We start from the raw sequence: 55,668 nt of genomic DNA, 5'->3' as shown, positions 1-55,668 counted from the left end.
TGGGGTCAGATGGGTTTAAAGCTGTTTGACCACATCCAACATCGCTTGCGCGTGCCCGTTCGGGTCAACCTGGTACAGTGTTTCCACCAGCATTCCCTGTTTGTCGATGACGAAGGTGGAACGCACAATGCCCATTTTTTTCACGCCGTTCTTCTCCTTTTCTTGCCACACGCCATAAGCCGCGCAGACTTCGCCGGAGGTATCCGCCAGCAGTTCCACTTTCAGCCCGAATTTGTCGATGAAGGCTTGATGGCTGCCGCAATCATCCTTGCTGACCCCGATCACGACGGCATTATGCGCGGCAAATTCGGCTGCCAGTGCGGTGAATTCGTTCGCTTCAATGGTGCAGCCGGGGGTATCGTCTTTGGGGTAAAAGTACAGCACGACGTGTTGTTTGCCTGCGAAATCTGTTAAGGAGACGGTTTCACCGTGTTGGTTGGGGGAGCTGAAACTAGGGGCGGGGTGATTTGCCTGTAACATCAAATGTCTCCGAGTGTGGAAAAGCGTGAGTTATTTTGTTTTCTACGTGAATGACCGTGCTAATACGAATAACCCTACTCTTATATACTGATGCTTGTTTACCTTGCATAAAAAACCCGCCAACGGGTGGCGGGTTTTTGGGGGACAGGTTTAAGGCTGTTCAGTCATTACAGGGCTTTCTTGCAGAAATACCAGTCAGTACATTCGTAGCCTTCACTCATACGCGCTTCCGCAGCATCCACATCTTGGGGCGGTGGCACGATTACTTTGTCACCCGGCTGCCAGCCTTCCGGCGTGGCAACTTTGTGGGTGTCAGAAGTTTGCAGTGCTGCAACCAGACGTAAAAATTCATCAATGGAACGCCCGTTAGTCATGGGGTAGTACACCATTGCCCGCAGGATACCGTTCGGGTCGATGATGAAAGTGGCACGTACCGCTGAGGTATCCGCCGCACCAGGGTGAATCATGCCGTAAGCTTTCGCCACGTTCATGCTCAGGTCTTCGATGATCGGGAAGTTGATCTCAACGCCGAATTTTTCCTTGATGTTACGCACCCACGCAACGTGGCTGTAGTAACTGTCAATCGACAGGCCGAGCAGCTCGCAATTCAGAGCCTGGAATTCCGCATGACGCTTGGCAAACGCGGTGAATTCAGTGGTGCAAACCGGGGTGAAGTCTGCCGGATGCGAGAACAGTACCAGCCATTTGCCTTTGTAATCGTCCAGTTTCTTTACGCCGTGGGTAGTACGGGCTTCAAAAGCAGGTGCGGCTTCGTTGAGGCGTGGCATTGAGTACGTTGTGTTTTCCATAGTGCTAATCCTTGAGAATATTGTTTGGTTCAGGTGGTTTGAAAAGAGAAGTGCTGTTTAGCAGCGGCTTCTCACTTGTTGATAAGCATATTATGGAATACTGATTGATAAGTAAAACAGAATAAATAGCATGTTTCGATCGGTAAATGCGATTGGTTTTAGAGGGCAGTTTGCAAAACAAAACCGTGGCACTGCAAAAACGCCAGTAATTCCGGCGCATGAGCTTCGATTTTCTCAACAGAAGCGTGGCCTGCGTCGGGAATCTCCAACAGCGTCAGCTTCGCTTGCGGGCAATGGCTGACGATGGCGTGTGCATCGGCAAGTGGCACAACTTGATCATCCACACCATGCACCAGCAGGATCGGGCACGCAATGTGGCAAACGCTATTCAAAGGTGCAATCGCCGCAAAGCGATGCCCGATCACCCATTGAACGTAGCGGTTGACCCCACGAATCAGCAAGAGCGGCAGGTGCAGTTGTTGCAGGTAACGGCGCATCACCCATTCCGGGTGCGCAAAAGCCGACACGCTAATCACGGCGGCGAGATCGTGGCGGCGCGAGGCTTCGAGTAACACCGCACCCGCGCCTACCGAATGTCCCAGCACGGCAAGTTTGCCCATTGCCTGCGGATGCTGCGTATGCAGCCACGCCAAGGCGTAACCCAGATCTTCGGCAAAGCGCGGCAAGGAAGAAAAGCTGTGCAAATCACTCTGCCCGTGATTCCGCGCATCAAACAGCAGCACATTCAAGCCCGCTTGCCGGAAGGGCGCGGCGATGGGCAACATCAGTTCGGCATTGCTGCCCCAGCCGTGCAAGATGACCAGCGTTTGTGTGGCATTGCCAGCGGGTAAAAACCAGCCGAATAAGCGTTTGTTGGCAACGCTGGGAATCCACACTTGTTCAAAAGCAAAGCCTAAATCTTGCGGCGTACCGTTTTCGATTTGGCGCGGAGCGCGGAAGCCCCAGTGGATGCCAACTACGAAAAGCGTGATTACAACAGCGATCAGCAGCAGTACGGTTATGAACGCGGACATTAAAGACAGGTTTTAATGGTGGTGATCATGATCGTGTTCATGCGGTGCTGCGGGTGGCAGTGTATTCGACAGCAGTGCTTTTACCGCCGTCACCGGATCGGTTTCCGCTGTTGCCCGCACCATCACACCCCGGCTGCTCATCTTACGCACGAAACCTTCGCCACAGCCGCCGGTGATTAAATAGTCCAGTTCAAACAAGGGGTGTTCGCCCTGACCATTCCATTCGTGCAAGGCCATTTCCTTGGGCAAATCCAGCCGCTCAAGTTCCTGTATTTCGTTGCCGTCATAGGTTTCGTACACCATAAAACGCCGCCCTTTACCGGCATGTCCGGTAATGGTGCGGAAATTTTGGCTACTGACACCAATTTTCAAAGAACCAACTTTCATGGGGGGAATCCTCGTTTAAGCGACGTTGCCGTCTTCGCCGATCAGCAGGGTAGCATCATCTTTGAAGTAATACGGCGGCACGACCAGATTAGTGGCAGCCGGTACGTTTTTGTACACCCGCCCCGCAAGGTCAAAGCGTGAACCGTGGCAGGGGCAATACCAGCCGCCTTTCCAGTCTGCACCCAAATCTTCCGGTGCAACTTCCGGGCGGTAAGTCGGCGAACAGCCTAAATGGGTGCAAATGCCAACTAGTACAAGGTACTCCGGTTTGCGTGAGCGGTGTGGATTTTGTGCGTAAGCCGGTTGTTGTTCGACGACTTCTGAGGCGGGGTCACGCAAGCTTTGATCATTCGCGGGGAGATTAGTGAGCATTTCGGGGGTGCGGTTCACGACCCATACCGGCTTGCCACGCCAAATAACCCGTAATAATTGCCCAGGTTCAACCTTGCTAATATCCACTTCAATCGGTGCACCAGCCGCAAGGGCGCGTGCGCTGGGGTTCCATGAATTCAAAAAGGGTGCGGCAACTGCCGCTACTCCCGCAGCACCGACAACCGATGTGGCAGTGATAAGCAGGCGGCGACGGCCTTGGTTAATGTCTGTGTGCGCCATGATCTCTACTCCAAAAAGGTAACGATGATGGCTGAGTAAACTACTGGGTTAAGCGCGGCTTTGCATTGCGAAACTGCAAACCAGTTGCATTGAATCTACGCTTTTTTCAATTGATATTTATCAAGAAAAGTAAAGTTTTACGGTTTTTTAATTGATTTTTTCGATTATTTAAAAATGTCAAAGCCATTTCGGTGAGAAAAGTAGAACCTCCGCATCCTATTTTAGGGTGCAATGACCACGGGTTGTTGCTAGATAAATAACAAGGAGATTTCCATGGAAATGCTCGGCTTATATCCCACCTGGTTAGAGCCAATGGTGGGCAGCGGTTGGGTGGTCGCCATCATTTCGACCATCCACGTCTTGGCATCCCACACATCGGTGGGCGCGGCAATGGTGTTCGCCTACCTTGCGGTGGTGGCTTATCGGCAAGACAAGCCGGAATTGCTCGATTACATCAAAAAGTACGGCATGTTCCTGCTGGTATTTTCTTATGTGATTGGCTCGATCACCGGCCCCGGTATTTGGTTTTCGACCACCGTTGCCAGCCCGCGTGGGATTTCGGCACTGATTCACAGCTTTGTGTGGAAGTGGGCAACCGAGTGGGTGTTCTTCGTCATCGAAGTGGTCGGGGTGTATTTGGTGGTGTATCTGGTCGGCAAGGTTGACCAGAAAACGCACATGCGCATTGCGGTCATTTTCGGGCTGGCGTCTTACACTACCATGCTGATTATTATCGGGATTTTGTCGTTCATGATGTGGCCGGGCAAGGAAGTCTGGTTCACCGAAGGCGGCTACCTCAACGGTTTCTACGGCGCGAATACCTTTGCGCAATTGGCAATGCGCACCGCGTTCATGTTCACCATGACGGCAGTGGTTGGCGGGATTGTCGCCTCTGGCATTAAGGAATTGGCGTTCAAGAAAGCCATGCTGCGCCGCCTTGCTGTCCTCGGTATTGTCTCCACGCTGGCGGGTTCGCTGCTGTTCCAGTGGTATTTGCATACCTTGCCGGAACAGGCGCATATCGTGTTGGAAAACCGTTTGCCGGATTATTTCCAGCCTGCGCTGATGATGGTGTTGAGCGGTATTTTGGCGTATTTCCTGTTTACCTTGGTGATGCCGCGTTTGATTGTGCCAGCGATTGCGAGCGTGATGACGGTGGCGATTCTGGTGTTTGGCTTGTGGCCTGAGGAAGTGGCGCGTGAATCCATCCGCAAGCCTTTCGTGGCGGGGCAATACGTGTATTCCAATCAGGTTATTGCGCGGGATGTGCCGGGGTTAGGAATTAAATCGGAAATTCCGTTGCTGGAGGAAAAAGGGTTTCTGCAAAGCCATGTATTTTTGCCGGAAAATTTGCGTACCGTCACGCCGGATAATGCGCGGGCGGTGGGTCATGCGCTGGCAATGACGGCGTGTTCCAACTGCCATTCTTTGACCGATACCGGGATTCGTCCGCTGGCGAAGTATTTCGGGGGCAATACCGATGTCGGTGAGATCAAGGATTATTTGCTGGGCGCATTGGCGACGGGCAATACCTTGTACATGCCGAAAATTCCGCTAACCGATGAGGAAGCCGAAGCCTTGGCGGTCTACATTGGCGCGTTGAACGATGACACGGTGGCAGAGAACTATGCCGCTACCCGCAAGCCATTGGCACAAGCAGGGGAGAAATAAACCATGAATGCTGAAATGTTATACGCCTTGCGCGATGTAGCGGGTGTGCCTTCGCACCCTGTGACCTTCCTGATTTTGGGGGTACTGACGTTTGCGTTGCACATCCTCGCGGTGCAGGTGATGTTGGGCGCGTCCGGTCTGGTGATTTGGGGCGCGTTGTCGAAAGCGGCTTATCAACGCCAATTGGCACAGGCGATGTTAGGCGTGGCGAAAATTGCCGTGTCGGTCGCGGTGGTGTTGGGGGTTGCGCCCTTGCTGTTTGTGCAGGTGATTTATGACCCGTTTTGGTACACATCCAATGTGCTGTCGGCGTGGTGGGTGATTGGGTTTATTGTGATCCTCACCGTGGCGTATTTGCTGATGTATTTTTTCTACGCGAAAAACCACCATTTGGGAACGCAGAAAACCATTTGCCCCGGCTCGATGATCTTGTCACTGGCGTTGATGCTGGTGGTCGGTTTCATTATGCACGTCCTCACTTATGAAATGCTGTCGCCGGATCAGTGGATGCAGTGGTATGCGCCGAATGGTGAAATTGATGCGTCAGGGCGCAAGTTGCACGATTACAACGGGTGGCGTTTTGGGTTTTTCATCAGCCTGTCGGTGCTGGTGATTGGTGGCTGGTTGTTTGCTTACCGCCATTACATTAGCCACCGTACCGATGTGGATAACGGTTATCTGCAATGGTTGAAAGGGCTGGCAACGGTCTTGAGTCTCGCCGGTGGCATCGTCGCACTGGCCTTCGGCATTGGCTGGATGGCGACATTGCCAGACAGTCAGGCCGGTTTTGGTTTCTCACCTTGGGTTGGGCTGGCAGCGGTGCTTATCTCCCTCACCGCTGTCATGCCGAAACTCATCGGCAATCGCGTGAATGCGCCGTTGTTTGGTTACGGCTTGTTTGGGCTGGCAGCCATCACGGTGATTGTGGTGGCGATTGCGCGGGAAGTGTTGCGCTGGAATATCTTGTTCGGTGATTTTGGCTACAACGCGCTCGATTATCCGGTGAACATGGACTGGTACAGCACGCTGCTGTTCTTCGGCACGTTTGTGATTATTGGTGGCTTGGTGTTGAGCTATTTCCTCACCGTGGCCTGGCAAGCGGGGCAAACGGAAGGTATGTATACGCCTTCGCCTGCGGTGACGCGCTTGGGTAATCTTTCCATTCTCCTCATCACGTTGTGGATTATCCACTTCTTCGTGCTGGGGTTGTGGGTGTGGCTGCGCTAAGGGGGTAATGATGAAACTGAAAACAATCCTATTGCCGCTGTTGTTGCTTGCCCTGCTGGGTAGCGTACAGGCGGATGAGAAAAAAGTTGAGAGCGTTTCCAAAGACGAATTGCGCGAGATGATCCGCGAATTGATTCAGGAAGAAATGGCGAACCAAGAAACCCCTCCTAACCTCCCCTTGTCAGGGGAGGGACAAGAAGGCAGTACCGCAGCCAAAGCGGGCGAAATTCTTGCGCATACCTGTGCCGGATGTCACGGCACGAACGGCACGCTGGAAAACGAAGCATTTATGCCGCTGGCAGGAATGCCGGAGCAGGAATTCGTCAAAACCATGCTGGATTTCCGCGATGGCGCACGCCAATCGACCTTGATGGGCACGGTTGCTAACGGCTTGAGCGAACAGCAAATCCGCGACATGGCACGTTATTTTATGGAGGTATCCCCATGAGTCTGAATCGACGTGAATTTTTGGGGCTGCTTGGCGCAACTGCGCTGGCGGGCGCATTCCCTATCCGTAGCGCGTTTGCGGGGGCGCAACCGCATGTGGTCATTATCGGCGGTGGGGTAGGCGGGGCAACCGCTGCTAAATACCTGCGGCTGTTGGATGCGAATCTGAAAGTGACGGTGATTGAAAAAAATCCGGTCTACATCCGTCCTTACGGTTCGTCCGAAGTCGTGACCGGACACATCAAGATGGACGATTTGAACGTGACGTATGACGCGCTCAAATCCAAGTACGGCGTGAATGTCATTATCGACGAAGTGGTCGGTTTCGACCCCGACAAGCGCAGCGTCAAGCTCAAAGGCGGTCGTGCCGTGCGTTACGACAAGCTGGTAGTGTCGCCGGGGATTGAGTTGCTGTACGACAAGATTCCGGGCTATTCCGCTGAAATTGCCGAAACTAAAGTGACTTCGGGCTGGATTCCGGGCAAGCAAACCGCGTTGCTGGGCGAACAGCTTAAAGCCATGCCGCAAGGTGGCACGTTTCTGATGGTGGCTCCACCCGCGCCCTACCGTTGCCCGCCGGGGCCTTACGAGCGTCCGGCATTGGTGGCGGAATGGTGCCAGAAACACAACCCGACCGCCAAAGTCATTATCGTTGACCCGAAAGACGAATTCGTGACCGACCAGACCATGATGCTGGGCTGGAACCGCTTGTACGGCTTCAATATCCCGGAAAAATTCCGCAAGGATATACCCGCGAGTGTAGAGATCAAGCAGCACAGCAACCCCGGTATCCTGAGCTGGATTCCGAAAGCGGATGGCGGCACACCCGTGTCGCTGGACGTTGAAAAAATGACCTTAAAAACCGACGGCGGCGACATCAAGGCGGATGTGATCAATATCGTGCCACCGATGCGGGCAGGCAAGATTGCTACCGCGATGGGGCTGACCGACGAAAAAGGCTGGTGTCCGAATAAGCGCAAAACCTTCGAGTCCAGCCTTCACCCGCATGTGCATGTGATTGGCGATGCTTGCCATGCTGACGTGATGCCGAAATCCGGTTTTTCGGCGAATACGCAGGCGAAAAGCGTGGCGCGTGCGATTGTCGAAGCGTTGGCAGGGCGTGAAATTCCTACGCCTAGCTGGGAAAACACCTGTTACGCGCTGGCGGGTTCGGATTACGGGCTGTACGTCGCCGACGTATTCGAGCTGGCGGAAGCCGAAAACAAGATCAAGCGTGTGGGTAAATTCAGCCGCTATTTGAAGCTGGATGCGACTCCGGCGCAAATTCGCATGGGCGCGGTGTATCAGCAGGCTTGGCTGAAATCCTTCACGGAGGACTGTTTCGCATGAAAATTTTCCAACTTTCCTTGATTGGGGTGGGTGCTGCCCTGTTGCTATCCGGCTGGGTGTGGGCAAATGAGGCCGCGCATGAAGCGGTGGATGCGGTCAAGTGGAAACCTGCGACTTTGCGCGTGGCGTTGGCGGATATGCCTGCGGGTGACATTGCCCGTGGTAAAGCGCTGAATTCGCAACTGATGTGTGCGTCGTGCCACGGTGAAAACGGCGTTGCCCCGACCAGCAATTGGCCACACGTTGCGGGGCAAAAAACCGATTACACCTACAAAATGCTGCTGGATTATCAGTCGGGTTTGCGTAGCGAAGATGAGCGCAGCAAGCTGATGAAGGCGGCAGTCGAGCCAATGAGTCAGCAGGATATGGCGGATGTGGCGGCGTATTACGCGAGTTTGCCTGCACACGAAGCCACGGTGAAAGCCCCGGCGCACGCGGATGCGGAACGGCTGGTGCGTAAGGGCGATCCGACCCGTCTGATTACGCCGTGTGCGTCTTGCCACGGGGTGAAGGGGCAGGGTGGTAAAGAAGCGGCTCCGGCATTGGCGGGGCAATCGGAAAAAGCCTTTATCCGCACTATGACACTGTATAAAAATGGTGAGCGTCACAATGATGTCAATAAAGCGATGGCACAATTCGCCAGTAAATTGACCAATGAGGAAATTCACCAGTTGGCGGCGTATTACCAAGGATTATAAGTTTCGTTAGTGCTTCCTCCTCCTAGCACGTCTCCCTGACTTCGGTCGGGGATTTTTTTGAGTGGCGTTACCCGCTATTTCTCGGTAGGCTCTCGCCAATCACAGTTAGTCCACTATAGAGAGCCGCCCTACATGAATATGGAACAATCCTTGGGTTTGGGTAAGTTACGCCCAGACACTGATGCCGAACGCCGCCGCTTACAGCTTTACATCAATCTCAAGCTTTCCTCCACCGGGCAACCCGCCTCCCAAGCCGGGGACAACGAATTCCTTTCCATCGCCGACGACTTACTCGCCAGTTACCGCGAAAAAAACCGTTTATTGGCTGGCTACCTTTGCCCCGCTGACCAGCGTATTCAAGATTTCCTCGACAGCTACCTCGCGGATTGTGGTGCGGAAAAAGTACGCCTGCCCGGTAATAGCATCGTCCTCGACCGCTACGGCGTGGCGCGGGAACTCTCGCTGCCTTCTGACGGCGATGCCTTCAAATCTGACATTGTGTCCAGCTACCGCATCAAGCAAGGCATTTTGCACAACCCGGCGAATGACCGCCGCACCACCAAAGGTTCGTTCCACATTGCCGAAGGTGGCTTGCCTATTCCCGGCGACAAGAAAGCTGTGCCGAAAATTGCGTATGCGCGGATGTTGCAACACGCCCTCAATCCGCCGGACGACTTGCTGGCCTTGCCCTTCACCGCCAACGAAGCGCAAAAAGCCCGCTTGTTCGTGTCGCTACTGTTACGTCCCGTAGTCTGCCCGGAAATCCCCGGTAGCGAAGCCGAAAAGAGCATGGAAATCCGCTTTTTTGCCCCCGGCAATCTGGTCAGCAATCTCGATTTCGTCGAAAGCATTTTCGGCAATGCAGGCAACCCCTACCTGCCCAAACACGATGCCGCGCTCGACGTGGAGCATTGGACAGGGCATACCGGCTGCGTGATCCTTGCCCCGCATTTGACCCGCTTGACCAAACAAGAACTCGGTTTGCCGCACTACGATCAAGCCACTGAACGCCAGCGCAAAGACGGTATGTGTTGGAAAGAAGACGGCGAACGTTACAACGACGGCAGTGCTTTCAAAATTGTGGCACGCGATAAACGCGGCGTGATTGTCACCATCCTCGCCGACAACTATTACGGCTACTGCAAGAAAGAAGTCAAAACCCAGATCAGCTATTCCGCCAACCTGTTCGGGCTGGCTGAAGAAGAACACGCAGGCGGCGCACTCGCGTTCCAACGCCGCAACCACGGTGAAGAATACGGCACAGATAGCCGCACTCGCAAACGCCCCGACGTTTACAATTTCGACAGCATGGTGGCGCAATTTGGCGCGGTGATGGACGTGCAGCCTGAAGGCTACGCCATCGACAAAGCCCACCCCGACCTGATCTATTTGCCACTCGACATCCGCATGGATTTGCGCACCCAAAGCATCCGCTGGAAAAATGCCACGGGCGAACACAGCCTGAAATTACGCCCCAACAAAGTCTACATGCAGCCCAACGGCTACAAGACTGAAATGCAGAAACACCCGTCTGCCCCAAGCTGGCGGATTATCGGTACGGATGCGGAAGGCACGTTCTGCCACAAGCCTTGCACCGTATCCGGCGGCGGCAAGTCGGAAATTTCCAAATCATTAAATGATGCGGTGATTTACGGCCCGGTATTCGTGCAAGATTTCGAGACGGATATGGATCAAGTCGCGGCGATTTTCGACTACGATTACAGCACCCGTTTTAAGCCCGAATGCGCAGATGAAGACCGTGACCCTTCCCGTCAACCGCTCAGCGAGGAACGCAGTCTTGGCTCGGTGATTAAATTATTTACACCATCACCCAGCCATACCGATGCCTACAATGCGTGGCTGTCAGCGATTCCGGCGCGGATTTTGTCGCAAGCTTTCATTATCAAGCGCATGTACAAACCGGAATGGGGCAAGGATTGGCGCAAGCATTTCTCGGTGGATGTCATCAACGGAATGCCCGGTAACGCGCTTAAACACAACGGACGTGATTTGGTGGCGTCGTATTTGCGGGTAGGTTTGGGGAATGGCGGCAATTGGCGCACCTACAAAGTCCGCCAAGATTTCATCGCCACCGAAAAAGTGCAGATGGAAGACGACATTAGCGCGTCGGTCGTGGTGAGCGCGGATAAATTGCCGAACCGTTCGCCGAAATCCTCCAACCCCAGCGTCAAACTGGTGAAAAACTGCGAATATCGCTTGTTCCAACGCCCTGATGAAGCGATTCATCGCGGTTTCGACAAGCAAACCGAATTCGACATGGCGCAACCGGGCAACTTCATTGCCAATTTCGAGCCGCTCAAGGGCGATAACCTTACCGAAATCGTTGAGGATGTGGTTGAATTCCAGAAATACACCGCGCCAATGGCGAATCTGCTGCAAGCCGCACATGAATCCGGCGAATACGTGGTGTCTTCCGCCAACCCGCGTTTGGTGAATGGCAAGCCCAGCGAAAACCCGCGTTATTTGCAAATCCGCCCTGACTTGCAGCAGCCGATGCGCAAATACATCGCGGAAATGGGGGCGCGTTTCCTGCGGCGCGTGCCGTTGGATCAGCCGTTGATGACACCGGTGGATGCGGTGCTGACCGGGCGGCGTAATAATCCGCCGGGTAAGGGCATCCGTCCGCTGGCGGTGTTCAACCCGATCCATTATCAGGAATTGCCGGAACTGTTTATGGATTTTATCTGTAGCGTGACCGGCAAATCGCCGTCCACCACGGGCGCGGGCAGCGAAGGTGCGTTGACCAAAGCACCGTTCAATGCGTTGCGCACCACGGCGGATCTGAACAATGCGCTGGTGTCGTTCATGATCAGCGGCTATGCAGGTTTTTCCAGCGCGGCGGGCTATATCGGCGCGAATTTGCGGGTTGATCACGACATCAGTTTGCTGATTCCTGAAATTTGGTCACGGCTACGCGAAAATGAGCGCGATCCGGCGTATTTGATCGAACACGGCTATCTGGAAGCCTTGAGCGATTTCGAGCATCACGGGCAATGGGTGCAAGCCAGCCGCTTGGGGTATCGGATTACTGACCGTTTTGTTGCCACTTTCATGGGCAAAATCTTCGACAATCCGGCGGTGGTGTTCGGCGAAGACATCCTCAAACCCGAAACGCAAGGCATGGATGTGTTCGTGGATGGCGTGAACAATATCGTCGAAGCGCAGCAGCAGGTGGCACAAGCGTATCTGGACGATGGCAGTATTGAAGACGCTTGCCCGCCGCTGAAAGCTTTGCTGCATATCATGGCAACGGGGCAGTATGAGGGCAAGGATGCGCATCATCCTGAGATTCGCGCATTGTTTACCCGCGAGGCATTGCTGGCATCCGACTGGTATCAGCAGCGGTTGGAAACCAAGCAGCAGCGTGATGCGGCGTTGTGGGAACGCCATTGCGCGTATCTGCAAGCGTTCCTCGCCAAAGAAACCCATCAGGATGTGGCGGAACGGTTGGATATTGCCGGACGGTTGCAACAGGCACAGGATAAGTTGGCGCGGATTCGCACGGCGGGGTATTTGGCGAGTTTGCAGGGGACGATAGGCGCGGATTTACTCGGCGTTTATTGACCGCTTCGTAGGGGCAATCCTATGTGATTGCCCTGTTGGGGTTCGGTGGAAGAGGGCAGACACGTAGGTCTGCCCCTACGGTTAACAGCCTGAGTCAATCATTTCGGTGCGGTAGGTGTTGTAAAGACTGCTCGATGAAGTGTAAGGCCAAGTAGGCCAATCCAGCCCGCCGCTATACACTGTGCTGCCGCTCAAGCCTGCTTGTGATGGCAAATTATTGAACTTCACCCACAGCCGGAAATTACCCGCGCCGTGTATCGCCGTTGCCGTTTTGAGCATCGCAATCAACGCCAGTTTCGCGGTGTTTTTGGTCTTTTGCCGCCCCGCAACAGTCGCACCGTTCAAGGTATTAAACGCCGCCATATCCAGCGTGAAGGAATATTCATACACCCCGCTGCTGGTGTAACGGTCAAAATTATAGGTGTAGGGAATCTTGGTCGCGCCATTCACTAACAGATTGATATTCTTATAAGTGCTTGTGCCACCCAACATTTGGTGCAGGGTTTTGGTTTCGGAAAAAATCCCTTCCATCAAGCTCGCCAACGGGATACCGAATTCGGCCTCCATAAGCTGACTGTCTAAACACACGTAACCGCTTTGCGCCCGCTCATAAGGGATGAAAAAAGCGGTGTATTCGGAAACAGTGGCCTGCGCACCCGCCGTTACTGCGAACAATACCGCACTGGCTAATAATCGTTTCATGGCATCACCTTTTGATGTGAAGGCGGCATAAACGCACGCCTTAACCAAATTATAGTGCAGACAGACACTTAGCCCCGATTTTGCATCGGCGACATCATACCGCTGGTCGATTTTGGGAGTGAAAAATTCAGATTCCATTCATTAAAACTATCACTTACAATCGGTCAAATGATGTTCAGAAAAAGCGTTCCGCAAACCTTGGTGTGTACACGCTAGGGCGGTAGCGTGATTACGGTTTATGAAATCGAAGCCAGACATACGCCGTTTGCCGTTGACCAAATTTAAGGACGTGAACCATGCCAAGCCCAGACTATGCGGAACGCTCGACGAACTGGATATACAGCCTGTGTTCAACAACCAACCGCAGGCTGTATAGCTCAATATACATGGCTTCCGTATAACAAACTGTTGAACTAAACCGCTAACGCGGTAGCCCACTGATTCCCAACGATTTTCCTCTGATGAGCCACACTTTAAGTGTCCGATAGATGGACATTTACAGGAGAACCCATCATGAAAGTCAGCCCGTTGCGCCAGCGGATGCTGGATGCCATGCAGATGCGTGGCTATTCCCCCAGAACCCACGACAGTTATGTCCAAGCCGTCCTTGACCTAAGCCACTATTACCACCGCTCACCAGACAAGATTTCGGCGGATGAGGTGCAGCAATGGTTGCTGTGGCTGTTAAAAGAACGCCACGTTTCATCCTCCACCTGTCACCTGTATTTCAACGGGATACGCTTCCTGTTTGTGACGGTGCTGGAAGATGCGGATTTTATGGCTTACCGCTTTGCCTTGCCCAAACGCCAGCAACGTTTGCCTGATTTGCTGTCGCGGGCGGAGGTCAGCCAACTGGTGGCAGCCCCCGACAACCCGACCCACCGGCTGCTGTTGCTGAGCTGTTATGCCTGCGGGCTGCGGGTCAGTGAGTTGGTGAATATCCGGGTGCAGGACATTGACGGCAGCCGCCGCATCTTGCATGTGGTGCAGGGCAAGGGGCAAAAAGACCGTTACGTGCCCGTACCCGACACCTTGCTGGCACAATGGCGGGCTTACTGGCAGCGTTGCCACCCCAAACAATGGCTGTTTCCGGGGAAATACTACGGCTACCAACAGTCGATGACGACACCCCAGAAAATCTACCTGCGCGCCAAGCGGCAAGTGGGTATCCGCAAGGCAGGCGGCATCCATAGCCTGCGCCATGCGTTTGCCACGCATTCGTTGCAGGCGGGAATGCCGATCCACCAGTTGCAGCAGGTGTTGGGGCATGAGCATGTCAGCAGCACGATGCGCTATGCGCATTGGTTGCCGGAAACCCAACAAGGCGGGCAAGCCATTGATCTGCTGGCGGGGCTGGATGCCGCCGCCGTATGTTACGCCTAGCCGAGGTGGTGCAGCGGTTTCAGTCACACTTGCCGCCGCTGCCACCGCCAGTGAACAAGGTGTGCCAACAACTGCTGGCGTGCCGCACCGCTGCCTTGGGTGGTTTCCAACTGCGCTGTGGGGAATGCGGCGAGGAAGTCCCGCTGTACCATGCCTGCCGCAACCGCCATTGCCCGCGTTGCCAGCAGCAGGCCAGCGAGCAGTGGCAACAGCGTGAACTGGCGAATGTTGTGCCTGCACCGTACTTCCATCTGGTGTTCACCCTGCCACATGAGTTGAACGGTTGGGTCAGGCTACATCCAGCGGTGGTTTACCATGCCCTGTTCCGCAGCGTGTGGGACACACTCAACACCTTGGGGCATGACCCCAAACGCCTCAACGGGCAATTGGGGATGACTGCGGTACTGCACACCTGGGGGCAGAACCTCAGCCAGCATGTCCACCTGCATTGCCTGATCCCCGGCGGGGCATTGGATGCTGCGCAACAGTGGCATCCGGCAAAAAGCACCTACCTGTTCCCGATCCGAGTGCTGTCGCGCCTGTTCCGGGGCAAGCTGGTCAGCCGCTTGCGGGAGGCTGCCGAGGATGGGCAATTGCCGCGTGTCACCCACCCCGGTGAGGTTAAACAATTGCTGGGGCAACTGATGCGTAAAGACTGGGTGGTGTATGCCAAACCCTGCCTGCACAAGGCCGAAACGGTGGTGAAATATCTGGCACGCTACACCCGCAAGATTGCCATCAGTGAGTCGCGCCTGTTGGGTATCACCGATGAAACGGTCAGCTTCCGCTACCACGATTACCGCGATGGGCAGCAGAAAGTGATGACCTTGGCGGGTGATGAGTTCCTGCGCCGCTTCCTGCAACACGTATTGCCTGCGGGGTTCCTGCGCATCCGCCATTACGGCTGGTTGGCGAATGCCTGCCGCAAAACCCGCTTGCCGCAAGTGCGCGAGGCCATTGCCCGTTACGCACCCACGCTGCCAATGGTGGCAGACAAGCCAATGGAAGCCATTGCTCGCTTTGATGGCATCCCTTGCCCTTGTTGCAAAACCGGGATGATGCGGGTGCGTTACCCGCTGCCGCCGCAACGGTTGGAGTATGGTTGACGGCACAATAGGCAGGTAGGTTTAGCTTTGGGCAAGGGAAAAACAGGCAGCCCCGGACTGCCCCCCACGGCTGTTGCGTCTGCTGGACAAAAGGCTCGAAACGCCCCTGACCCTGTGCTATGTTTGACCACAATCAGGGTAGCAGGCGGTGACAAGGCAATGGAAAAGCAGCAGTCGGTGTTAAATAATCGGGCAGCATGGGCTAATGTAGCGAAAGGCTGGAAAAGCAATCCCCTTATAGATAAAGAGTGGGACTCCGTAGCACGCGGTTCCGTCCAACAAGACATTTATGCCCAGTGCTGCCGCACACGGCATAAAATGCTTTAACGTTAGAAAACAAAAGGATAAACATTGGCCGTCATTAATAAATTAGAGAATCAAGCACGAGCTTTTAAGCTAATATCTATATTTGTTCTTATCATTATCGTTATAGTAATAGCTGGAGCATATAAACTTTTCACGACAACATCTCTCGATACAAGCTCAACAAAGATTAAGAACTTACAAGAAGAAATCAACAGTATTGATAAAATTACGGAAATCAATGAGAGCATTGAAAAACTTAAAAAAATAAAATTCCCAAAAACTCAAATACATGACTTTCAGAACAATAACTTTTACATTGGTTACATAAAAGATGTATCCTCATTAACATATCTTGAATATATTCAAATTAATAACGTTTTTCAACAAATAGCTGATCTTAAAGAGAATGATGATGCTGCTGATTACAATTACACAGAGCTATTAAATAAAGAAGTAGGAAATGACACTCTTTCTTTAAAATTATATCATCTTCACCCCAAAGGCAGCCAAACATATAATAATCAGATACTTACTTATACTAACAAAATTCACGATTACAACAATCTTTATACAGACGACCAATATGATTCCAATGTATTCATTTCTTTAAAATGGGTTGACGACAAATCAGAAATGCCAAGCCATCATGCTTCAATTTTAAAAGTTAAATACATATTTAGCTCCACATACTCTAGCAAAGATATTTTATCAAAGTTTAACGATAAGACTATTGCAAATGATGCAATACAATTTAATGAATTTGTTGATGAAAAAATAAAAAAAGAAGAAGGTAACATTGAATCAATACAAAAAAGAAAAACAGAACTTAAAAATGAACTAATTGAAGAAGAAGATAGAGTTCAAAAAAATCAATTCTACATTTATAATTCTGTAGTCGTAAAAGTTGCAACATCTATAATGCTTTTTCTGCTAGTTAAAATGTTTATGGAGCTTTTTAGGTATACTTTAAAGATGTCGGTATTCTACTCGACAAAGGCGAATTTAATTCAACTAATGTACGAGCTGGAAATATCAGATCCAGAAAAAATAAAAGATATATTTCATTCTGAAGCTATTGACTTTCAATCACCAGATGCTGTTGATTTTTTAAAAGCAATAAGTACGAGACTGTAAACTGAACTGTGTAACTGCTATATAACGTGAATCCCAAGAAGGAGCAGTAACATGGAACGCCTCGACCCGAAACTCATGGATGACTTACTCAGCGATTGCAAAACGCCTGCTGATGTCAAAAACCTTTACAGCCAGCTCTTGCAGCGGATGATCAACCGCAGCTTGGAAGCCGAATTGGATGTGCACCTAAACTACGACAAGGGTGAGCGTAGCGAAGCCGGGCAACGGCGCAGCAATACCCGTAACGGCAAAGGCAACAAGACCATCAAAGGCGAATTTGGTGAGTTGCAGGTAGAGACACCGCGTGACCGTGATGGCAGCTTTGAGCCGAAGTTGATACAAAAACGCCAAATACGGTTAGCAGGGATGGAAGAACACATCCTGACGCTGTACGCCAAAGGCATGACCACCCGCGACATCGAAGACACGATCAAACGCCTGTACGGGGTGGACATCTCGCATACGCTGATCGCGGAAGTAACCGAAGCCGTTCAGGGCGAAGCTAAAGCGTGGCAGACGCGAGCACTGGATAATATCTACCCGATTGTCTGGCTCGATGGGATTGTCGTTAAAGTTCAACAAGATAAGCAGGTCATCAATAAATCAGCCCATGTGGTATTGGCGGTCAACTTACGCGGTGAAAAGGACGTGTTGGGCATCTGGTTGGCAGAAAATGAAGGTGCCAAGTTCTGGTTATCGGTCTTGACGGAACTACGCCACCGGGGCGTACAAGACATCTACGTGGCGTGCATGGATGGCTTAAACGGCTTGCCTGAAGCCGTCAACGCGGTCTTCCCAAAACGCTGACCCAGTTGTGCATGGTACACATGGTTCGCGCCAGCTTGCGCTACGTCACCGCCAAGGATACCAAAGGTGTGGTCGCTGCCCTCAAGCGCATTTACCAGTCCAGCACTGCTGAAGAAGCCGAACACGAACTGGAAGCCCTCGACACCGAATGGGGTAACAAATACAAAGCAGTCGTGCGTCTATGGCGCGGTAACTGGGCGAATGTCATCCCGTTTTTCCAGTTCCAGCCGGAGATCCGCAAAGTGATTTACACCACCAATGCGATTGAATCCCTGAACATGAGTTTGCGCAAGTTTACCCGCAACCGGCGCATCTTTCCCAATGACAGTTCAGCCCTCAAAAGCCTGTATTTGGCGGTACGCGAAGCCTCGCAAAAGTGGTCGGTCATTCACCACTGGAAACCCGCTTTGCAGACTTTTTTACTTATGTTCGGTGAAGAGCGGGTTCCGCTCTCCGCCCTATGAAAAACGTGTTACACAGTTTATTTGACAGACTCATAAGTACTGCCTCACAAAAGTGATTAGTTTTCTAACGAGTTATTCGACGACGGACGCGGTGACAGCCCGCGTCTTCGTCCAATCTACTCCCTGCCGCGCCCGTCAATTCGGACGTTGAGGGTGTAGAAAAACCCTCCAAACCGCCATTTTGTGGGATAATCAGGCATCGCAAGCACCCTAACGAGTAGGCAGGCATGGCACGCTACAAACCGATGCATCAAGGCTTAAAACTGTTGGCACTGGACTTTGACCGGCAAATCCTGCCCGGTACGTTTGAATACGCGCTACGCCATTTGGTGGATAACGAACTCGACCTTGAAGGCTTCCACCAACGTTATAAGAATGATGTGCAAGGAGCGGCAGCCTTTAACCCAGCGGCTTTGCTGAAAATCATCCTGCTGGCCTACAGCCGGGGCATTATCAGCAGCCGTAAAATCGAAGCGGCGTGTCGCGAAAATATGCTGTTCATTGCGGTTTCCGGTGACAGCCAGCCGCATTTCACCACGCTGGCGGCATTCATTGCCAATGCGGGGGAGCTGATCGCCAAACTGTTTGCCCAAGTGCTGCTGATTTGTGACCGCCAAGGGTTAATCGGCAAAGAGCTATTTGCCATCGACGGGGTGAAGTTGCCATCCAATGCCAGCAAGGAGAAGTCCGGCACACGCGCTGACTTTCTGCGTCAAGCGGGACGCATGGAAAAAGCCGCTGAAAAGATGAACTCAAAGATTGATTCAGACCTCGGCAAACGCATCATCGCCCAACGCTTCGCCACGGTCGAACCCGTGTTTGGGAACTTGCGCGACAACAAACGCCTGCACCGCTTCACCTTACGCGGCAAAACCAAAGTGGACGGGCAATGGAAACTGTTTTGCCTGATGCACAACCTCGAAAAGCTGGCGCATCACGGGTATGCCGCATGAAGGGGGCAATGATGCAGCCAAACACGAAAACACACACCGTATTGAGCGTATCAGGCGGCATTCAGGGCGTTATGAGGAAGCCGGAAGTTGGCAACAGTGAAAAAACCTGTCAGCCGTGTGGGGTGTTCAAAAAAATGACTGCCCGATCTGGATGGGATGATCAGATTTGGGTTTTTCTACACCCTCGTTAGGCAGAATTATGAATCCAGTCCGATCACTGTTCGCCAGAATCTCGATCACCCTCGTCGTGCGGGCGTTGAAGTCAGAAGCGCGTCGCCTTGGGTATCCGGCTTGGATTATGTGGTATGGCGCATATTATATACATCCACGCTACTTGGCACTATGGATTTGCGTGCCTACTGATGACCAGCGTAATTCACTTATATCGAATTCTGAATTTCAGTCATTTTCTCGCGCACAGCTCACCAGATACCGTTATCCAGAAGAAGGAAGATCGGAAGTGCATATTGGAGTGGAGTCGCAAGAAACAGTAAATCGAGAGGCAGATGGCAACTGGTGGCATTTTATGAAATGATCTGCCCCATCAATAGAATATTCAACCCGATGATTTTTCATGTATTCGTACCTCGCTTGAGTTGTTGAGCGAAGTACGTCGCCGCATTTTTTAGGATCGACAACTCCTCCGCCTGCTGGGGGAGTTGACGTTTCAGGCGGACGTTTTCGGCTGCCAAGGTCGCTTCACGGTCACTCACCGTTTTAGCGTGTTCACTGTCTTTGCGCCAAGCGTACAGTTGCGATTCGTGTAAACCTAATTGCTTGGCTGCCTTGGCTATGCCTAGATCGGCTGCCAGTTTCAGGGCTTCGCCCTTGTATTCTTGGTTGTGCCGTATGTACGTGGCTTTTTTGCCGGATGCTTTCGTCGTGGTCATTCAAGTACCTCTCTGTCGGGGGGAGAATACTCGCTTTTAGTACTGTCCACTATTCGCGGGGTAGATCACTCGGCGATGCCTATGATCTGTAGACGGAGCCAGTAATTTTACCTGTACTCACTTCTTGGGGTGTCCGGGTTTGCTGGGCTAGATCATAAAGTCACCACTCAATTACCCCTATTTTTGCGCTCGATCACAATATGGGTATATTATCATTCCCTAATGATGATTTCCCAAAGGTAACGAACGTGCCGCACCACCATGCTAAAGGCCAGTGCCTGAGTTGTTCGATTCGTCCCATTACGATTTTTTCGACATTGGACACGGCGGAAGTCGAGCAAATTCAGGCATTTCAACCCGCCATTATTCAATATGAACCGGATGAGATTATTTACCATCAAGGGATGGAAGCGCGTTACGCTTTCACTTTGCGGCAAGGTTTTGTCAAGATAGTCAATACCTTGGCGGATGGTCGTTCGCATATTGTGCAACTGTTGCGCGACGGCGATTTCTTCGGTTTTGGCGGGTTATCGGGTGCGAATTATAAGCACTCGGCTATTGCATTAAACACGGTGGACGTGTGCCGTTTGCCGCTCTCAGATTTGCTCAAGCTCAAACAAACCCACCCGAAGATCGAAACCGAAATGACCAAACGCTGGCTGGAACGTTTGCACCGTGCCGAAAGCATGTTGGTGGAGTTGGGTGCGAAAAAAGCCGCTGAACGTTTGGCCTCGTTTTTGTTGCGCTGGTGCGCGGGGAACTCGCCGGATACTTGGGTGGCTTTGCCGTTGAATCGTGCTGAAATTGGTGAATTATTAGGTGTCACCATTGAAACCGTGAGTCGTTTTTTCGCTGATTGGAAGCGTCAGGGTTTTATCGGGGAGTCACGCGGCAACATCCAAATGCTGGATGCTGCCGGGTTACGTTTAGCGGTGGGTGTCGAAGATTAGTTATGCCGCAATAAGTGGCTGTTTCAGCAGCTTATTATTGAGATGCAACATGCCCCACAATGTTTGGATTTGCAGAACCACCAACGGTACGAGCAGGAAGAAGTACGCCAGTGAGTTTTTTTCCAGCAAACCCGTGCCGACTAAACCAATGTGGATGAAGAAAAAGCCCAGCACATAGCCCGCGACACCGGGGCAAATCAGCGCGAATGACCCGGCACTTTTTTCCTTGCCGAACACATAAGCGTCGAAATAACCTAAGCGTTTCATCACCGCATAGCCGAGTACCGCGAATAGCAGTTGGATGCTGATCAGTACAGTCAACAGTCCAAGGCTTTGAATTGGCTCAATGTGCATCCCAAAATTGTGGTGCATTGCCATCGACAAGCGATACAGCGCAATCCCGCTCACGGTAATAATGGGGATAATAATCCACAACGATACCGATGATTCGCGATCAATGCCGTGTTCGAGCATTGAACGAAACCCCAGCACCAATTTGGTGGCTGCTAATAATCCCGCCGTGCTGATAAACATCAATGACAGCACAAAGCCAATGCCCGACGTAAGTGGGTTATGGCTCATCGCTGCGGCGGCTGAAAAGCCAACGCCAACCATACCAAAGGCAAAAATGGCCAGCATCTGGCTCAGATTGTTGTTCCGGCTGCAATCAAAATGCCCTGTCACCAACACGCGGCTCATGAATCCGATGAAAATCCGCGCGGCAAACCAGCCCGTTACCCCAAAAGCGATGAGTGCGAGCGGGAATAAATATTCCACTACTGCCCATAATCCCGGCACAAATAACGCCCCTAAAATGAAACCCACGTTAATGGTCATCGCGAACGTCAGTGGAATCGCCATCAATTGCACTTCCGCATTGCTTTGGCGCAGTTTCTGGTAACTGGCGGTTCGGCTGAAATAACGGTATTCGCGCACATTCCAAGCCAGTAACCGCACATGCAACAGCGTAAAGACGATGATACCCAGCAAGGCAATCACCGTTAAGATTTGCAGCATGATGTTATCGCCTTGTAGCACGGCTTGCAGCGATTCCCAGGTTGGAATTGGTGTCGCTTTGTGTGGTGTCATAAACATCAAATACATAAAGAAGGTGACGACCGCACCGCCCGCGCCCAATGCTGATAAAAAATACAGCGGGGAATAGCTATCCCCTAGGTGACGACGTAATTTGAACATAACGATGTTCTCCATAATGATCAGAAGATGCATCAATATTAGTAAATTCTAATATGTATTGTTTTGCGAAATCACAAAGTTGCCCTGCATCTTTTGATTAAATGTTATACGTATTTAAAAATATCAAAGTAAATTGCTCGGAAAACCCTCATTCTGGCATTTCATCAGCACTATCGGGATTTCTCATGCTCAGTAAAATTGCCATTATCGAAGGCAGCACTTTATTATTACTGTTATTTTTAGCCATGCCTGCCAAACGTTTGTACGGTTATCCTGAAGCGGTGACATTGATGGGGTCGATTCACGGAGCGGCTTTTATTATCTATGTGGTGACACTGGTTGCCTTTTTTGCTGGCAAAAACCTAAACCTTAAGCAGCTAGGCATGGGGCTATTCGCCGCTTTCATTCCCTTCGGTAGTTTCGCGTTTGAGCATTACGTGTTGAAGCCACAAAAACTCTGATTTCTTGCGAAATAACAAAAGCCTTTCCAAGGCGTTCTAACGAAACACATCCTGCGTAAAGTTGTTATACCAACTATAAGCGTAACTCGCATCAAACAAGCGGTCTTGTGCCGTTGCGGTGGCGGAAGACACACCGCCGCTGCCCGCAATGCTTTCTACCAGTTTGCCGTCATCCGACAAGCGATACACTCCGACCACGGAAATCGCGTAATCCTTCCCCACCAGACTGTAACAGCCGTTGGAAAACGACGGGCTTTCCACGTCCAGTCCATTCAATAGCGCGTGGATAGCGGACGCACACACCTTCGCTTCAGAATTCGCGGCGAAACCAGATTTGGGCAAAGAATCCGCCATACACGCATCACCAATCACGTGTACTTTCGGGTGTAAAGTCGATTCAAACGTCAGTTTATTGACCGGACACCATCCCGTCGCATCCACCAGCCCCGCATCAAATGCCAACTTACCCGCCTTTTGCGGCGGAATCACATTCAACACCGCCCCCTGCACCCGATCACCGAATTGGGTAATCGCAGTTTTGGAAGCCACATCCACTTCCACCACTCCGGCGGCTTTGGCATCCCCTGACCACCATTCCAATAACGCATTATCGGTTTTGTAGCCGTAAAGCTCTGTCCATGCCTGTTCAAACAAGGGTTGCTTGGTAAAGCTGGGCTTGGGGTCAAGGATAATCACCTTGGAATTGGGTTTGTGCTGCTTGAGGTAATGCGCAATCTGACTGGCGCGTTCATACGGCGCAGGTGGGCAACGGTACGGATTCGGCGGTGCAGCAATCACCACTGTGCCACCATTGGGCATGGCTTTTAACTGGTCACGCAGCAACAGCGTTTGTTGCCCCGCTTTCCAAGCATGGGGAACCGTTTCAATGTCGGCTTCGCTGTAACCCGCGATCTGGTCGTAACGGAAATCAATCCCGGGCGACACCACGCAGCGGTCATAGGGGTAACTAATCCCACCTTTGGTCAACACCAATCCAGCGTCGTAATCAATGCCGGTTACTTCATCGGTCACGATTTTCACACCGTGTGCTTTCAGCCCGTCGTAGTTGAATTGCAACGATTCAAGGGTACGGTCGCCGCTCAACACTTCATTGCTCATGTAGCAAGTGGTGTAAATCGCGTTCTTTTCGATCAGAGTTACGTCCAGCGTATTGTCAAGACGGCGTAAGTATTTGGCAACCGTTGCCCCGCCCGTGCCACCACCAATCACCACGATGCGCTGATTGGCAGCTTTCCCCAACATCGGGAAACCCAATGTGCCTACAGCAGCACCCGCCACCAAGGTTTTCAGGAAGGTTCTGCGGCGAATGTTATCAATGTTCTGCATGGTGCAAACTCCTAGCCGACCAAACCGGGCAGCACACCCGGATTACTGTCTTGATTGCCGAAACTGTTGATGTTCACCCCCATGAATTGGGCGATGGAAACCAGTACCTTATTGTGCGGGGTAGCGGTGAAGTGCAGGCTACGCCCGCCGCTGATACCACCATTTTTACCACCCGCAATAATGAACGGCATATCGGTATGGTTATGCCAACCGCCATTCGACAAATCACTGCCGACGAAAATGACGGTGTTATCCAGCAACGTCCCGTTACCTTCCGGCACGCTGGCGAGTTGCTCAATTAGCTTGGCGAGTTGCTCGGTATACCACGCCTTGATTTTGATAAAATCTTCCCCGCCGCCATGCGAAGCCTGATGACAGGTTTGCCCGCTCCCTGACCCCACGATAATGGCTTCATTGACCGAATGTCCCCAGGTCAATGTCACTACCCGCGTTAAATCACAAGCCAGCGCGTGTACCGCAACGTCCATCTGCAAACTGCTAATGACACCCATCTGATGTTGATCGCGGTATTCCGGGTTGCTCCAGAAACCCGTGCGCGTCACTTTGAAGCCTGTCGGGTTAAAATTCCACGCCGCACACGCCCCAACATTAGCGTTGAGCTTTTGCTCTAATTCACGTAGGGATTCGGTGTGGGTGTCGAGTTTGGCTTTTTCTACCGCGCCTAACTTACTGCGTAATGCATTCAGCTCATTCAGGGAATTGCTCATCGCATTCAACCGCCGCTGGGCAATGAAATTATTGTTGGCATTGCTACCAAACAATGATTCAAATGCAACCAACGGGTTAGGTTCAGGCGCGACCCGCAGCCCATTGCTATCAAATGTTACCCCGGCACTGTCCCATACCGGCACAATATTGAGGTTGAGGTGCGGCTTGATCGTTTGGGTTTTGAACGCTTGGGCAAGGTAATAATCCAGACTCACCGCTTTATCGCTACCGCGCCCATCCGCTCCCGTCAAAAACTTCAGTACGCCACCCTCGTGGGAAGAACCCGAACCCAGCATATCCACGCCACTTAAGAACACACAATGCTGGCGTACCCGCTCTAACGGTGCGGTCATACGCGGCAAAATGAAGTTTGTTCCCGTGCCTTGTGCGTGCCAATGTTCCGGGCGCATCCCGTCAGGAAAGTGCAGGAAAATCGCACGGCGCGGCGCATCACCTGCATACGCCATACTCGCAAACGGTAATGCCGCTGCCCCGATGCCAGCAGCCACCCACTTCAGGAAATGGCGACGGTCATTGATCATACTCATATCCATTCCCCCTTATTGCGCCCGGCGCAGTGTGAAGTTAGGGGCATTGACGATGCCCAACAATAGGGTTTGCAGGTTGTAACCGTTATCCTCATACGTTTGGATATAGCTATCCAAAGCGCAACTGTCGGCACTGGTTTCCCTGCGTCCGGTGGTGTAACGGTAATACTGCCGTGCCAAACACTGCGCAGCGGTTGGGCTATCCGCCACCAAGGTACTGAGATGCGACAAGTCGTTCACGCTCAATTGCTCGGTCGGCGTGTAAGTTTCCATGCCGCGTAAGATACCTGTGGCATTAATCAAACTGCCGTTTTCAAGCTGGCGGAACTGTCCGGCTCCGTCGTATTTCTCGAAATTGAAGCCCGGCCCATCAAGATACTGATGGCAACTGAAACAGCTCGTGCCGGAATTGCTATGAAACGAGAACCGCTCACGGGTCGTCATATTCGGGTCGGGGTCGGGAGCTTCCACTACCCCCATATTGGCAGGCTCTGGTAAGTCATGGCACAACACCCGCTCGAAGAAGAACCGCCCACGCTTGAACGGGTGCGATTCATTGCTGTTGGCATAACGCGCCAGCACCGCACCCAACGTCAGGATGCCGTGACGTGAACCGTCAGTAACAGGCGTTTTACTGAAGTTACTATCTGTCGCCCCACTCAAGTGATAGAAGTCTGCCAGCGTTTTATTGGCGACCACATAGTCCGCTGCATACAACTCACGGAAGGTTTGGCTGGAATCAAATGCCACGTAGTTGAAGAAATTAATCAGCTCCTGCGACATTGCCAACCGCACATTGTCGGTATAGGCGGGGTACACACTGCTGTCTTTCGGAGGCAAGAAATACGGGTTGGTTTTCAATAACCACTGCCCGACGAAATTGCCCACCTGTTGACGACTACGCGGATCAGCCAGTAACCGTGAAGCTTGGCTAATGCGTTGCTGTGAGGTATCCAGCGCGTTTTGATCAGCCGCTTGCATCAATGCCGCATCCGGCATACTGCCCCAGAACAGGTAAGACAAACTGCTGGCGACTTCATACGGTGTCAGTTTGTACGTGCCGTCCGCCTGCACCTCACCCAGTTCAGAGCGATACAGGAAGTGTGGTGACATCAGCATTCCCATCACGGTTTGTTCCACCGCATCACGGAACGCCACACCATTAAAGTTAGCCGCGTAAGTGTCGACTTCCGTCGTGGTCAATGGGCGACGGAAAACACGTTTACCAAAGGTTTGGATAAACTGCCGCCCACAGGCGGTATCCTGCTGCGTACACGGCAAGATATTATTCCAGCTTTGCAGCACAGCTTGTGAAGCCAATTGCTCCGCCTGACCTAAGAAAGCTTCCATGCGCGAACTGGTGATTTGGTTTTGCACCACGTTATTGTCGAAGCCATCCACCCGGTTTTCTTCCGGCAACTTGTGTAACAGATCAAGCTGCAAACCGAGCAAATCATTGACGGTATTTTGGTATTCCTGCCTGGTCAATAAGCGCAAGCTACGTACACCCGCAGGCGGCGAACCTGCGCACGCTTGGGTATTACCGCCGTTACCGCCACCATTAGCATCCGGTGTCAGCACGTCAGTAATGTAACTGGCAATCGCCGACGCACACCCGTTTTGGCACGCCCCCGGATTTCCCGGCGGCATGGTGTCGTGAATAATGCTGGTCAATTGCGCCAACTGGCTGCTGGTGTATTTAGTCATCGGCAAGTTGGTAAAACCGCCTTTGCCATCTGCACCGTGGCAGCTTGCACAGCCTTGGCGTTGGTATTGCGCTTGCCCGTATTGCAACACAGTTTGCAGTGCAACATTCACTACCGCACTGACAGTACTGCCTTGGGTATTAAATGCGCTGACCCGGTAATCGTAACTTAAGCCCATCGCGACGCTGCTATCCGTGTAGGCTTGCACGTTACTGCCCAGCTCCAGCAATGTTACCCATGCCGTATCGTCTGCGCCCGTCGCGCGGCGTTCGACCCGGAAACCGGTTTCGTTACCGCTGTTATCTTTCCAGCTTAAGTTGACTTTGCTGTTATCCACTAACGTGGCGGTAGCACTGCTGGGCGCAACCGGCGCGGTATCCGTTGAGCCACCGCCGCCGCCGGTGTCACCACCTCCGGTATCGCCGCCACCCGTATCACCACCACCATCGGTGTTACCACCTGCTTTAGCGGTTGCATCAGCCGCGTAGTATTGCGCCAATGCCTGTAACACATCGTCACCGTACAACGACTTCAGGTCTTTCATCTGGTTTGCCATTTCCACCGGAACATTGCTGTTGCGGTTGGCATGGTAGTCTTCCAGTGTGGCGTGTAAGTAAGTTGCCCACTGCCCATCCAAGCGGGTACGGGTCAGGGTAGGGTCATTGCCTGTTCCGGCATGGCAGAAAACGCAATGGCTTTCGTGTACCGCTTTCCCACGATTCACCAGTGTCTGTTCGGTGGTTTGTGGTGCAGCTTTAAATGGCAGTTTCGATAAATAATCCGACATCCGTTCAATTTGGGTGTCGGTGTAACCCTTCGCAATACGCCCCATCACGCTGGAAGCACGTTCACCCGTGCGGTATGCCTTCATGGTGCGCATCAAATAGCTCTTATCCAACCCGGCAATCGAGGGAATCCCCAAACCCGTGCTGTAACCGTCCGTGCCGTGGCAAGCTGCGCAGTTATTGACCAGCATGGCAGCGCGAATATCGGTGCGATCTTGACGTTTTACGCTGACAGTCGAGGTGTAAGCTGACGAGCCGGACGTATTAACCGCTTTTACTCGGTATTCGTAACTGCTGGCAACGGCTAAGGTTTTATCCTGATAGGTGCTGGCATTTGCGGCTAAGGTTGCCAACACCGCCCAACCGCCTACATTGGTGCGGCGTTCCAAGACAATATTGTCTTCTTCGGTGCTGTTATCCACCCACGTCAGGTTGGCGTAATTATTATCCACCAAGGTTGCTTGTAATTGATCAGGGGCTTTGGGCGGCAACACCAGCTTGTCTGATTGACCGCTGCATCGTGTGCCATTCACCGCCACATCAATCGGCGCAAGGTTTAACCCGGTGTGGGATGCATTGAACCCAAAAGAAATGCTGCTGTTCAGACCAATGACTTTATTGTAATCAAGATTACCGACAGTCACTTTGTCAGCCGCTTGGTTAAACGTAGCGTTCCAGCCTTGGGTAACTGCTTGCCCGGTTGGCATTGTCCAAGTGGTTTGCCAGCCGTTCCAGGGTGCGCCGGTGTTTTTAATGTCGACCGTGCCGGTGAAACCGTTATCCCACTGGGTTTGAATCTGGTAGTTAACGCTACAAGAGGGTGGTGGTGGCGGCGGTGGATCAACTTGCCCTGCGCATTTCACCCCATTGAGGGAAACATTGCCGGGAATATTGTTTAGACCAATGTGCGCACCGTTGAAACCAAACTGGATCAGCCCGCCCGTCGCGATATTGCGGTTCCAATCGACAGGCGACACCGAAACTTTACTGCCAGTTTGTTGGTATTGCCCGTTCCACAAGCCTGTTACCGTTTGACCGTTGGGCATATCCCACGCGACAGTCCAATTGCTGACGGCTGAACCGGTATTTTTCACCATGACATCAGCGGTGAAACCCACATCCCACGTCGCGGGTAAGGAATAAATAACCGCACAAGAAACAACAGGCGGTGGGGGAGGGGAGGCATTGCCTTCGCACAACACGCCATTGACGGAAACATTGGTGGGGATCGCATTCGTGCCGGTGTGCGAGGCGTTAAAACCGAATTGTACGGCAGCGTTTTTCGCGACATTACCGTTCCAACTGACATTCTTAACGCTGACGGCAGCACCGCTTTGGGTGTAACTGCCATTCCACAGCCCGGTAATTTGCTGATTATTGGGCATATCCCATGTGACTGCCCAAGTCGTCCACGGGTCGCCGGTATTGGTAACGCTGACATTACCCGTAAAACCGTTACCCCACTGACTAGCGACTGAGTAATTAACTTTGCAGGCCGTTGCCGCCCACGCCGCAGGGCTAAACAAGAAAATAGCCAAGGCAATCAAGCCATAAGACACGTACCACCGACAACGGACACTCGGCAAAGCAGCTAATTCGCCGCCTTGAAGCTTACTTTCCATGTTGTTCCCTCGCTAAAACACCAACCCACCTAGCCCAACGGCGTAAGATTCCCAATCATTATAGTGCAATGCAGTAATAAATATATTCAATCAGGGAAAAAATTATTAGGCATTGATGCTTACTTCATACACGCCACCAACAACAAGAAACTCCCCCTCCCCCCGCAACAACTTCGGCAACAAATCGTAATACCCCAACACCTTCACCACCGGCACACGCGCCTCAATCACATAATCCCCAAACTCATCCGCCCGCTCGCGGCTATGGGTAAAGGAACTGACATTGTTCATCAGCACCACCGCCCGCTTGCCATCGCGCTCCAGCACCCGGTACTCATCCAGCGCATTCACCCCCCGGTACAGCGTGATGTGGCTTTGTTGGGAATACGACAAAGCCAATTCATACTGACAATACGTATAAACAAGGTCAAGCTGGCTTTCCAGCGCATTCGTACCATACAGCCCCTTACAGCGGTCAAAGGCGTAATGCCCTTGATGGTATTGCACCGCCAGCCCAAAGCGCGATTCCACCCAACCCTTCAACACCGCCCCTTCGCGCCCGCTGGAATCAAAGCCCCAGCCGCGTAACACCCGTAAGTAATTGGCATTGGCACGCTTTTGTTTGCTGTTGGCTTCCAAACCCGCTTCTTCCAGTGCTTCCAGACAGAAATGTACCGTCATGTAATCCATAAAGCGTTGCGCCCGCGTCGCCGCATCCGGCATGGCTTGCAGGTGGGTAAACAGGGAACGATGCAAGGTTGATACGCCATCGAGGGTTAATGGCACAGGATGCTGCTGAAAACTCAGGCTGCCAAGGATGTGGGCAGGCAGGTTACAACGGTTGAATGGCAGGAACGCACTGTCTTTACCCATACAAAACGTGTCGGAATTGTCGGGAACACGACTGGAATCAACACCTGCCATCTTCATGATAAAAAGATAATTTCTCTTTAATAATCAATTAACTAAAATCAAAAGTGCCGCCTTGGCACGCGCTTTGCAAAAACATCATCGTTACATTCAGTTATCACAACACACTCACACAAGGAGACCAAGATATGGCACTACGTCAATGTGCAATCTACGGCAAAGGCGGCATCGGCAAGTCTACCACAACCCAGAATCTGGTTGCAGGTCTGGCTGAAGCAGGTAAGAAAGTCATGATCGTTGGCTGTGACCCTAAAGCAGACTCCACACGCTTGATCCTGCACGCTAAAGCTCAAAACTCCATTATGGAAATGGCCGCCAATGCAGGCAGCGTGGAAGACCTCGAACTCGAAGACGTACTGAAAGTCGGCTACCGCGACATTAAATGCGTTGAATCCGGTGGCCCAGAGCCAGGTGTTGGCTGTGCAGGTCGTGGGGTTATCACCGCCATCAACTTCTTGGAAGAAGAAGGCGCGTATGAAGAAGACCTCGACTTCGTATTCTACGACGTACTCGGTGACGTTGTGTGCGGTGGTTTCGCGATGCCTATCCGCGAAAACAAAGCGCAAGAAATCTACATCGTTTGCTCCGGCGAAATGATGGCGATGTACGCGGCTAACAACATCGCTAAAGGTATCGTGAAATACGCGAACTCCGGCGGCGTGCGTTTAGCTGGTCTGATCTGCAACTCACGTAACACTGCTCGTGAAGACGAGCTGATCATGGAACTGGCACGCCAACTCGGCACACACATGATCCACTTCGTACCACGTGACAACGTTGTACAACGTGCAGAAATCCGCCGCATGACCGTTATCGAATACGAGCCAACCGCGAAACAAGCACAACAGTACCGTGATTTGGCTAACAAGATCATCAACAACACCAAGTTCGTGATCCCAACTCCAATCACGATGGATGCGTTGGAAGAACTGCTGATGCAATTCGGTCTGATGGACGAAGAAGACGAATCCATCGTCGGTAAGACGGCTGCTGAAGAAGTCGCTTAATTAAACGGATAGCAGGGTGTGTAGAGACGCAAAATCTTGCGTCTCTACGGTGGATAAAACCCAACCCTCATACCCATCCTTCCCTCACCCGTCCACAGATTAGTGGCAGTGAATCAGGAGACTAGACATGACGAATCTGACCCGCGAAGAAACCGAAGCCCTCATTGCCGAGGTTTTGGAAATTTATCCCGAAAAGGCGAAAAAAGACCGCGCCAAGCACTTAACCGTCAACGATCAAAGCATCGAACAATCCAAAAAGTGCATTACCTCCAACCGTAAATCCCTGCCTGGCGTTATGACCATCCGTGGTTGCGCGTATGCCGGTTCTAAAGGTGTGGTTTGGGGTCCGATCAAGGACATGATCCACATTTCGCACGGCCCGGTCGGTTGCGGACAATATTCCCGCGCTGGTCGCCGTAACTATTATGTTGGTACGACCGGTATCAACACCTTCGGCACGATGAACTTCACCTCTGACTTCCAAGAGAAAGACATTGTATTCGGCGGCGACAAAAAGCTTGCCAAAATCATGACCGAAATCGAAAGCCTGTTCCCATTGGCGAAAGGCATTTCCGTCCAGTCTGAATGCCCAATCGGCCTGATCGGTGACGACATCGAAGCCGTTTCCAAAAAAGCTTCCAAGGAACTCAACAAGCCCGTTGTACCGGTACGTTGCGAAGGTTTCCGGGGTGTTTCCCAGTCCTTAGGTCACCACATTGCCAATGACGCGATCCGTGACTGGGTTCTGGACAAACGCGATGGCGACAACAGCTTCCAAACCACTCCGTATGACGTTTCCATTATCGGCGACTACAACATCGGCGGTGACGCATGGTCTTCACGCACCTTGTTGGAAGAAATGGGTTTGCGCGTGGTTTCCCAATGGTCCGGTGACGGCACGCTGGCTGAAATGGAACTGACCCCTAAAGTGAAGCTCAACCTGCTGCACTGCTACCGTTCCATGAACTACATCAGCCGCCACATGGAAGAGAAGTACGGTATTCCTTGGGTTGAATACAACTTCTTTGGCCCGACCAAAATCGCCGAATCCCTGCGTAAGATTGCTGGCTACTTCGACGACACCATCAAGGAAGGCGCAGAGCGCGTGATTGAGCGTTACAAAGCCCAATACGATGCAGTCATTGCCAAATACCGTCCACGTCTGGAAGGCAAGCGCGTCATGCTGTACGTCGGTGGTTTGCGCCCACGTCACGTTATCGGTGCGTATGAAGACCTCGGCATGGAAGTGGTCGGTACGGGTTACGAGTTCGCTCATAACGACGACTATGACCGTACTATCAAGGACATGGGCAACGCAACCCTGATCTACGACGACGTGACTGGCTACGAATTTGAAGAATTCGTCAAAAAGGTCAAGCCGGATCTGATCGGCGCAGGCATCAAGGAAAAGTACATCTTCCAGAAAATGGGTATCCCATTCCGCCAAATGCACTCTTGGGACTACTCCGGCCCTTATCACGGCTATGACGGCTTCGCCATCTTCGCCCGTGACATGGACATGACGCTGAACAACCCTTGCTGGGGCAAGATGAAAGCGCCGTGGATCAAGGACGAAGCAGCACCAGCGGTAGCTGCTGCTGCGTAAGCCAAAGAGGGCGTATGCAATACGCCCCTACGGTAGAACGTCCCCTGTAGGGGCGTATTGAATACGCCCCTCTTAAAGATTGTAAATTTACTACCCGTTGTCCGCAGATTAGCGGCGCGGGAGGAGAAATGACATGAGCCAAGCTGTTGATAACATCGTTCCCAGCTACCCTTTGTTCCGCAATGACGAGTACAAAGCCAGTCTGAAAAACAAGCAGGACAACTACGAAGAGCGTCACGCGGATGCCAAAATTCAGGAAACCTTCCTCTGGTCTACCACCAAGGAATATCAGGATCTGAACTTTGCGCGTGAAGCCCTGACCGTTAACCCGGCGAAAGCCTGCCAGCCCTTGGGTGCTGTGCTGTGCGCACTCGGCTTTGAGAAAACCTTGCCGTATGTGCATGGTTCGCAAGGTTGCGTGGCGTACTTCCGCACTTACTTCAACCGCCATTTCAAAGAGCCGATTTCGTGCGTATCTGACTCCATGACAGAAGATGCAGCGGTATTTGGTGGTCAAAAGAACATGTACGACGGTCTGGAAAACGCTAAAGCGATGTACAAACCGGACATGATCGCGGTTTCCACCACCTGTATGGCAGAAGTTATCGGTGACGACTTGAATGCGTTCATCAATAACTCCAAGAAGGAAGGGCATATCCCGCAAGATTACCCCGTGCCATTCGCGCATACCCCAAGCTTCGTTGGTTCACACACCACCGGCTGGGACAATATGTTTGAAGGTATTGCCCGCTACTTCACCCTGAACTACATGGAAGGCAAGGAAGTCGGCAGCAATGGCAAGCTCAATATCGTCCCCGGTTTTGAGACTTACCTCGGCAACTTCCGCGTCATTAAGCGCATGATGGCTGACATGGATGTCGACGTTACCCTGATGTCTGACCCGACTGAAGTGTTGGATACCCCGGCTGATGGCACATTCCGCATGTACGCAGGCGGCACAACCATGGCTGAAGTCAAAGACGCTCCAAACGCCTATGACACCTTGTTGCTGCAACCTTGGCAGTTGGAAAAGACCAAGAAGTTGGTGCAAAACACCTGGAAACACACCGCGCCTAAACTCAACATCCCAATGGGTTTGGACTGGACGGATGAGTTCCTGATGAAGGTCTCTGAAATCACCGGCAAGCCGATTTCTGACAAGTTGCTGACCGAGCGCGGTCGTTTGGTCGACATGTTGACCGACTCTCATGCTTGGTTGCATGGCAAGAAATTCGGTCTCTACGGCGATGCAGATTTCGTGCTGGGCATGACCAAGTTCCTGCTGGAAGTCGGTGCAGAGCCTATCCATGTGCTGTGCAACCACGCTAACAAGCGTTGGAAGAAAGAAGTCGAAGCCCTGTTGGCCGCTTCTCCCTACGGTAAAAACAGTGAAGTTCACATTGGTAAAGACTTGTGGCACTTCCGTTCACTGATGTTCACCAACAAGCCGGACTTCATGATTGGTAACAGCTACGGCAAGTTCATCCAGCGTGACACGCTGCATAAAGGCAAAGAGTTTGAGGTTCCGCTGATCCGCATCGGCTTCCCGATCTTCGACCGCCACCATATGCACCGTGACACCACACTGGGTTATGAGGGCGCAATGTATATGCTGCGCACCTTGACTAACGCAGTGCTGGAGCGTTTGGACGAGGAAACTCGCGGGATGGGGACTACGGATTATAACTACGATTTGGTTCGTTAATAGTCCTCCGAACTTCCCCCCTCCCTAACCCTCCCCCCGCAAGGGGTGGAGGGGACAAGAGGGCAACAAGGAGATTCCTATGCCCAACGTGATGATCCGCCGTAAGCCTGATGGCAACTTGCAATTTTATGTCGCCAAACAGGACATGGAAGAGACGGTTGCGACAGTCGAGAAAGATACGGCGGAAGAATGGGGTGGCACTGTCGAGTTAACTGATGGTTCCAAGTGGTACATCGACCCGATCAGCCCCCCACCCGCTTTTCCGACGACGCTGCGTTTCAAGCGCGGCTGAATGCTGAACCCAGTGAAAGGAGAATAGTCATGGCACTGAAAATTAACCGCGACATCTGCACCTCTTGCGGCGATTGCGAACCCGTTTGCCCAACCAAATCCATCAAGCCATTCAAAGGCACTTACAAAATTGTGGAAGACACCTGCACCGAATGTGAAGGCGAACACGATGAGCCACAGTGCTTGAAAGTGTGTTTGGAAGATGGCTGTATTGAATACGTTTGATTGACATCGACACCACCATCCCCGTAGAGACGCAAGATTTTGCGTCTCTACCATCACCCCTCAATCTCACGCTATTCCAAGGAGTCCATTATGAATGATCTACCCGATTCCATCCGCGTAGCATTTGCCACCAACGCCACCACTGCTGGCGTAGAGACGCAAGATTTTGCGTCTCTATCCTTGAACGGGCATTTTGGTTCTTGCGAACGCTTTCTGGTGTATCAGGTATCACAAGCCGAATACCGCCTGATTGATGTGCGCGATGTCGGCGACGACGAAGCCGAAGAAGACAAGAATGCCTACCGCGCCAGCCTGATCCTTGATTGCCAGGTGCTATTCATCGCTTCGGTGGGTGGCCCCGCTGCTGCCAAGATCGTCAAGAAAGGCATCCACCCGATCAAACAACCGACGGTTGTGCCGACCAGCGAATTGTTGGAAAAGCTGCAACAAGCATTGGCAAACCCCTCGCCTTGGCTGGGCAAAGTCATGGGCAAGGATGCGCAAGCACGTGCCCGTTTCTCTGGCGATGACGAAGACGATGAACTGCTTGAGGCGGAAGGATGATGACCCCAGAACAGCTTGCCAGTGTGGTGGAACAGGTCACACAACACGGTTTGGCTGACAGCAATCTGACCTACCTGCGGGCGCATTTCCCCGAACTGCACTTTACGTGGTGCATGGATGACGACGTGTGTGGCCCGCAACCTGCCGCACAGGGCAAGGGTTTCAACGTCTATCTGGTGGATGGCAGCAACCATTGCCTGTGCTTCACGCCGAGTCTGGAAGCGGCAAGCGGCGTGGTCATTGCCGAACTGGGTGAGGATGATGACTGATTGCGCCACCTGCCCGCACCATGAAGATCGGCTGGAAAAAGGTCGCTGCAAACCGGGCGATGCTTGTGTACAAGCGATGAGCGGGCGGCAAATCGAGCGTTTTTTCCGCGAAAACCCCGATCTGGCGCAAGGCTATACCGGTGATGATTTCTGGGAACGGCGGGCGATTGCGGCGCGTTACATTTCCCAGCAACGCCTGCTGGAACTGATTGATGACCCGGATGAAGTGGTACGCCGCGTGTTGGCTTATCGCTTGCCAGTGGATGAGTTGTACCGGCTGATCGGCGATATTGACCGCGAAGTGCGCATTACGGTCGCTGACCGTTTGCCTGCGGAACAACTCGAAGCACTGGTCAATGACCACGATTATCTGGTGCGCAAGTACGTGGCACGGCGGATGCCTGCGGGGCGTTTGTTCCGCATGATTTGTGACACCGACCGCGAAGTACGCATGAGTGTTGCTCGGCGGTTGCCGCCGGAAAGTCTGGGGCTGATGCTTAACGATGTCGAGCCAGAAATCCGCCGCATTGTGGCAGAACGCATCCAGCCCGCCGCTTTGAGTGCCTTGCTGGATGACCCTGACTGGGGTGTGCGCTTGCAAGTTGCCGAGCGTGCTACCCGTGGAATGCTGGAAATACTGGAACACGACACTGACCCCGATGTGAAGGAAGTCGCGCGTCAGCGGCTTCGGGAGATGGATGACAATGACTGAATTCGACTGGCAAGCCAAAAAACTCGCTGCCCAGTGCCCCGAACTGGCAGTGGGCGTGACGCACGAAGAACTGCTACACAGCATCAATACCCTGTTCGCACCGCTCAAGCTGAGCTTTGACAAGGTGCTGGAACGCGGCGGCTGGCATCATCTGGGTGGTGTGGTCGACATTGATATGCAGCCGCTTGCCAACAATCTGCGCTTGTGGGCTGAAACTGTGTCCGGCGGCGACATTGAAACCTTGCTGGACAAATGTTCGGAGCAAATCCTGTTTGCCACCAAAATCAGCGGTACGACGCTGTATTTCACCGCATCGACGGGCGATAAGCCGCAGGATTTCCTCCAGATTGAGGTGGAAGTGTTGCAGGAAGTGCTGGATCGTCCGCTGTCTGACCCCGATTTTTTGCCGGATAGTGTGGAAGAGTTCCTTGATCCGGTGGATTACCCGCACCTCGAACCCGAACCCGTGGGCAAGCCGCATTACCGTTTCCGCCGCTTGCAGGCAATGGCAGAGGTGTTTGCCGACCAGAATTTCCATAGCCGCCATGTGCAAAACCTGTTGCGCTTTATGCAGGACTGGCAGAACAGCAGTGCGGGACATAATGACGCGATTTTCTGCCAGCATTGGGTGATGGTGTTGCAAGCGTATCAGGGCAGCGACAAGGCGGAACATTACAATATCAAGCCAACGACGACGTTTGCGGAAAAGGTGGCGGATTTCGCGGAAAACCACGGTTTGAGTGGGGCGGAAATGGCAAAAGCCCTGCACAGTTTTGACCGTAAGGTGGGGTATCCGTTTGCGTGGTATTTCCTCATGTTAAACCGCAAGGGCGTACCAACCACGGTGGCGGAGGCGGTGCTGCGCGATCAGATGGAGGCTTATGCCTATTTGCCAGCGCGGGATTTGAAGATTTTGCGTGAGTGGGAACAGCGGGGGTATGGGGTGTAGAACGGTGGGATACGACGATATGTAGAGACGCAAAATCTTGCGTCTCTACGTTGGTGGGATGATTTATCGGGGATGGGTTTCTTCAACACAGGAGAGTGACGATGCAAGAGTTGGATTTTCACGAGGTCGCCGATGAATTCATCAATCTGGCGAACAAGTTGAGCGAGGAATGGGCACCGAATTTCCTCAGTGCAGCGATCCTGTACGCGGCGGCGCGTTACAACGCTTTCCACTTCCGGGAAACCTTGGGTGATGAGGACAAGGAAGCGGCGGCAATCGAGTATTACACCGAGCAGTACCGCAAGATGTTGAAGGAAAACCTGCACGAGATGCGCCATGGAGTTCCCCATGAATAAGATCGGGATATTTTTTGGCACGAATTCTGGCACGACGCGGCTCATGGCGAAAAAGATGGCGAAGCTGTTGGGCGATGTCGCTGCCAAGCCGCTCAATATCAACCGCACCACGGCTGAAGAACTGTTGCAATACGATGCGCTGATTCTGGGGACTGCCACTTACGGCATCGACCAGCTTCCGGGCAAAAGCACCGATATTCAGGATGGCAGTTGGGAAGATTTCATGCCGCAACTGGCGGGCAAGGATTTGTCCGGCAAGGTGATTGCGCTGTACGGGCTGGGCGATCAGGAAAAATACCCCGACCGCTTTGCGCACTCGCTGATCCATTTGTATCGTTGGGGCGTGGCGGGCGGCGCGGACGTGGTTGGGCAATGGTCTACTGAGGGTTATACCTTCAAGCAATCGCCTGCGGTGGTGGATGGGCAGTTTGTCGGGCTGGTGCTGGATCAGCAGTCACAGAGCTTGCTGACCGAGGCGCGGTTGAGTGCTTGGATTGAGGCGATTAAACCGGCGTTATTGGCAAAATTGGTTGGGTGAATGACTGACCCACATAAATCATCTAGCCCGTAGATACAAAACTTTTTGGCTTGATCCCGGCGCAGGCCGTTCTTCCGTGACAAAAATATCTGTTTTCGTTTTGACAAGATCAGAGAGTTTTTTGTAGCCATATAAGCGTGAATCGAAATCTGGTTGCAATCTGGTCAAATAACTACCGAATGTACCCAGATGTGCCCACCCTGTATCATCAACAGATTGTTCCAATGCAGCCAAAACAGATTTTTTCGGGAATTCGGTTTTCTGTTCTACCGCTTCGGCAGGAAGGGCATTAACTGTAGATTTCTGCCCATTTTCGATGTTTTGATCACTAACAACTTTGACTGTTGTGGCAGCAGGCTCGACAGTCGGACGCAGCACTTCGGTGAATACGAACTTGTGGCAGGCATTACGGAAAGCATCGGGTGTTTTCTTTTCACCAAACCCAAGCACAGTAAGCCCTTCTTCACGTAAACGCATTGCCAAGCCAGTAAAATCACTGTCGCTTGTAACTAGACAAAAACCGTCAAACTTGCGTGTATAAAGTAAATCCATTGCATCAATGATCAGCGTGCTGTCTGTCGCATTTTTCCCTGTCGTATAAGCAAATTGTTGCATCGGCTTGATGGCATACCGCTGCAATACCTTTTTCCATGACGCACTCGTCGGTGCAGTAAAATCTCCATAGATGCGCTTTACGGTTGCCTCCCCAAACTTTGCTATTTCTGCCAGCAGACCTTCAATTACAGCAGCTTGCGCATTATCTGCATCAATTAGGACGGCTAAACGGAGCGTTGGCTCTTCAGACTCAATTTTTGCGACTAAACGTGGTGATACCAAAGGGGAAACTCCAAATAACAATTTTCATGTAGCCCAATTAGAACTTCAATTTTTCTTCATGCCAAATACTTCGCGACAAGTGGTGACTTGCGCGAAAAACCATCCATGTCAAAGGCTATTGTGAGTATCGCTTGCGCTTCTCCTAACCTACGGCTAGGCTCGTACTATTACGTTTTACTCACAAAAAATACTGCCATGTTACAAGTCAAGCTCACCGCCATTGGCGACACTGTTGGCATAGTCTGGCCCAAAGAGGTACTGGAAAAAATGAACGCAGACAAAGGTGATAGCCTGTGTTTTCTGGAAAGTTCGGAGGGTTTCATACTGACAGCCCATCGACGGGATTTTGATGAGCAGATGCACGCTGCGGAGAAGGTACTGAACAAATACCGTAATGCTTGCCGTGAGTTGGCGAAATGAGTGGTTTGAGCTTACTCACCGTTTATGGGGTGGCATTCGGCACGGACTTCACGCACTGCATCATCAATCATGGTTTCCAGTATTTCGGGTGAAATGTCCTGATTGCGTTCTTTGACGACCTGTACAGTACGATCAAATATTGGCCAGCGTGCTGCGTCTTTCACGAATTTTGACAGGTTATCTTTTTCCATTGCTTGTGCCTCGTAAATTGATCTGTCCGCTGACATTAGCACCGGCAACCAGTTGCGTTCAAGCCGGACGAGCCTCACACCTAGCCCGCTGCTCACAATCAGCCGCCTGCAAATACGCATTGCTCATTGTTTGTCACAAGCATCAAGCGCAGCGGCAGCATCGGCGAAACCACAAACCCTTGACGCTGGTAAAAGCGTTGTGCCGCCTCATTCACGGCATCGGTCAGCAGGGTAATCCGCAAACAGCCATTCGCCTTGGCAAGCGCGATAGCGTGTGCCAGCAATTGCGCCCCCACGCCTTGCCCGCGTGTGTCTGGCGTAACCACCATGTCTTCCAGCAGTGCCACGCGCCCGCCGAGTGCGGTGGAAACGGTGTACAACAAGCTGACCATGCCCACCGCATTGCCCACCTGCCGTGCAATCAGGATTTGCCCCACATCGGGATTCTGGATGATTGCGGTCAAACCCCGCTGTTGCGCCGCTGTATCCGGTGTGAATTCAGCTTCCTGCGTGAACAGCAGGTCGAGCAAGCCGCATAAGTCGGGAATATCCGCTAGGGTCGCCAGAGTAATCGTGTTGTTCATGCCCCATCCTCCACCAATCGTGCCACAGGTAAACGCGCTTGCCCCAACATCACCAGCAACCCGGCGGCAATAATAGTTCCGATTCCTACTATCGCCAGCAAGCTCAGGCTTTCATCCCATAACCACCAACCCAGCACCGCCGCAAAAATCACCGACGCATAGGTAAACGCCCCCAATTGCCCCGCCGGAGCATGACCATACGCCGCCGTCAACGCCCACTGCGCCAAGGTTGCCAACACCCCCAACAGGAATAGCCACAGTAAGGTTTCCCACGTCAGCGGCAACCACGCCAGCACTGCCGGAATCACCGACAACACACTGGCAAACAAGGCGAAATAAAACACCACGCGCAACGCTGGCTCTTCGCTCGAACGCATCCGCCGGATACTCACCTTGGTCGAACCGCCCATGACCGCGCCGAACAGCCCCAACACCACCGCCAGATTGAAAACCGCCGCCTCCTGAAACGGGTTCAGCACCAACAATACCCCGGCAAACCCCAAACCAATCGCCACAAAGTTACGCCAGGACAAGCGTTCCCCCATCCAGAAAAACGCCACAATCGGCACAAATAACGGCATGGTTTGCTTCAACAACGCGCTTTGCGCCAAGGGCAGATGCCCCCACGCATAAAACATACAGCTCATCGCCGTGACACCCAGCAGCGAGCGCAAAAAATGCAGGTGCAAGCAATCGGTTTTCACCGCCTGCACCCCATTGCGCCATAACCACGGCAGCAGCAACAACAGTGCGAACGCATTGCGGAAAAACACGGTTTGTTCTGTCGAGACCACGCCGTTCAGGTGTTTAATCACCATGCCCGCGCTCACCAGAAAAAATTCGGATGCTAAAATCAGCAACGCGCCGTAAGCCAAGCCGGACAGCGGCAACAAAGGTTTTGTATTCATCGGCGCATTGTAAGGGCAATCCCGCGTAGAGACGCAAAATCTTGCGTCTCTCAACACCATGACCTACCTACGCGGTTAAACCTTGTGGTGCGTGGCTCATGCATTTCTTCGGACAAACCTTGGCGCAGGCTTGGCAGCCAATGCAGTCCAGCACGTTTTTCAGGTTCATCACCATCGTGTTGTCATCATCGTCATAGCTGTCATCGCTATCGTCGTCTTCCAGTTCCAGTTCGTCGCGTTCGACCAGCTCAAACACATCGCGGGGGCAAACTTTATAGCAGCGTCCGCAACCAATGCATTTGCCCTGATTGAGCGTGGTGATGAAGGCGGGTGTCCAAGCAATGCCGCCACGGGTAAGACCAGTGATTGGTTCCATATCAGTATCCTCTAGTTCGCTTCGGCGGCTTGCAGTTTGGCGTTGGCTTCAGCCCACGCCACACAAGCGTCGTAAGTGGCTTGCGCAATCGCGGGCAATTCCTGATAGCCAGCGGGCAGCTTGTCTTCCACCAAATCGTGCAATTGGCTGGCGTGTTCGGTGGCAATGCGCTTGGCTTTGCTGACCGCTTTTTGCAGGGCTTTGAGTTCTTCCGGGGTCATCGCAGCCTCCTTACAAACCAGCAACGGCAGCGTGTGTGCCGATCAGATTCAACGCAACCGAGAGCAACTTGTCGGCCTCATCCTTCATTTTGGAAAGCGACTCGAAGCCAAAGCGGTGAACGTCACGCAAAGTACGGTCAACCACCACCAGCTTGCCGACGGTAATCAGGGCACGCCCGAAACCTTCGTGTGAAAGGTTCATCATCGGCACTGCCATCAGGCCGCATTCCTTTTCGATCAGCGCGGCAATGGCGTTGTAGAACACCTTGACGCGGGCAATGATGATTTCATCCGGGTCGCCAATGATGGGGATTTCGCGCTTCATCGCTTTGGTGACAACGAATGGCTCCAGGATTTTCGCGGGGGTGTAGTTGTCATACGCCCCGTAGCTATCCAGTGCACGCATTTGGCGCAACATTTCGGTGGCAAAATCGGTGCTGAGGACGGGATCGTCAGCGGCAATCAAAGTGCTAGCTTCGCTCATGGGGTATCTCCTGTGAAAGGTTTGAATTCGATTTGGCGGAGGGTGAAGGTATCCGCCCTGCGTAATAATTGTGGTTGGAAGTAACGGTTCATGCGGCGATTGCTGGTCAGCACACCTGCGCCCAACAAGCCCAACAGCAAACCCAGCAAGGCAATACCCGCTTGCTGCTTATCGCTCATGCCTTGCACATCCGCGATGATTGCCGCGCCCAGCATCAGCACCACGGGCAAGATGTATGCAGCCAGTGACGCAGTGACCATAACCTGATCTTCCACGCCAATAATCACCTGTTCCCCCACGCTGGAGGCAAACTGGTTCGGCAAACGTAACTGCTGGCGGCGCATTCCAAACCATTTGGAAACGCTGGAGGTGGCGCAACTGTCTTGTGTGCCACAACTGGAACAGGCACTGCTGGCGCGGGCTTCCACCCAGATATGATCGGGGGTAGCGGCAACCACGGTGGCGGTTTCTTCGATCATTCGTCCCACCCTTCGGCTTCCATCGAGTCGAAGCGTTGCGCATTGGGGGCTTGCATCCGTTTGATGGCTTGCGCCAGCCACGCGCTGGGGCCGCTGCGGAGTTCTTCCTGCAAGGCTTCCAGCAATTCGCTGATTTCCGCGCCTGCACTGACTTTGACGGGTTGGATATTGGCGGTTTTGAGCTTGGCAACGGCAGATGCACCGACCGCTTGCGAGTAAATCGCCACGCAACCTTCCAACACTTTGATCTTGGCATCGAGCTTGTCTTCGTTGCCGTCCATCGCCAGCTTGCCGAACTGGGTGGCTTCCACCAATTGCACGTTTTCCGGGGTCAGGGCGTAAATCGCAAACGATTCCGCCGCGCCGAAATGCTGGTCGACGTGCTTCATATCGGTGGATGCAAACGCAACTTTAATGGCTGTTTCCATGAAGTGTTCCTCAGTGTCTTGTCCGAGAACTGTGAGCCGCCGTGTCAGAGCCGCCATAGCTGCTTACCTCTTTGTCTTGTTTTTGCGCATAAATCGACTGATACGGGTGAATCTCGCCCTTCTCCAACGACAGCAAAATATTGGCAATGTCGAACAGCGTTTGGCGCGTTCCCGTATACCCAATCCACTGCCGCTGATACCCACCCAGCAAGTCATACTGCGGAAAACCAGCGCGTAACAGCGGAATCCCCAGCCGCAATGCCGTTTCCTGCCCGTGCGAATTGCAAATCAACACTTCGGCTTCATTGGCTTCCGCCGCCTTTTCCAAATCTTCCAGATCGCCGATATGCACCTTGTCGGCTGCGATGTGCTTGAGAATCGGCGCATTCGCCGGAGCAACCGCCGCCACCGTATACGCGCCGTTTTCCGCCAGCAATTGCGAAAAGGCGTTGAGCAAATCCGGGTCAGCGGCGATGGCGAAGCGCGACAGGCCAAGCATGAAGTGCGTATCCAGCATCGCATCCTGCAATTGCGCCCGCTGGCGGTGCAGCTTGGGCGGCACAGGTTCGGCGGCAAGCGTGTGCAAGGTATGGACAAACTGGTCGTTAGCCTCCAGCCCCATCAAATGGTCGAAACGGTAATCCGGCACGCCAGTTTTCTGACGCAAGGTATCCGCCGCCGCTGACATTGATGCGCCAATCACCAGCGTTGCCAGCGAATCGCCCAACGTTGCCATTTCCGACACCAACGTGCCGCCAATGGTTAGCGGGCTGAAATCGTCTTCCGGCAAATGCCCATCGAGTGAATCTGACAAATCGGGAATCACCACCGGGCGCAAACCGAACAGTTCAATGGTGTCTTTCAAGGCTTCCAGATCGCCGGGAGTCAGCGAAGCATTGACCAACACATTGACCTGACGCGGACGTTTGCCGGGTTGCGTGCCAGCGGTGGCGGCCTCGGGAACGAGCGTGGCAATAATCGCTTCCACCGCTTTGGCAAAGCCGCTTTCCAGACAGCCCGTGAAGTCGGGCGTGGACAAAGCGACCACCGGAATGTGGGCGTATTCGGGGTATTTCTTGCGGAATTCGCCCGTCGCCATCGTCACATCGCTGCCTTGGGTTTCTGCCAAGCCCGTGGTAGGCACACCGACCAGCGACGGATTGTTTTTGCTGCAAATCGCTTTCAAGCCTTCGACCACGTTTTCATCCGAACCCATTACCGCCGAGATTTGATCCATTGCGGTGGTTTGCAGCGGAATCGGTTCGCGGAAGTGGCGCACGAAAAATACTTTACCGAAGGCGGTACAACCTTGCGCCCCGTGCAACATCGGAATGGCACGGTGAAAGCCGAGGAACGCGAGTGCTGCGCCGATGGTTTGGCTGGCTTTCAACGGGCTGACGGACAGGGCTTTGTTGCGTTTGGTGATCTCAGCCATGAGAAACCTCCTTGGCTATTGCCCACGGTGCGGGCTTGCGGACAGCTTGCCAGATCGGGCTTTCGACGGTCAGGGCGAGTTGTTTGGCGAGTTCCAGCATCCCTTCGTAACCTGCGTAACCGAATTCGCGTTCCTGGTTGATGTCGAGGAATGGGATGCGGGCTTTGAGTGCGGTGTACATATTGCGCCCACCGGCAATGAGGATGTCGACTTTGTATTCACGCACAATGTCGATCAAGGCTCGCGGGCTACCGTCTTCGACCATTTTGGTGTCTGCGCCCATGATTTCACGAATGCGGGCTTTGTCTTCTTCTGTGGATTTTTTCGTGCCGGTTGCAACCACCGTCATGCCCAAATCTTGCAGGGCGGAAACGATCGACCAGGATTTCACCCCGCCGGTATACAGCAACACACGCTTGCCCTTGAGACGTTGCCGCCAAGGTTCTAAGGCTTTGTTAATGCGGGCTTCTTCGCTGGCAATCAGGGCTTCGGTGCGTTCAGTGAGGTAAGGGTCTTCGATCAGGCGGGCGAAATCGCGCAAGGCATTGTTCATGTCTTGCACGCCATAAAAACTGCCTTCAAACCATTTCGTGCCGAAACTGTCTTCGAGTTTTCGCGCCACATTGAGCATGGCTTTGGAACATACCATCATGTTCACTTTGGCGCGGTGCATGGTTTGCACCTCGTGGAAACGGGCATCGCCGGAGAGGGTGCAAAGGATGCGGATGCCGAGGTGGTCAAGCAGTGGCAGGACGTGCCAGAGTTCGCCTGCGATATTGTATTCGCCGACCAGATTCACGTCGTGGACTTTGAAAGTGTCGCTTTCTGCGCCGATTGGCAACGGGTCAGGTTCGCGGGTTCCGCAGACGTGTTTCACCATTGCATCGCCCGCAATGCGGTTGCCGAGGTTTTTCGTGCCGTAAAATCCGGCGCAATCAATCGGTACGACGGGCGTTCCCCAACGTTCTTGCGCCGATTTGCAGATCGCTTCGATGTCATCGCCGATCAGCGCGGGGATGCAGGTGTTGTAGACGAAGACGGCGGCGGGGCTGTAGCTGTCAATTGCTTGTTTAATGGAATGGAACAGGCGTTTTTCGCCGCGTCCCATAATCACATCCTGCTCGGTCAGGTCGGTGGTCATGCCGATTTTGTACAAGCGTGCGCCGCTGGAACGTGTGCCACGGTTATCCCACGAACTGCCTGCACAGGCAATGCTGCCGTGGACAATGTGTGCCACATCCGCAATCGGGAGCAGCGCGATTTGTGCGCCATCGAATGCACAACCACCCGCCGATGCGCCGGGTTTGGGGCGGGCGCAACCGGACTTTTCCTTTTTGTTGTGGGTACAGGCTGGTTCGTCCAGCAATGCGGCGATGTCTTTGGACTTCATCATGGGGCGTTACCTCGGCTTGATGGATGCAAGAGGTAAAGCAAAGGCTGTGCCAAGTGTGTAACTGATTGTTTCCGTGGGGATTGCGGTTTGGGGGTTGTGGGGAATGCTACAAAGGCTTAAAGGGTTGGGGGGATTTGTGACAGTAATACCGCTGATGACTATCAAACACTTGTTGCTCAATCCTTTTGGAATAGGAGAGGGCGTTACCCCTCTCCTATGCTCTTTATTGCCTTGAACGTACTAAAAAACTCCACGCTTTGTACCCATAATCATAAGCATCAAGTACGCGGCTACTGTTTCTAACACGCCGAAACCGGCAATGAACCCATCTGAAACCAGAGGGCGGAGGTTTTACTATTTTCATAGCATCAATCCTAACAAGATGGGGAAGCGACATCTTGTATATTGATTGATGGAAAAGAATCCACTACGCTTATGGTGCAAAACAGTAGGTGAGTGGGCTTCCCATTCTTCTGCAACTTACGAGGGGGGCTTGCAGTCCCCCTTGTTTTACCCTCCTTCTTGCACTGCAAATGCCTTGATGATAGCAGCTAGTCTATTTGCCTCAGAAACCGTTAGATCTGCTGGTAGGTTGCTAATTTTAATGGTTAATCCTTCCCTCAGTGGAACAGGGACAACAATGTGTTCAATGTCGTGATGTGTGATTGCCCGAACAACTTTTTCTGTACTGTTATCCTCTACACTGTCAGTGCCTTGCTTTTTCGTGTTGTTTCCATTTGAGCTTTTTGAACGAGAACGTTGCTGGTTACTCGCAGGTTTAAAACTTGATGGATTGCCAACGTAGCTAAAGAAATCAGAAAGAGCAGTTCTCAGGCGGCTAAGGTACACTTGCAGGCTTTCAGGTTTGTAATCAGTACTTTGAAGGTTCTGGAAACGATCAAATACGCTTTCAATGTCAATCAAACGCAGATCCGTTTTCTCATGCGCTTCAAGTATAGACAATATCTTGTTTGCAGCGAGTTTTCTGCTCTGAGCTGTGTTTCGCTTCAGGATTCCTTTGATTGCAGCGTAGTCAAAGAATCGGTTAAGTGCATCTAACGAATAATCTTTGTCGCTCATGATCAAGTCCTCTTGATGTTAAATCTTGAGGAAGAATAATATTCGCATCAATTAATCATGTCAACTCTGACTTGATGCATCTTGATGCGTTGATTGAAAATATACAACATATTGATTATAAATGAATGATGGTCGATAGCTTGAGGTATATACTTCATCGCTGCCCGAACACATCATAGCAACGTGCTCTCGAGTTATGATGTGCATGTCCACATGAATATCAGCGTAAGGGCAAACCAGTGCAACGTAGTCATTTTTTCAATCAACCCCAGCTCCAGCAATACCTGAACATCTTCATGCACCCACTTCACATCGCGCCCAACCTGACGCGCAAGCTCACGCACGCCCATCGCCCCGCCTTGCTGCAAGGTGTTGATGATCGTCCACCGGCGTTCAGTCAGGCGGGAAAAGAATGCGCCGGGTGACTGAAAATTGAGGGTTTCACCCTGATAGCTGCCTTTCTGCGCGGCTTTTCCGGCAGCCTTCCCGTCAGCTTGCAGGGTGATGGTCAGTGCACGCTTTTCGATGTTGCCTACCGAATAACGTGGATGGTAATCGGCAACGCCATTTCTTGCCAAATCTTGTCCGTGGTCATTACGTCCATTTTGCGATCAATGCCTGTCGCAATGCAGGCGCGGTCAGCCAGTGACAGCCCAAAGGGTTTGGCTTGTTTCCAAAGGCTTGCGCCGATTTCGGCTTGGTCGATGCTGAATGGCATGATTTTTAAGCCGGTTAACTCTATTTCGGCACGAATGTCTGCCGCGTCGGGATCATGTACCGAGAGTTTCTGGATAACCTCCGACCAATTGACGGTATTGATAGTGGCGCGGTGCAACACCGCTTGCACTTTGTCTGCGCCCGGCTCGTCCTGTAACAAAGCCAGCAGTGCTGAAGCATCAAGAATCATGGTTTTCCTTTGCCGCTTCCTGACGACGTTCCTGAATTAGCTCATTTGCTAGACTTACAGACACTTTACGGAAACGGTGTTGCAGTTTTTTTACAATATCGACGGGCTTTTCCATGATGATGGAATCGTTTTCAAGTCGCAGCCGCAGGCGTTGCCCTTCCTGCAAATTCAGTGCTTTACGCATGGCTGTCGGGATGACGAGACGACCATTTTGCCCGATGGCGATGGTACATTCTTGCATGGCTGTTACCTTGGCAGATCTGATGGATTGGTCTCTTAAAGATAGTGGTAAACATATCTATTGGCAAATGAATCTTTTGCCAATGATTGCCTGCATGGCTGGCGATAAACAGCTTGCAACAGTGTCGTGAACTCGACAAATCGTCCTGAACCCACCATTCAAACGACCGCAAAAAAAATCACAGGTGATTGATAAAAAATGGGAAATTTAGGCTGGCACGTTTCCTGCTATAACTCCTCTATTCGTTCACCTGACAGGAACACCCCATGAGCAGCAATAAAACACTGGAAAAAATCCAGCAGCAAGTCACCGACAACGCAGTGATGATCTACATGAAAGGCACGCCCGACGCGCCCGAATGCGGCTTTTCCGGCAAAGCGGTCGGCTACCTGAAAAAGACCGGGGTGGAATTCGCCTACGTCAACGTGCTGAAATCACCGTTTATTTACGAATACCTGCCGCGTTTTTCGCAATTCCCCACCTTTCCGCAAGTCTTTGTTGGCGGCGAATTGGTCGGTGGGAGCGATATTGTGGAAGAGCTGTACAACAGTGGTGAATTGCAAACCATGCTCGCAGCACTGGTAAAACAAGGGAAACTGCTTGCACCGAGCGTTTCCGCTACCATGACTGAACCGGCAACCGCCGCTAACAATCTGGTACAACTCACCCTGTAATGGACACAACGCAAACAGTACGTGCTTACCACGAACGCACCAAACACCGTCTGGATGCCTACGCCAAAGGCCCCGACTACCTAGACTGGGATCAACAGCCGAACCCGTTCCGGCGATTCGTGGGTGCAGAAGTGGTGGAGTTGCCGTTGCTCCCTTCAACCCTTGCTGGGGAAGGGCTGGGGATGGGGGGAAATCTTCCTGCCATTGCCGCCCTGCTCGAACTCTCCCTAGGTCTATCCGCGTGGAAGCAATACGGCCCCGACCGTTGGGCATTGCGTTGCAACCCCTCCAGCGGCAACTTGCATCCCACCGAAGGCTACGTTATCGCCAACGGTATCGACGGGCTGGACGATGGTGTTTACCACTACGCCCCGCACGAACACGCGCTGGAATTACGCGGCAAACTGGCTGACAGCGATTCCCCACCACAACTCCTGCTCGGTTTGAGCAGCATCGCTTGGCGCGAAGCGTGGAAATACGGCGAACGCGCTTTCCGCTACGTGCAACTCGATGCGGGTCATGCCTTGGGTGCAATCCGCTATGCCGCCGCAGCCCTTGGCTTGCAGGTGGAATTACTCCCCGTCACTGATGCTGACATCGCCGCGTTATTAGGACTCGACCGGGCGGACGATTTCACCGATGCAGAAGCCGAACACCCCGATATGCTTTTACGCATTCACACAGGCTCGCCCACTCCCTACCACCTCCCAAACGTCACGCAATGGTACGGCAAAGCCAACGCATTGGGCGGCTTCCCCAAACACCATTGGGCAATCATCGACGCAGTAACCACCGCCACCGCATCTCTTCGTGGGGGCGAATGGCATTCGCCCTCTTCATCCCTCGCCGCCCCTCAACCCGACCTAATCCCGCTGATTCGCCAACGCCGTAGTGCCCAAGCCTTCAGCGGCAAAACCAGCTCTCTGCCCCGCGACACGTTCTACGCAATGTTGTCCACCTTACTGCCTGCCAGCAATCCCGTACCGTGGGATGTATGGACATTGCCCATCCGCCTGCATCCGGTCTTATTCGTGCATCGCGTCGAAGGTTTACCTGCTGGTCTATACGCCTTACCACGCCATGCAACAGCCGAAGCTACCTTGCGCTCTGCGATGAATCCCGATTTCCTTTGGCAAAAACCGGAAGGCTGTCCGGCGGAATTACCGCTGTTCCACCTGCTGGAAGCCGATGCCCGCAAAGCCGCTCGCACGCTTTCCTGCCACCAAGACATCGCCTCCACCAGCAGTTTCAGCCTCGGCATGTTGGCGGAATTCGATTCAGGCTTGACAGAAGGCGCACACGTTTACCGCCACCTGTACTGGGAAGCCGGGTTACTGGGGCAAGTGCTGTACCTCGAAGCGGAAGCCGCCGGAGTACGCGGCACAGGCATCGGCTGTTTCTTCGACGACAGCGTGCATGAAGTGCTGGGCTTGCAGGATACCCAATTCCAAAGCCTCTACCATTTCACCGTAGGTAGCCCTGTGATCGACACCCGGCTGGAAATGCTGCCCCCTTATTCCCACCTACCCAAAGAACGCCAAGCACCTGAACAATTGTGAGATGCGCAACAGGTCACTCATAATGGCTTGTCGCAAACCTAACAGTCATTATCCAAATAAAATAAAAATACAATTAATAACAATAAGATAATCCATCTGGCACAAGACTTGCTGATAACAGCCCAATAGCACCAGCAAGGTCAATACCATGCACCACAGCAAGCGTTTCATCACCATCAACGACACCACCCTGCGCGACGGCGAACAGTCCGCAGGCGTGGCTTTTTCCCTCACGGAAAAGCTGGCGATTGCACGCGGGCTGGATGCGTTGGGCGTACCCGAACTCGAAGTCGGCATCCCTGCGATGGGCGAGGAAGAACGCGACTCCATCCGTGCCGTTGCTATCCTTGGCTTGAATGCGCGGCTGATGGTGTGGAGCCGGATGCGCCGCGACGACATCCTGCTGTGCCGCGATTTGGGGGTGGACATGATCGACATTTCCATCTCGGTTTCCGACCAGCAAATTTTCCACAAGCTCAAGCGTGACCGCGCTTGGGTATTGCAACAAATCCGCGAACACGTACACATCGCCAACGATCTGGGCTTGATGGTTGCAGTCGGTGGTGAAGATGCGTCCCGCGCTGACCGCGATTTCCTGTTACAAGTGCTGGAAACCGCACAAGCGGCGGGCGCACAACGCTTTCGTTTCGCTGACACGGTGGGCATCCTCGAACCGTTTGCGACCCACGACTGGCTATCAGCCCTGCGTGCCCACACCGACCTCGACCTTGAAATGCACGCCCATGACGATCTCGGTCTTGCCACCGCGAATTCCCTCGCAGCGGCGCGTGCAGGTGCAACTCACATCAACACTACTGTACACGGGCTTGGCGAACGGGCTGGCAATGCGCCGTTGGAAGAAGTCGCATTGGGGCTGGGGCGTTTGTACGGGCTGGATTGCGGCGTTAACTTAAAACGCTTCCCCAAGCTTTCCTTGCTGGTGGAAAAAGCTTCTGGACACTCGGTTGGCTGGCAAAAAAGTCTGGTCGGCGAAGGCGTATTCACCCACGAATCCGGCATCCACGTCGATGGCTTGCTGAAAGATTCGCGCAATTACCAAGGTGTCGATCCGGCGGACATGGGGCGGCATCACCAACTGGTGCTGGGCAAACATTCCGGTACACACGGGGTACAGCGTGCCTACGCACTGCTCGGCGTACAACTGGCGCATGAACAGGCGGAAGCGATTCTCGCGCTGGTGCGACGCTTTTCCACCCAGCATAAACGCCCTCCCACGCCCGATGATTTACAGCAATTCCTACAACAAACCTGTTTACCAGAGGTAATGGTATGTTGTTAGAACTGATCCGCGAAGACATCACCTGCGTCTTCCAACGCGACCCCGCCGCCCGTTCCCGCTTGGAAGTTGCCTCGCTCTACCCCGGCATCCACGCGGTCATGTTGCAGCGTATCGCTCACAGCTTGTGGAAACGCAACTGGCGTTATTTCCCGCGCTTTATTTCTTACTTCGCCCGCTTTTGGACGAATATCGACATCCATCCCGGTGCGAAAATCGGGCGACGCTTTTTCATCGACCACGGTGCTTGCGTGGTGATAGGCGAAACCGCCGAGATCGGTGACGACGTGACCCTCTACCACGGCGTGACCCTCGGCGGCGTATCTTGGAACAAGGGCAAACGCCACCCAACTTTGGGCAACCGCGTGGTCGTCGGGGCAGGTGCAAAAATCCTCGGCCCGATTGAGCTGGGCAACGACGTGCGGGTTGGCTCCAATTCCGTGGTGGTCAAAAACATTCCTGCGGGCAAAACCGTGGTCGGCATCCCCGGCAAAATCGTGCAAAACAAAGTCGCCCGCAATGACAACCCCGAAGGCATCGACCTCAACCATCACCTGATTCCTGACCCGGTAGCAGGCGCAATCCAGTGCCTGCTCGACCGCATCCGCTTACTCGAAGAAGCCACCGGCACGCGCGGCTGCTTACCCGAACAAGAAGACGATAGCGCAGAATGCAACCATTGCGATGCCCGTGACCTCTGCGACAACGAGCCAGAACTGAACATAAAACCAATCACATTCTACAAAACAGGAGGAGTTTAACCCGATGGATTTACAAGATTTTGAAGCCGAAGACCTTTACTTCAACGCCACGATTGACCCGGAAATCGCCATATTGCTGGAGGAAGCATCTGGCTTATATCCGCAGCCAGAAGCCGAAACGCTGTTACTGCGTGCTTACTTCCTCGCTCCCGAAGATTTAAACGTACTGGTCGCGCTGTACCGCTATTTCTACTACCAACACCGCCTGCCGGATGCGCTGAACGTGGCACACAAAGCCATCGCCGTCAGCGGCAAACGTTTGCACCTGCCGGAAGACTGGCGGCACTTAACCCGCTTGCATCTGGGGCAGGGAGTACTGGTATCCATGACCTTAACGCGCTTTTACCTGATGGCGCACAAGGGCGCAGGCTATCTGGAAATGCGGCTGGGCGAATTGGCTGATGCGGTCGGGCGGCTGCAAACGCTGGTGGACATCGACAGTAATGACCGGCTGGGTGCGAAGGCGTTGCTGACGCTGGCGCAGGAACATTTGTATGAGCAGCAAGGGGTGGCGGTGTTGCGCAAAGTGGCGGGCGACTCAGGGCGATCGCACATCAATTTGCACTGAAACAAGCCAGTTTCGCCGCTTGAAAGCGGCGGGTTTACAGTCCTGCCAACACACCTCGCTAAACTCGACCTCAACCAACCTGACACCATTGCAGCTTTTATTCTGCAATGGTTGAAACGTCGGGCGTGAATCGTCGCGTCACTTTCTTCAGAATCCGCCGTGTAATGAACGTGCGTGGCGGCAATCAACTTTACAGGTATTATAATCGTCCATCGCTTCTTTAAGGCACTCAGTCGATTCTTTTGAGCCTTTAGTGAAAATATCAGAACAATTTGTTTTTTCTCGATTGAGTATTCTGTCGCACTCATCGACACAGCTACCTGATGTAGTCGATCTGTTGCCAAAGGTTTTCTTGGAAGCCTCGTAAGCTTCCTTGTCTTGATAAGTCTTTCCCTCTGCCATATACATGGTTTCTACTGTTCCATCCTTTAGCGTTCGTGTGGCATATCCCAATTTATTTTTAAGGGTCTTATAATCAGCAGTTATCTTAATAACATCTGCTACTCCTATAGGAGAATCATAGTGTATGGTAATTTCCCCGCTTGGTTCACTATTAATAAATTTCCCTTCTATGGTGGATTTATTGTTATAGTCATACATTTCCCCATATCCATTGAGTTTTCCGCCGGAAAATGTACCTTCCTCCCAACTATTTTCTTTTCCATTAAAGTACCATGTGGCTTTTCCTTGTCCTGATGCATAGCCGTCTTTGCATTCACCACTCCAAGTGATTGTTTCTCCTACTTGGGGATTGGGATTCCAATGTTTGCAGCCGTTTTGGTCAGTTATCCAATTGCCTTCTGCATTAGCAACGCCAGTTAATAACGATAGGCACGTTAAAAGTGTGAGTTTCAATAAATGCGATTTCATGGTGTCGTTCCTGTTAATTTAAAAATGTTTGGTTGCCGCAGTGCTGGAGATTTGCGGCGCCGCAAGATTCACAATGGTGACGCGGCGATTCTGAGCGCGTCCTTCCTCGCTAATGTTGTCGGCAATGGGGCGGGATTTACCAAAGCCAATCGGTTTGAGGCGATGAAATGGTACGCCAAAATCTTGTGAGAGAATCGTGTAAACACTGGTTGCGCGTCGTTCGGATAACACGCGGTTATAGTCTTCGCCGCCAATATCATCGGTGTGACCTTCGATTAAGATATTTGCGTGATTAAGGGCATCACTTTGTAAGGCTTTTGCAAGTTCTGCCAGTTGCACCACGGAAGTGGGTTTTACATCGCTGGCATTAAATTCAAACTGGATTGACAGATTAATGAAAGCAGGCTGTTCAATATTGCCCGCGTTATTAGTTTTAGGTGTCAGGGCTTCTTCAATATGTTTGGATGAAATCAGTTGTGGCGTGTTTTCTTGTGGCGGTTCTTGATTCTGTACCTGTGTATTCGCCTGCATTGTCGGTATTGTTTGTGCGTAATTAACATTCAACATTTTTACATAAGTAACTAGCTAGAAGTTTCCACGTATAAGATCCTGCTGGTGTAAACTGGTAGTTTGTCACTTAAGAATGTCCGCACCGATGAAATTTGCCCAGCCGATCCCTGAAGAAATCCGCGTGACCTTGCAGGAAATGTATATGAACCACCCTACATTCCGCTGTCGTCAACGTGCGCAAGCAATTTTGTTGAGTACACGCGGCTTTACCCTTGCGGAACTGTGGTCAATCTTGGATGTACGGCGCGATGCCATCAGTGAGTGGCTCGACCGCTGGGAACATGAAGGGCTGCTGGGACTTTACGACCGTCCCCGCTCTGGTTGCCCCCGGATATACACAGAAGCTGAAGTAGCGTTGTTGAAAACCCTAGTGGACGAAGAGCCACGCCAAATCAAGACGGCTCAAACCAAACTGGCTGATCTAACCCAGAAAGTAGCCAGTACCAGCACCTTGAAACGCCTGTTAAAAAAAAGTTCCACTACCTCTGGAAGCGGATGCGTAACTCATTGAAAGATAAACGTGACCCCGTGGCTTTCAAGCGTGAGCAGGAAATTCAAGCATTACTCCACCAGCAAGCGGCGGCTGGCAAGTTGCTTATTTACTACTTCGATGGTTCAGGTTTTACCACAACTCCTTGCGTCCCTTACGGGTGGCAGAAACGGGGGGAAACACGCAGGCTACTCACAGCTCAGAGCAAACGCTTGAATGTCTTGGGTTTTATGAGCCTAGACAACGATAGTTTTTTCCACACGGTGGAAGGGCGCGTTGACTCACAAGCTGCCATCGCCGCCTTTAATGCCTTTGCTGACCGTTATGCCGAAGAATTTGCACAAACAAAAATA

61 protein-coding genes and 1 pseudogene (1 of these 62 cut by a window edge) are annotated in these 55,668 nt (G+C 52.5%); 33 read left to right on the top strand and 29 right to left on the bottom strand.

Features of this window, described 5'->3' with window-relative positions; all coding sequences use genetic code 11:
• Positions 1-15: 15 nt before the first annotated feature.
• The 5 genes from J9260_RS10020 to petA form a co-directional block, all read right to left on the bottom strand.
• On the bottom strand, positions 16-480 hold the full coding sequence (locus tag J9260_RS10020) for a peroxiredoxin (RefSeq protein WP_210217650.1): 465 nt from the start codon (positions 478-480) through the stop codon (positions 16-18).
• Between the two features lie 167 nt (positions 481-647).
• Positions 648-1,289, bottom strand: coding sequence for a peroxiredoxin (locus tag J9260_RS10015; RefSeq protein WP_210217649.1), 642 nt, complete (start codon positions 1,287-1,289; stop codon positions 648-650).
• A 158-nt stretch (positions 1,290-1,447) separates the two neighbouring features.
• Positions 1,448-2,323 (bottom strand): alpha/beta hydrolase, encoded by an 876-nt coding sequence (locus J9260_RS10010; RefSeq protein WP_210217648.1) that lies wholly within the window; start codon positions 2,321-2,323, stop codon positions 1,448-1,450.
• Between the two features lie 12 nt (positions 2,324-2,335).
• Positions 2,336-2,710 (bottom strand): NifB/NifX family molybdenum-iron cluster-binding protein, encoded by a 375-nt coding sequence (locus J9260_RS10005; protein WP_210217647.1) that lies wholly within the window; start codon positions 2,708-2,710, stop codon positions 2,336-2,338.
• Between the two features lie 15 nt (positions 2,711-2,725).
• Complete coding sequence (gene petA, locus J9260_RS10000; protein ID WP_210217646.1) at positions 2,726-3,322, bottom strand: ubiquinol-cytochrome c reductase iron-sulfur subunit; 597 nt, start codon at positions 3,320-3,322, stop codon at positions 2,726-2,728.
• 273 nt (positions 3,323-3,595) lie between these two features.
• On the opposite strand from petA, the gene J9260_RS09995 reads away from it, so the two are divergent.
• From J9260_RS09995 to J9260_RS09970, 6 genes are all read left to right on the top strand, one after another.
• On the top strand, positions 3,596-4,993 hold the full coding sequence (locus tag J9260_RS09995) for a c-type cytochrome (RefSeq protein WP_210217645.1): 1,398 nt from the start codon (positions 3,596-3,598) through the stop codon (positions 4,991-4,993).
• A gap of 3 nt (positions 4,994-4,996) precedes the next feature.
• Positions 4,997-6,220, top strand: coding sequence for a hypothetical protein (locus J9260_RS09990; protein WP_210217644.1), 1,224 nt, complete (start codon positions 4,997-4,999; stop codon positions 6,218-6,220).
• A 10-nt stretch (positions 6,221-6,230) separates the two neighbouring features.
• The gene (locus J9260_RS09985) at positions 6,231-6,668 is read left to right on the top strand and encodes a c-type cytochrome (protein ID WP_210217643.1); all 438 of its coding nucleotides are present in this window, start codon (positions 6,231-6,233) and stop codon (positions 6,666-6,668) included.
• Positions 6,665-8,017, top strand: coding sequence for an NAD(P)/FAD-dependent oxidoreductase (locus J9260_RS09980; RefSeq protein WP_210217642.1), 1,353 nt, complete (start codon positions 6,665-6,667; stop codon positions 8,015-8,017). The genes J9260_RS09985 and J9260_RS09980 overlap by 4 nt, the downstream gene beginning before the upstream one ends.
• Entirely contained in the window at positions 8,014-8,715 is a 702-nt protein-coding gene (locus J9260_RS09975; RefSeq protein WP_210217641.1) for a c-type cytochrome, read from the top strand. The genes J9260_RS09980 and J9260_RS09975 overlap by 4 nt, the downstream gene beginning before the upstream one ends.
• Before the next feature lie 132 nt (positions 8,716-8,847).
• Complete coding sequence (locus J9260_RS09970) at positions 8,848-12,300, top strand: PPi-type phosphoenolpyruvate carboxykinase family protein (RefSeq protein ID WP_210217640.1); 3,453 nt, start codon at positions 8,848-8,850, stop codon at positions 12,298-12,300.
• An 81-nt stretch (positions 12,301-12,381) separates the two neighbouring features.
• Here J9260_RS09970 and J9260_RS09965 read toward each other — a convergent pair whose 3' ends face one another.
• The gene (locus J9260_RS09965; RefSeq protein ID WP_210217639.1) at positions 12,382-13,002 is read right to left on the bottom strand and encodes a hypothetical protein; all 621 of its coding nucleotides are present in this window, start codon (positions 13,000-13,002) and stop codon (positions 12,382-12,384) included.
• Between the two features lie 513 nt (positions 13,003-13,515).
• Between J9260_RS09965 and J9260_RS09960 the strand changes: the two genes are divergently transcribed.
• The 5 genes and pseudogenes from J9260_RS09960 to J9260_RS09940 all read left to right on the top strand — a co-directional run bounded on the left by J9260_RS09960 (position 13,516) and on the right by J9260_RS09940 (position 19,155).
• The gene (locus J9260_RS09960; RefSeq protein ID WP_210217459.1) at positions 13,516-14,385 is read left to right on the top strand and encodes a tyrosine-type recombinase/integrase; all 870 of its coding nucleotides are present in this window, start codon (positions 13,516-13,518) and stop codon (positions 14,383-14,385) included.
• On the top strand, positions 14,373-15,491 hold the full coding sequence (locus J9260_RS09955) for an IS91 family transposase (protein ID WP_210217460.1): 1,119 nt from the start codon (positions 14,373-14,375) through the stop codon (positions 15,489-15,491). The genes J9260_RS09960 and J9260_RS09955 overlap by 13 nt, the downstream gene beginning before the upstream one ends.
• Positions 15,492-15,842: 351 nt before the next feature.
• Complete coding sequence (locus J9260_RS09950) at positions 15,843-16,931, top strand: hypothetical protein (protein ID WP_210217638.1); 1,089 nt, start codon at positions 15,843-15,845, stop codon at positions 16,929-16,931.
• A 51-nt stretch (positions 16,932-16,982) separates the two neighbouring features.
• Positions 16,983-18,202: pseudogene (locus J9260_RS09945) on the top strand (IS256 family transposase).
• Positions 18,203-18,429: 227 nt separating this feature from the next.
• Complete coding sequence (locus J9260_RS09940; protein ID WP_210217637.1) at positions 18,430-19,155, top strand: transposase; 726 nt, start codon at positions 18,430-18,432, stop codon at positions 19,153-19,155.
• A gap of 572 nt (positions 19,156-19,727) precedes the next feature.
• Here the strand turns inward: J9260_RS09940 and J9260_RS09935 are convergent.
• Complete coding sequence (locus J9260_RS09935; RefSeq protein ID WP_210217636.1) at positions 19,728-20,045, bottom strand: transposase; 318 nt, start codon at positions 20,043-20,045, stop codon at positions 19,728-19,730.
• Between the two features lie 248 nt (positions 20,046-20,293).
• Here J9260_RS09935 and J9260_RS09930 point away from each other — a divergent pair, with 248 nt between their 5' ends.
• Positions 20,294-20,995: a Crp/Fnr family transcriptional regulator gene (locus J9260_RS09930; RefSeq protein ID WP_246499377.1), complete on the top strand. Its 702-nt coding sequence runs from the start codon at positions 20,294-20,296 to the stop codon at positions 20,993-20,995.
• Here the strand turns inward: J9260_RS09930 and J9260_RS09925 are convergent, their stop codons facing one another.
• Entirely contained in the window at positions 20,996-22,192 is a 1,197-nt protein-coding gene (locus tag J9260_RS09925; RefSeq protein WP_210217634.1) for a TsoY family (seleno)protein, read from the bottom strand.
• 185 nt (positions 22,193-22,377) lie between these two features.
• Here J9260_RS09925 and J9260_RS09920 point away from each other — a divergent pair, with 185 nt between their 5' ends.
• A complete protein-coding gene (locus tag J9260_RS09920) occupies positions 22,378-22,653 on the top strand; it encodes a DUF3817 domain-containing protein (RefSeq protein WP_210217633.1) in 276 nt (91 codons plus the stop codon).
• A gap of 36 nt (positions 22,654-22,689) precedes the next feature.
• Here J9260_RS09920 and J9260_RS09915 read toward each other — a convergent pair whose 3' ends face one another.
• The 4 genes from J9260_RS09915 to J9260_RS09900 all read right to left on the bottom strand — a co-directional run bounded on the left by J9260_RS09915 (position 22,690) and on the right by J9260_RS09900 (position 30,320).
• Complete coding sequence (locus J9260_RS09915) at positions 22,690-24,000, bottom strand: NAD(P)/FAD-dependent oxidoreductase (RefSeq protein ID WP_210217632.1); 1,311 nt, start codon at positions 23,998-24,000, stop codon at positions 22,690-22,692.
• A gap of 11 nt (positions 24,001-24,011) precedes the next feature.
• Positions 24,012-25,277: a DUF1552 domain-containing protein gene (locus tag J9260_RS09910; RefSeq protein ID WP_210217631.1), complete on the bottom strand. Its 1,266-nt coding sequence runs from the start codon at positions 25,275-25,277 to the stop codon at positions 24,012-24,014.
• A gap of 12 nt (positions 25,278-25,289) precedes the next feature.
• The gene (locus J9260_RS09905; RefSeq protein WP_210217630.1) at positions 25,290-29,390 is read right to left on the bottom strand and encodes a cellulose binding domain-containing protein; all 4,101 of its coding nucleotides are present in this window, start codon (positions 29,388-29,390) and stop codon (positions 25,290-25,292) included.
• A gap of 105 nt (positions 29,391-29,495) precedes the next feature.
• A complete protein-coding gene (locus tag J9260_RS09900) occupies positions 29,496-30,320 on the bottom strand; it encodes an NAD(+)--dinitrogen-reductase ADP-D-ribosyltransferase (protein WP_246499376.1) in 825 nt (274 codons plus the stop codon).
• A gap of 128 nt (positions 30,321-30,448) precedes the next feature.
• On the opposite strand from J9260_RS09900, the gene nifH reads away from it, so the two are divergent.
• From nifH to J9260_RS09845, 11 genes are all read left to right on the top strand, one after another.
• Positions 30,449-31,327 (top strand): nitrogenase iron protein, encoded by an 879-nt coding sequence (gene nifH, locus J9260_RS09895; RefSeq protein WP_202715974.1) that lies wholly within the window; start codon positions 30,449-30,451, stop codon positions 31,325-31,327.
• 127 nt (positions 31,328-31,454) lie between these two features.
• Entirely contained in the window at positions 31,455-32,933 is a 1,479-nt protein-coding gene (nifD, locus tag J9260_RS09890) for a nitrogenase molybdenum-iron protein alpha chain (RefSeq protein WP_210217629.1), read from the top strand.
• Between the two features lie 133 nt (positions 32,934-33,066).
• Entirely contained in the window at positions 33,067-34,638 is a 1,572-nt protein-coding gene (gene nifK, locus J9260_RS09885; RefSeq protein ID WP_210217628.1) for a nitrogenase molybdenum-iron protein subunit beta, read from the top strand.
• Positions 34,639-34,717: 79 nt separating this feature from the next.
• Positions 34,718-34,930, top strand: coding sequence for a putative nitrogen fixation protein NifT (gene nifT, locus J9260_RS09880; protein ID WP_202715971.1), 213 nt, complete (start codon positions 34,718-34,720; stop codon positions 34,928-34,930).
• Between the two features lie 29 nt (positions 34,931-34,959).
• Positions 34,960-35,154, top strand: a complete 195-nt coding sequence (locus J9260_RS09875) for a 4Fe-4S binding protein (protein WP_210217627.1) — start codon at positions 34,960-34,962, stop codon at positions 35,152-35,154.
• A 90-nt stretch (positions 35,155-35,244) separates the two neighbouring features.
• Positions 35,245-35,718 (top strand): NifB/NifX family molybdenum-iron cluster-binding protein, encoded by a 474-nt coding sequence (locus J9260_RS09870; protein WP_210217626.1) that lies wholly within the window; start codon positions 35,245-35,247, stop codon positions 35,716-35,718.
• On the top strand, positions 35,715-35,987 hold the full coding sequence (locus J9260_RS09865; RefSeq protein WP_093070878.1) for a DUF6129 family protein: 273 nt from the start codon (positions 35,715-35,717) through the stop codon (positions 35,985-35,987). The genes J9260_RS09870 and J9260_RS09865 overlap by 4 nt, the downstream gene beginning before the upstream one ends.
• Positions 35,980-36,699: a 4Fe4S-binding leucine-rich repeat protein gene (locus tag J9260_RS09860; protein ID WP_246499374.1), complete on the top strand. Its 720-nt coding sequence runs from the start codon at positions 35,980-35,982 to the stop codon at positions 36,697-36,699. The genes J9260_RS09865 and J9260_RS09860 overlap by 8 nt, the downstream gene beginning before the upstream one ends.
• On the top strand, positions 36,692-37,648 hold the full coding sequence (locus J9260_RS09855; RefSeq protein WP_210217624.1) for a hypothetical protein: 957 nt from the start codon (positions 36,692-36,694) through the stop codon (positions 37,646-37,648). Before J9260_RS09860 ends, J9260_RS09855 begins: the two co-directional genes overlap by 8 nt.
• 101 nt (positions 37,649-37,749) lie before the next feature.
• On the top strand, positions 37,750-38,004 hold the full coding sequence (locus J9260_RS09850) for a DUF3144 domain-containing protein (protein WP_210217623.1): 255 nt from the start codon (positions 37,750-37,752) through the stop codon (positions 38,002-38,004).
• On the top strand, positions 37,997-38,542 hold the full coding sequence (locus tag J9260_RS09845) for a flavodoxin (protein WP_210217622.1): 546 nt from the start codon (positions 37,997-37,999) through the stop codon (positions 38,540-38,542). Before J9260_RS09850 ends, J9260_RS09845 begins: the two co-directional genes overlap by 8 nt.
• Positions 38,543-38,560: 18 nt before the next feature.
• Here J9260_RS09845 and J9260_RS09840 read toward each other — a convergent pair whose 3' ends face one another.
• Positions 38,561-39,379, bottom strand: coding sequence for an NYN domain-containing protein (locus J9260_RS09840; RefSeq protein WP_210217621.1), 819 nt, complete (start codon positions 39,377-39,379; stop codon positions 38,561-38,563).
• Positions 39,380-39,574: 195 nt separating this feature from the next.
• Here J9260_RS09840 and J9260_RS09835 point away from each other — a divergent pair, with 195 nt between their 5' ends.
• Entirely contained in the window at positions 39,575-39,799 is a 225-nt protein-coding gene (locus J9260_RS09835) for an AbrB/MazE/SpoVT family DNA-binding domain-containing protein (protein ID WP_210217620.1), read from the top strand.
• An 11-nt stretch (positions 39,800-39,810) separates the two neighbouring features.
• Here the strand turns inward: J9260_RS09835 and J9260_RS09830 are convergent, their stop codons facing one another.
• The 14 genes from J9260_RS09830 to J9260_RS09765 form a co-directional block, all read right to left on the bottom strand.
• Complete coding sequence (locus J9260_RS09830; RefSeq protein ID WP_210217619.1) at positions 39,811-40,026, bottom strand: ribbon-helix-helix domain-containing protein; 216 nt, start codon at positions 40,024-40,026, stop codon at positions 39,811-39,813.
• Positions 40,027-40,088: 62 nt separating this feature from the next.
• Entirely contained in the window at positions 40,089-40,574 is a 486-nt protein-coding gene (locus tag J9260_RS09825; protein WP_210217618.1) for a GNAT family N-acetyltransferase, read from the bottom strand.
• Positions 40,571-41,482, bottom strand: a complete 912-nt coding sequence (locus tag J9260_RS09820) for a DMT family transporter (protein WP_210217617.1) — start codon at positions 41,480-41,482, stop codon at positions 40,571-40,573. The genes J9260_RS09825 and J9260_RS09820 overlap by 4 nt, the downstream gene beginning before the upstream one ends.
• A gap of 67 nt (positions 41,483-41,549) precedes the next feature.
• Positions 41,550-41,858, bottom strand: a complete 309-nt coding sequence (gene fdxB, locus J9260_RS09815) for a ferredoxin III, nif-specific (RefSeq protein WP_210217616.1) — start codon at positions 41,856-41,858, stop codon at positions 41,550-41,552.
• 11 nt (positions 41,859-41,869) lie between these two features.
• A complete protein-coding gene (locus tag J9260_RS09810; RefSeq protein WP_210217615.1) occupies positions 41,870-42,079 on the bottom strand; it encodes a CCE_0567 family metalloprotein in 210 nt (69 codons plus the stop codon).
• 10 nt (positions 42,080-42,089) lie between these two features.
• Positions 42,090-42,563, bottom strand: coding sequence for a NifX-associated nitrogen fixation protein (locus tag J9260_RS09805; protein ID WP_210217614.1), 474 nt, complete (start codon positions 42,561-42,563; stop codon positions 42,090-42,092).
• On the bottom strand, positions 42,560-43,042 hold the full coding sequence (locus tag J9260_RS09800) for a SoxR reducing system RseC family protein (RefSeq protein ID WP_210217613.1): 483 nt from the start codon (positions 43,040-43,042) through the stop codon (positions 42,560-42,562). The genes J9260_RS09805 and J9260_RS09800 overlap by 4 nt, the downstream gene beginning before the upstream one ends.
• The gene (locus J9260_RS09795; RefSeq protein ID WP_246499371.1) at positions 43,039-43,470 is read right to left on the bottom strand and encodes a NifB/NifX family molybdenum-iron cluster-binding protein; all 432 of its coding nucleotides are present in this window, start codon (positions 43,468-43,470) and stop codon (positions 43,039-43,041) included. The genes J9260_RS09800 and J9260_RS09795 overlap by 4 nt, the downstream gene beginning before the upstream one ends.
• A 10-nt stretch (positions 43,471-43,480) precedes the next feature.
• Positions 43,481-44,905 (bottom strand): nitrogenase iron-molybdenum cofactor biosynthesis protein NifN, encoded by a 1,425-nt coding sequence (nifN, locus tag J9260_RS09790; protein ID WP_210217611.1) that lies wholly within the window; start codon positions 44,903-44,905, stop codon positions 43,481-43,483.
• Positions 44,898-46,298, bottom strand: coding sequence for a nitrogenase iron-molybdenum cofactor biosynthesis protein NifE (gene nifE, locus J9260_RS09785; RefSeq protein ID WP_210217610.1), 1,401 nt, complete (start codon positions 46,296-46,298; stop codon positions 44,898-44,900). The genes nifN and nifE overlap by 8 nt, the downstream gene beginning before the upstream one ends.
• A 510-nt stretch (positions 46,299-46,808) precedes the next feature.
• Complete coding sequence (locus J9260_RS09780) at positions 46,809-47,378, bottom strand: hypothetical protein (RefSeq protein WP_210217609.1); 570 nt, start codon at positions 47,376-47,378, stop codon at positions 46,809-46,811.
• 194 nt (positions 47,379-47,572) lie between these two features.
• On the bottom strand, positions 47,573-47,956 hold the full coding sequence (locus J9260_RS09775) for an HVO_A0114 family putative DNA-binding protein (RefSeq protein WP_210217608.1): 384 nt from the start codon (positions 47,954-47,956) through the stop codon (positions 47,573-47,575).
• A complete protein-coding gene (locus J9260_RS09770; protein WP_210217607.1) occupies positions 47,911-48,285 on the bottom strand; it encodes a type II toxin-antitoxin system VapC family toxin in 375 nt (124 codons plus the stop codon). Before J9260_RS09770 ends, J9260_RS09775 begins: the two co-directional genes overlap by 46 nt.
• Positions 48,275-48,526 carry an AbrB/MazE/SpoVT family DNA-binding domain-containing protein gene (locus J9260_RS09765; protein ID WP_210217606.1) on the bottom strand — a complete coding sequence of 84 codons (252 nt, stop codon included), beginning with the start codon at positions 48,524-48,526 and terminating at the stop codon, positions 48,275-48,277. The genes J9260_RS09770 and J9260_RS09765 overlap by 11 nt, the downstream gene beginning before the upstream one ends.
• Between J9260_RS09765 and J9260_RS18810 the strand changes: the two genes are divergently transcribed.
• The 6 genes from J9260_RS18810 (at position 48,525) to J9260_RS09740 (ending at position 53,385) form a co-directional block, all read left to right on the top strand.
• Complete coding sequence (locus J9260_RS18810; protein ID WP_281419385.1) at positions 48,525-48,656, top strand: hypothetical protein; 132 nt, start codon at positions 48,525-48,527, stop codon at positions 48,654-48,656. The two genes, J9260_RS09765 and J9260_RS18810, sit on opposite strands and share 2 nt — an antisense overlap.
• Positions 48,657-48,792: 136 nt before the next feature.
• On the top strand, positions 48,793-49,200 hold the full coding sequence (gene grxD / locus J9260_RS09760) for a Grx4 family monothiol glutaredoxin (RefSeq protein WP_210217605.1): 408 nt from the start codon (positions 48,793-48,795) through the stop codon (positions 49,198-49,200).
• Entirely contained in the window at positions 49,200-50,759 is a 1,560-nt protein-coding gene (locus J9260_RS09755) for a SagB/ThcOx family dehydrogenase (protein WP_210217604.1), read from the top strand. Before grxD ends, J9260_RS09755 begins: the two co-directional genes overlap by 1 nt.
• 148 nt (positions 50,760-50,907) lie before the next feature.
• Entirely contained in the window at positions 50,908-52,059 is a 1,152-nt protein-coding gene (nifV, locus tag J9260_RS09750) for a homocitrate synthase (protein WP_210217603.1), read from the top strand.
• The gene (gene cysE / locus J9260_RS09745) at positions 52,050-52,817 is read left to right on the top strand and encodes a serine O-acetyltransferase (protein WP_210217602.1); all 768 of its coding nucleotides are present in this window, start codon (positions 52,050-52,052) and stop codon (positions 52,815-52,817) included. Before nifV ends, cysE begins: the two co-directional genes overlap by 10 nt.
• Positions 52,818-52,821: 4 nt before the next feature.
• Complete coding sequence (locus tag J9260_RS09740) at positions 52,822-53,385, top strand: hypothetical protein (RefSeq protein WP_210217601.1); 564 nt, start codon at positions 52,822-52,824, stop codon at positions 53,383-53,385.
• Between the two features lie 147 nt (positions 53,386-53,532).
• Here J9260_RS09740 and J9260_RS09735 read toward each other — a convergent pair whose 3' ends face one another.
• Positions 53,533-54,255, bottom strand: a complete 723-nt coding sequence (locus tag J9260_RS09735; protein WP_210217600.1) for an MORN repeat-containing protein — start codon at positions 54,253-54,255, stop codon at positions 53,533-53,535.
• 18 nt (positions 54,256-54,273) lie between these two features.
• The gene (locus J9260_RS09730; RefSeq protein ID WP_210217599.1) at positions 54,274-54,786 is read right to left on the bottom strand and encodes an OmpA family protein; all 513 of its coding nucleotides are present in this window, start codon (positions 54,784-54,786) and stop codon (positions 54,274-54,276) included.
• Between the two features lie 124 nt (positions 54,787-54,910).
• Here J9260_RS09730 and J9260_RS09725 point away from each other — a divergent pair, with 124 nt between their 5' ends.
• Positions 54,911-55,336 carry a helix-turn-helix domain-containing protein gene (locus J9260_RS09725; protein WP_210217478.1) on the top strand — a complete coding sequence of 142 codons (426 nt, stop codon included), beginning with the start codon at positions 54,911-54,913 and terminating at the stop codon, positions 55,334-55,336.
• A protein-coding gene (locus J9260_RS09720) for an IS630 family transposase (RefSeq protein WP_210217598.1) crosses the window boundary here: on the top strand, positions 55,321-55,668 show its 5' portion. Its footprint extends 264 nt past the window's final position; 348 of the gene's 612 nt are visible here — the first part of the coding sequence; it begins with the start codon at positions 55,321-55,323; its stop codon lies off the right edge, out of view. The genes J9260_RS09725 and J9260_RS09720 overlap by 16 nt, the downstream gene beginning before the upstream one ends.

The sequence above is a fragment of the Thiothrix unzii genome (genome assembly GCF_017901175.1).
GTDB classification, from domain to species: Bacteria; Pseudomonadota; Gammaproteobacteria; order Thiotrichales; family Thiotrichaceae; genus Thiothrix; species Thiothrix unzii.
This window is presented reverse-complemented; position numbering and strand designations above follow the sequence as displayed.

Excerpts from the sequence above, each read along its gene's own strand:
- J9260_RS09740 (WP_210217601.1), top strand. The coding sequence starts at position 52,822 with ATGGATTTACAAGATTTTGAAGCCGAAGACCTTTACTTCAACGCCACG.
- J9260_RS09830 (WP_210217619.1), bottom strand. The coding sequence starts at position 40,026 with ATGTCAGCGGACAGATCAATTTACGAGGCACAAGCAATGGAAAAAGAT.
- petA (WP_210217646.1), bottom strand. The coding sequence starts at position 3,322 with ATGGCGCACACAGACATTAACCAAGGCCGTCGCCGCCTGCTTATCACT.
- J9260_RS09820 (WP_210217617.1), bottom strand. The coding sequence starts at position 41,482 with ATGAATACAAAACCTTTGTTGCCGCTGTCCGGCTTGGCTTACGGCGCG.
- J9260_RS09795 (WP_246499371.1), bottom strand. The coding sequence starts at position 43,470 with ATGGAAACAGCCATTAAAGTTGCGTTTGCATCCACCGATATGAAGCAC.
- nifE (WP_210217610.1), bottom strand. The coding sequence starts at position 46,298 with ATGATGAAGTCCAAAGACATCGCCGCATTGCTGGACGAACCAGCCTGT.
- nifN (WP_210217611.1), bottom strand. The coding sequence starts at position 44,905 with ATGGCTGAGATCACCAAACGCAACAAAGCCCTGTCCGTCAGCCCGTTG.
- nifV (WP_210217603.1), top strand. The coding sequence starts at position 50,908 with ATGCACCACAGCAAGCGTTTCATCACCATCAACGACACCACCCTGCGC.
- J9260_RS09805 (WP_210217614.1), bottom strand. The coding sequence starts at position 42,563 with ATGAGCGAAGCTAGCACTTTGATTGCCGCTGACGATCCCGTCCTCAGC.
- nifK (WP_210217628.1), top strand. The coding sequence starts at position 33,067 with ATGAGCCAAGCTGTTGATAACATCGTTCCCAGCTACCCTTTGTTCCGC.
- nifD (WP_210217629.1), top strand. The coding sequence starts at position 31,455 with ATGACGAATCTGACCCGCGAAGAAACCGAAGCCCTCATTGCCGAGGTT.
- J9260_RS09865 (WP_093070878.1), top strand. The coding sequence starts at position 35,715 with ATGATGACCCCAGAACAGCTTGCCAGTGTGGTGGAACAGGTCACACAA.
- J9260_RS18810 (WP_281419385.1), top strand. The coding sequence starts at position 48,525 with ATGGCTGTTACCTTGGCAGATCTGATGGATTGGTCTCTTAAAGATAGT.
- J9260_RS10005 (WP_210217647.1), bottom strand. The coding sequence starts at position 2,710 with ATGAAAGTTGGTTCTTTGAAAATTGGTGTCAGTAGCCAAAATTTCCGC.
- J9260_RS09920 (WP_210217633.1), top strand. The coding sequence starts at position 22,378 with ATGCTCAGTAAAATTGCCATTATCGAAGGCAGCACTTTATTATTACTG.
- J9260_RS09810 (WP_210217615.1), bottom strand. The coding sequence starts at position 42,079 with ATGACCCCGGAAGAACTCAAAGCCCTGCAAAAAGCGGTCAGCAAAGCC.
- J9260_RS09730 (WP_210217599.1), bottom strand. The coding sequence starts at position 54,786 with ATGCAGGCGAATACACAGGTACAGAATCAAGAACCGCCACAAGAAAAC.
- J9260_RS09755 (WP_210217604.1), top strand. The coding sequence starts at position 49,200 with ATGGACACAACGCAAACAGTACGTGCTTACCACGAACGCACCAAACAC.
- J9260_RS10015 (WP_210217649.1), bottom strand. The coding sequence starts at position 1,289 with ATGGAAAACACAACGTACTCAATGCCACGCCTCAACGAAGCCGCACCT.
- J9260_RS09855 (WP_210217624.1), top strand. The coding sequence starts at position 36,692 with ATGACTGAATTCGACTGGCAAGCCAAAAAACTCGCTGCCCAGTGCCCC.
- J9260_RS09980 (WP_210217642.1), top strand. The coding sequence starts at position 6,665 with ATGAGTCTGAATCGACGTGAATTTTTGGGGCTGCTTGGCGCAACTGCG.
- J9260_RS09835 (WP_210217620.1), top strand. The coding sequence starts at position 39,575 with ATGTTACAAGTCAAGCTCACCGCCATTGGCGACACTGTTGGCATAGTC.
- J9260_RS09900 (WP_246499376.1), bottom strand. The coding sequence starts at position 30,320 with ATGAAGATGGCAGGTGTTGATTCCAGTCGTGTTCCCGACAATTCCGAC.
- J9260_RS09850 (WP_210217623.1), top strand. The coding sequence starts at position 37,750 with ATGCAAGAGTTGGATTTTCACGAGGTCGCCGATGAATTCATCAATCTG.
- J9260_RS09940 (WP_210217637.1), top strand. The coding sequence starts at position 18,430 with ATGGCACGCTACAAACCGATGCATCAAGGCTTAAAACTGTTGGCACTG.
- J9260_RS09995 (WP_210217645.1), top strand. The coding sequence starts at position 3,596 with ATGGAAATGCTCGGCTTATATCCCACCTGGTTAGAGCCAATGGTGGGC.
- J9260_RS10020 (WP_210217650.1), bottom strand. The coding sequence starts at position 480 with ATGTTACAGGCAAATCACCCCGCCCCTAGTTTCAGCTCCCCCAACCAA.
- J9260_RS09845 (WP_210217622.1), top strand. The coding sequence starts at position 37,997 with ATGAATAAGATCGGGATATTTTTTGGCACGAATTCTGGCACGACGCGG.
- J9260_RS09975 (WP_210217641.1), top strand. The coding sequence starts at position 8,014 with ATGAAAATTTTCCAACTTTCCTTGATTGGGGTGGGTGCTGCCCTGTTG.
- J9260_RS09875 (WP_210217627.1), top strand. The coding sequence starts at position 34,960 with ATGGCACTGAAAATTAACCGCGACATCTGCACCTCTTGCGGCGATTGC.
- J9260_RS09770 (WP_210217607.1), bottom strand. The coding sequence starts at position 48,285 with ATGATTCTTGATGCTTCAGCACTGCTGGCTTTGTTACAGGACGAGCCG.
- nifT (WP_202715971.1), top strand. The coding sequence starts at position 34,718 with ATGCCCAACGTGATGATCCGCCGTAAGCCTGATGGCAACTTGCAATTT.
- J9260_RS09765 (WP_210217606.1), bottom strand. The coding sequence starts at position 48,526 with ATGCAAGAATGTACCATCGCCATCGGGCAAAATGGTCGTCTCGTCATC.
- J9260_RS09905 (WP_210217630.1), bottom strand. The coding sequence starts at position 29,390 with ATGGAAAGTAAGCTTCAAGGCGGCGAATTAGCTGCTTTGCCGAGTGTC.
- J9260_RS09910 (WP_210217631.1), bottom strand. The coding sequence starts at position 25,277 with ATGAGTATGATCAATGACCGTCGCCATTTCCTGAAGTGGGTGGCTGCT.
- J9260_RS09965 (WP_210217639.1), bottom strand. The coding sequence starts at position 13,002 with ATGAAACGATTATTAGCCAGTGCGGTATTGTTCGCAGTAACGGCGGGT.
- cysE (WP_210217602.1), top strand. The coding sequence starts at position 52,050 with ATGTTGTTAGAACTGATCCGCGAAGACATCACCTGCGTCTTCCAACGC.
- J9260_RS09915 (WP_210217632.1), bottom strand. The coding sequence starts at position 24,000 with ATGCAGAACATTGATAACATTCGCCGCAGAACCTTCCTGAAAACCTTG.
- J9260_RS09925 (WP_210217634.1), bottom strand. The coding sequence starts at position 22,192 with ATGTTCAAATTACGTCGTCACCTAGGGGATAGCTATTCCCCGCTGTAT.
- J9260_RS09735 (WP_210217600.1), bottom strand. The coding sequence starts at position 54,255 with ATGAAATCGCATTTATTGAAACTCACACTTTTAACGTGCCTATCGTTA.
- fdxB (WP_210217616.1), bottom strand. The coding sequence starts at position 41,858 with ATGGAACCAATCACTGGTCTTACCCGTGGCGGCATTGCTTGGACACCC.
- J9260_RS09800 (WP_210217613.1), bottom strand. The coding sequence starts at position 43,042 with ATGATCGAAGAAACCGCCACCGTGGTTGCCGCTACCCCCGATCATATC.
- J9260_RS09870 (WP_210217626.1), top strand. The coding sequence starts at position 35,245 with ATGAATGATCTACCCGATTCCATCCGCGTAGCATTTGCCACCAACGCC.
- J9260_RS09725 (WP_210217478.1), top strand. The coding sequence starts at position 54,911 with ATGAAATTTGCCCAGCCGATCCCTGAAGAAATCCGCGTGACCTTGCAG.
- J9260_RS09935 (WP_210217636.1), bottom strand. The coding sequence starts at position 20,045 with ATGACCACGACGAAAGCATCCGGCAAAAAAGCCACGTACATACGGCAC.
- J9260_RS09990 (WP_210217644.1), top strand. The coding sequence starts at position 4,997 with ATGAATGCTGAAATGTTATACGCCTTGCGCGATGTAGCGGGTGTGCCT.
- J9260_RS09780 (WP_210217609.1), bottom strand. The coding sequence starts at position 47,378 with ATGAGCGACAAAGATTATTCGTTAGATGCACTTAACCGATTCTTTGAC.
- J9260_RS09860 (WP_246499374.1), top strand. The coding sequence starts at position 35,980 with ATGACTGATTGCGCCACCTGCCCGCACCATGAAGATCGGCTGGAAAAA.
- J9260_RS09985 (WP_210217643.1), top strand. The coding sequence starts at position 6,231 with ATGAAACTGAAAACAATCCTATTGCCGCTGTTGTTGCTTGCCCTGCTG.
- J9260_RS09955 (WP_210217460.1), top strand. The coding sequence starts at position 14,373 with ATGTTACGCCTAGCCGAGGTGGTGCAGCGGTTTCAGTCACACTTGCCG.
- J9260_RS09825 (WP_210217618.1), bottom strand. The coding sequence starts at position 40,574 with ATGAACAACACGATTACTCTGGCGACCCTAGCGGATATTCCCGACTTA.
- J9260_RS10010 (WP_210217648.1), bottom strand. The coding sequence starts at position 2,323 with ATGTCCGCGTTCATAACCGTACTGCTGCTGATCGCTGTTGTAATCACG.
- nifH (WP_202715974.1), top strand. The coding sequence starts at position 30,449 with ATGGCACTACGTCAATGTGCAATCTACGGCAAAGGCGGCATCGGCAAG.
- J9260_RS09960 (WP_210217459.1), top strand. The coding sequence starts at position 13,516 with ATGAAAGTCAGCCCGTTGCGCCAGCGGATGCTGGATGCCATGCAGATG.
- J9260_RS09970 (WP_210217640.1), top strand. The coding sequence starts at position 8,848 with ATGAATATGGAACAATCCTTGGGTTTGGGTAAGTTACGCCCAGACACT.
- grxD (WP_210217605.1), top strand. The coding sequence starts at position 48,793 with ATGAGCAGCAATAAAACACTGGAAAAAATCCAGCAGCAAGTCACCGAC.